Below are 40,429 nucleotides of genomic sequence, written 5' to 3' on the forward strand. Positions count from 1 at the left end.
GGTGATCGCGGCCGAGGTGGCCTGGGTCCAGCCGGGGGTGGTCGCGTTGTTGCCGAAGGGCTCGTTGCCGATGTTGAGGACGACGTAGTCCTCCTGGCCGACGATCGCGCTCTTGACGCTGATCCAGTAGTCCACGGCCTGGTCGAGGGTGTACGCGCCGCTCTGCTCGCCGTACCCAGTGGTGTCATGATTTTCCAGGACACAGATGAGTTTGTTCTGCTTGCAGAGCGAGACGACGTTCGCCACGTCGGAGACGCCGTTGGCGGTCCAGCGCCCGCCGCTGAGCACCACCCTGACGGTGTTCGCGCCGAGCGACTTGATGTTCGCGAACGAGCTGGTCTGGGTCGCGTACCAGGTGTGCGCGTGACTGGTGCCCCGCATGACGAACGCGTTGCCGTTCGCCTCAAGGATTCGCGTACCGCTCACGCGGAGGCCGACGGCGGCGTGGGCGGGCGGTATGGAGACGAGAAACGGAAAAAGGAGCGCCGCGAGCAGCGCCAGTCTGATTCGCATGACCTACCTCGATCGGGGGGTGCCCGGCCGGGCGGAGGGGTCGTCGCGCCCGGCCGGGGCGATGAGGCGTCCGGCGGGAGGGACGGACGCCTGGACAACGGGGGAGCGGGGTATCGGTTCGCGGTGGTCGCCGGAGGGGGTGGCCCGTTACGGCATGGGATGCCGTAACGGGCCGCCGGGGCGGGGTGTCAGCCGGTGGTGCAGGTCACCGGGGTGGGGACGCCGTTGGTGCCGTTCTGGCTCGCGGTGAAGCCGAAGGACGCCGAGGCGTTCGGGGCGAGGGCGCCGTTCCAGGCCACGTTCCTGACCGACACGTCCGCTCCCGTCTGGGTGTGCGTGCCGTTCCAGAGCTGGCTGATCGTCTGGCCGTTGGGGAACCTCCAGGTCACCGTCCAGCCGGTGATCGCCAAGGCGCCCTCGTTCTTGACGGTGACCTCGGCCTGGAAGGCGCCCTGCCAGCTGTTGCCGACCGCGTACGTGGCCGTGCAGCCGCCCGCCGGGGCCGTCGTCGTGGTGAACGCGGTGCTCTCGGACGCCTCGGAGGAGTTGCCCGCCGCGTCCCTGGCCACCACGTGCACGGTGTACGCCGTCGAGGGGGTCAGGCCGGTGAGGGCGTACGAGGTGGTGGCGGAGGTGGCGACCCTCGTCGTCCCCCGGTAGACGTCGTAGCCGGTGACGCCCGTGTTGTCGGTCGAGGCCGTCCAGGTCAGGGTGGCGCCGCTTCCGGTGATCGCGGAGACGGCGGGCTTGCCCGGCCGGGACGGCGCCACGGTGTCGTCCTCCGGAGGAGGCTCGTCGCCGGGCGGGTTGCCCCAGATCTTCGTCGTTCCCGCGTAGACCGTCATGTTCTGCACCCGCACCGGGGTCGCGCCCGGCGTGGTGGCGACACCGGTGTACGACCAGTCGTTGGACGGGTCCCACGTCCCGGTGCTGGCGAGGCGGAACTGCACCTCGCGCCGGTGCTGCGACTGCCCCGCCGGGGCGATCGAGGTGTTCGAGCAGTCAATGGTGACGTAGTAGGTCTTCCCGGACAGCAGGGTCGGTCCGGTCGGGGCCTTGCACTGGTTGTAGGCGGAGGTCACGGAGACCTGGCTCGCGGTCGTGGTGCCGTCGAGGGTGAAGTAGTAGCGGAACGAGCCGTTGGCGAGCGGGCGGGCCGGCCAGGCCGACTGGTTCCGCACGATGGCCTTGATCTCGGTGAACGCCGAGCCGGAGGCGTTCACCCCGGCCTCCACGAAGATCTCGGGGCCGTCGGGGGTCTCCGCCACGGGGAAGTTCGCGGCGGGGGCCCCGCCGTACTCGCGGTAGAGGCGGGCGAGGGCGCTGGTGAAGCCCGCGTTGTAGTCGGTGGCGACCTCGTTCATCACGTAGTCGTCGCGCTTGTCCGTGTACTTGTCGTCGGGGTCGGGCGGGCCGCCGACGAGGGCGCCGTACAGGGTGTGGCGTGTCTCGACCGGGTTGGTCATCTGGTCGGTCCACGAGCCGTGCGCGGTGCGGTGGTGCGGGTTCCTCGGCGGGTTCGCGCCGAACCCGATCACGTACGAGGAGCTGCGCGGGTTGTCGCCGAGCGCGTAGTTGATCTGCCTGACCGCGAAGTCGTGATATCTCGTCTTACGTGTCGCGTCGGTGATCGAGTCGGCGTGCACCAGCGCCGCGAACGAGGTGTTGGCCGCGTAGCGCAGCGACCCCCACCGGTCGAGCACGGCCTGTCCGCCGGGGGAGTATCGCACCCGCTGCCCGTTGACCCCGACCGTCCAGAAGTCGAGCCAGCGGTTGGCGTCGTCGAGATACTTCTGCTTGCCGGTCAGCTTGTTCAGCAGCACGTAGGCGCCGTAGGACTTGTCGTCCCAGGCGATCGTCCACTTGTACGACTTGACGGTGGACTGCGGCTCGGTGCCGAGGTTGTCGTAGTACGACTCGGCCTTGGCCAGGTAGGAGGCGTCCTGGGTGGCCCGGTGCAGCCAGATGGCGCCCCAGACCAGCTCGTCGTTGTAGCCGCTCCACGACTGGTAGTAGCCCGAGGCGTCGGTGATGCAGTCGCTGTACTTCTTCCGCACGGTGTCGGCGAAGGTGTAGAGCTGCTTGGCGTGCCCCACCAGCGTGTCGGCATAAGTCGGATTTGTCGGGCGGAAGACGATCGACGAGGCCGCCATCGCCGCCGCCGTCTCCCCGGCCAGGTCCGACCCCCCGCACGAGGCGTCGATCTTGTACGCGGGCCGCTCCATCTGCATCGCCTCGGCCGGGCCCCACCAGGCGTGGTCCTTGCCGCCGTTGCCGACCTGCCCGTACAGCACGTTCGCCGACGGGTGGGCCTTGATGAAGTAGTCGTTGACGAACTTGAGGTTGTTCAGCAGGTGGGTGAGCTGCCCGGAGGAGGCGTACGCGTCGCGGTACTCCACCGCGCCCCAGGCCAGCATCGTCGCGCTGGCCGCCATCGGCAGGCCGAACTTGACGTGGTCACCCGCGTCGTACCAGCCGCCGGTCAGGTCGAGCCCGGCGTCCTGGCCGTCGCCGAGCCCGGAGGGGCCGCGCCAGCCGACGCGGTTCCAGCTCGGCAGCGTCCCCGACTGCTGGGCCTCGTAGAACCAGATGGACTTCTGCAGGGCCTCGCCGTACGCGAAGGCGGGCGCCGCGGCCTGGGCGCCGGTGGCGGGCACCGTCACCGGGACGGCCGCCAGCGCCAGCAGCGCGAGCGCCGCCAGGGTTCTCTTCATTGGGGGGTGCGCCTCTCGGAGGTGGTGCTCAGGGCGTGGCAGCAGGTCAGGGGTGCCGCCACGCCCCGAGGTCTCAGGGGGTCGGGCCCGGGTCGGGCTCAGGTCGGGCCCGGCTCGGGCTCAGGTCGGGCTCGGGTCCGGCCTGAGGGAGGGCCGGACCCGAGGAGGGGGTCAGGGGAAGAGACGGCCGTACTCGGCGAGGGCGACGGCCACGTCCACCTGCGCCCAGAACCGGTGGTAGTTGAAGGACGGCGCGGGGCCGGTGCCCTTCAGGTAGGCGTCCACCTTCGGCCAGTCCGGGTCGTTCTTGTAGAAGGACCGGATGGACATGAAGGTCGAGCTCGAGTTGATCGTGTCGCCGTTGGGCATCTTGCCGGTCCAGCCCGGGGGCACGTAGACCGGGTCGTTGAGGCGCCGGTAGTCGGCCTTGGTCTCGGCGACCGACACGCCCTTGGCGTCCTGGTTGTTGCGCCACATGCCGTCGAGCAGGCCCTTGGCGACGGCCTTGGCCGTGGCGTTACCGGACTTGGCGGCGTAGTAGGTCAGCACCTTGGCGTACGAGCCCGCCACGCCCACGTCGGTCGTGTAGTCCCTGATGCTCACGTGCAGGTTGGAGTTGGTCCCGGGGTTGCTCGGGTTCCAGGTGTCGGGCTGGCCGGTCCACACCAGCGTCGAGGGGATCTGGTAGGTCCCGTCGGCGTTGATCGTGGTGTTGTCGGTGGCCCACTTGACCCACTTGTCCAGCACGAGCTTGGCGTCGGCGTTGCCGGTCGCGTAGTACAGCTCCGCGACCCGCTCCATCGACCACGCCTGGAAGCCGAACCACTGGTTGGACGGCGGGTCGTGGTAGACCGGCTGCCAGTCGTAGGCCATCCCGTAGAAGGTGGGCAGCGTCGACGGCGGGGCCGCGTAGTGGCCCTGCCAGCTGTTGGTGGCGCCACCGGCGATCGCGCCCTCGGTCGACTGGAGCCAGCGGTAGAACTCCAGCTGCCGCTTGGTGCTGGTGGTCCAGTCCTGTACGGCGGTCGCGCCCTTGGGCTTGAGCGCGTCCACGCTGGACAGCACCCATGCGGCCATCGGGTTCTGGTAGCCGGAGTGGTTGTGGCTGGAGCCGATCCGCCAGGCCCATCCGGCGGAGGTGTCGTTGGCGCCGCCCCAGGCGTAGTACCAGCTCAGCAGGTAGGCCGAGCTGTCCTTGCCGGTTCCGGCCGCGCAGGAGGTGCTGGTGCAGCCCTGCTTCTTGAAGTACTTGTCGTACATCGCGTAGCGCAGGTAGTCGCCCATCTTCGCGGCCTTGGCGACCGTGGCCGAGACCTGCGAGGCCTTGCCCTGCTCCGTGGCCCAGGTGTGCGCCCAGTAGGCGACCTGGACGGCGCGGGCGTCGGCGTCGGGGGCGTTGGTGTACTTCCACTGCTTGGCGTAGGAGCTGTCACCGGTGAACAGGTCCAGGAACCCGTTCGGGCCGCCGTGCTTGAAGGTGTCGCAGGACGGCTGCGGGATGGTCTCGAAGACCGACTCCTCCGGGCCGCGCTGGTAGGTGTTGATGTAGGCGGGCTTGGTGGTCCCGTCCCCGCAGCGGCCGAAGCCGTAGGTGTTGTCCACGTCCAGCAGCCAGTGCATGCCGTAGACGTCGCTGGTGCCGTACGCCGTCTTCAGCTCGTTGGCGATCGGGTCGACGCCGACGCTCACGCCGCCGTCCAGCTTGGACGGGTACTGCTTGATGTCGTCCCACTCACCGGCGTACGTGGCGGGCTTGGACGGGTTGTAGAAGGAGTTGGTCGGCTGGTCGGCGGTGGCCGGGATGATGTACTTCTCCATCGAGGCCCAGGCGTCGTTGAACTTGCTCCAGTCGCCGGTCACCTTGCCGTACGCCGCCTCCAGCCACAGGTAGTAGCTGTAGGCCTCGGAGGTGGTCTCGTGCCCGTGGTCCGGCGCCTCGACCATGAAGGTCTCGACGGAGTGGTAGGGCACGCCCTGCGGCGAGAAGTAGCCGTTCGCCGGGTCCTTGAGCTTGTTGTACATCGCGGTGAAGCGCTGGATGTACTCGTTGTCGCCGCCGCCCGAGTCGTTGTCGACCTCGGTGGCGGTCGCCTTGGCCGAGGTGTGGCCGGTGGCGGTGGAGGTGAACTCGGCGCTGCCGGAGGTCTGGTCGGTGTCCTCGGCCGCCGCGACCCGTACCGTCTGGGCCGTGTTCCAGTTGGCGGTGGTGAAGGTCAGCGACGCGCCGGAGGAGACGGTCAGGTCGGTGTCACCGCTCGTCCTCGCGGTCGCCACGGTGACGCTCGCGGACGGGGCCTTGGAGAGTTTGACCGAGAGGTCGGCCGTGCTGCCCTCGGAGACGGCGATCGTGGCCGGGGTGACGACCACGGCGGGGGCCGAGTCGGCGGTGACCGTGATCCCCACGGGGGAGGAGGTGGTGGTCGCGCCCTTGTCGTCGGTCGCCCTCGCGGTGAGGGAGTAGCTCCCGGCGGCGACGCTCGTCCAGTTGTAGGCGTACGGCGCGCTGGTGTCGGTGCCCAGCAGCGTGCTGCCGTTGAAGAAGTCGACCTTGGAGACGGTGCCGTCGCTGTCGGTCGCGTTCGCGGTGATCGGCACCGTCGCGGGCGCGGCGAAGGTGGCCCCGGCCGCCGGACCGGTGACGCTCACCGTGGGCGGCTGGTTGACGGGGGTTCCCCCGCAGGTGGTGCCGTTGATCGTGAAGGCGGTCGGCTTGGGGTTGGACCCGGACCAGCTGCCGTTGAAACCGATGCTGGTCGAGGCGCCGGTGGCCAGGTTGCCGTTCCAGGCGAGGTTCTGGGCGGTGACGGCCTGGCCGCTCTGCGCCCAGGTGGCGCTCCAGCCCTGGGTGACTCTCTGGGTGGTCGTCGGGAAGCTGAACCCGAGGGTCCAGCCGGTCAGCGGGTCGCCCAGGTTCTTGATGGACACATTGGCGGTGAAGCCGCCCTGCCAGTCGTTGGTGGTGTACGTCACGTCACAGGCGACGGCCGCGAGGGCGGGGGAGGCTGCCAGCGCGGTGGTCGTCCCAGCCGCCAGGCTGAGCAGCGCCAGCGCGGCGACCCGTCTCCGGAAGCGTGGGAGCGCTCCCGCTTTGAAGGGGAACAGGTGCATGAAATGGGCCTCCGTGGGTGGGGATCGATGCGAATTCGCTGGTGGTGGCACCGCATCAGATCAAGCAGGGGAGAGAGGGGGTGGGAGCGCTCCCATAAGGGATTCTGGAGACGGTGAACGGGATGTCAATGGCATGTGCCTTCGGTTACGTCGATGTTTCGAGGCCCATGCCGCCAGGCTGCTGCGATCCGGGCGACCTTTTTCGCGAACCATGAAAGTTTCAGAGCTTTCGATCTTCCCTGCCGAGTGCTTGCTTGTGAGTACGCTCTCGGCCCTCGCTCCCGGCCCCCGCTCTCCGCCCTCGCTCTCGGTCCTCGCGCCCGCCCCGAGGTGCCGCGTGATCCACACCGGTTCCTTTCCCGTCGGCGCGTCCGTCCCATCGGCCACCGGCCGGTGGGACGGACGCGCCGCGACGGGCGGGTGGGCCGCCGCCCCGGCCGGTGACGGCGGGGCGGCGCGGTGTGGTTCCGGCTTCTCTCGGCTTCTCCCGGAACCCCCGGAGGAATGTTCTCCCGCCCCCCTGTCGCGGTGTGGTTCCGGCTTTTCCCGGCCCCTCGCAGGCACGTTCTCCGGGCCGTCCGTCAACGCCAGTGGTGATGGTGCCTGGACCGTGGGTGGCGGTGACGGTTGCGTTCGCGGTCCCTTGCCTTGAACGCCCTGTCGCCGCGCGGGCGCCTCACCGTGCCCTGGCCTCCTTGGCCGCTGTCATTCGCGGTGGCGGCGGGGGTGGCCGGACTCGCCGGCGGTGCCGGGCAGACTCCCCGGGGGCCGACGGCCACGGTCAGTATCGGTGAGGCGCTGGGGTCCAGCCGGTTCGTGCCCGTGAAGGCGGCCACGAACTTATGAGTTCGCTGCGGGACCTGGGACATGGTCAGGCTGGCCCGGCCGCCGTCGTCGGACTGGCTTCTGTCCTGCCTCACCCCGTTGGCGAAGAACTCGACCGGCCCGCTCGGAGGGACCGCCCCCGAAGACGTGACGGTCGCGATGAGGGTGAGCTGGCCCGGAGCCTCCGGGTTACAGAACGCGGCCAGCTTGGTGGAGGTGCTCCTCGCCGGCAGGGCCGTGCAGGCGGATCGTGTGACGGTGGTGGTGTCCAGGTTGACGGTGCCCTCGCGGGCCAGAAGGCGGCCGTCCACGGTCGCGCCGGCGCCCGCGGTGATCGAGTTCAGCGCGAGGACGTTCCCGATGAAGCGGGAGCCGGCTCCCAGCGTGGCCGAGCCGTCGACCTGCCAGAAGACGTTGCACGCCTGGGCGCCGTTGATGAGTCTCACCGTGCTGGCGGGCGAGGTGACCAGGCCGGGAGCCCTGAAGACGAAGACGGCGTTCGGGTTCCCCTGCCCGTCGAGGGTCAGATCCCCGGTGAGCTGGAAGGCGCCCGAGGTGGGGTTGTAGGTGCCCGGTGCCACGGTGATCCCGCCGAGCTGCGGCCGGAGGGAGGCGGTGCCGGGCCGCCTCGCGGCGTCGTCGTAGGCGGTGGCCAGGTCGATCTGGGCCTGTGCGGCGACGGGATCGCCCTTGTAGGCGGCGCCGACCAGGACGCCGGACGGAAAGCCGGTGGACGTCGACCCCGGGCTCACCCCGAGCTCGCCGGTGACGACGGTGGGGCCGGTGGCGGCGACCGCCGTTCCCGCCAGGACCGCGAAGTTCGTGGCCGTGCCGAGCGGCACCAGCGCCGGCCCCGGCGTCGGCGTGTTCGCCGCGCTCGCCGTGTGCGGCGCCGCGGCGACGCAGCCCAGCGCGACCGCGACGGTCAGGGCCCCCGCCAGCCAGGAACGGACGGTATTTCGCGGAACGATACGCGAGTGACCAACTCTTGTCACAGTGCTGTCCTTTTCTTTTGGTATTTCTCCGTCCAGGCGCATTGCCGATGATGCGCCATTTCTTCTGACCCTACTAATCGGCGGTGTCGTATCTGTTATACGACATGCGGGATATTTTATTGCGTGGTTATTGGTGCATATAAGAGAGATGTGGCTATGTTGCTGTTTGCGGGGGTGTCCGGGATATCCCGATCAGGGATGACCCGGCGGCGGAGCCCGCGTTCCCCGTTTCCAGCACGCGAGGGCGTGCCGCTCGGCGACACGCCCTCGATGGTCCGGTCTGGTGACGCGTCGGGATCAGGTGCAGGTGATGCCGGACGCGCCGGGAGTGGAGGGTCCGTTGGCGGTGAATCCGACGACGACGGACTGGCCCGCCGCGAGATCGGCCGCGTGGCTCGGGGCCTTCGCGGTGAAGGTGGTCCCGCTCTGCGTGACGGTGGCGTTCCAGCCGCTGCCGAGCGTCACCCCGGACGGCAGGGTCCAGCGCACCGACCAGTTGTTCCAGGTCGAGGTGCCGGTGTTCTTCACGGTCAGCGCGGCCTGGAAGCCCCCCGACCAGGAGTTCGTGAGCGCGTACGACGTCTCGCAGGCCGTGGGGCCCGGGGTCGGCGTCGGTGTCGGTGTCGGGGTGGGCGTACCGCTGCCGCCCCCGCCGACCGGTGCGATCAGGTACGGCTGGAGGATGTCCTGCTTGTCCTGGTTGATCGAGGTCCAGTCGTCCTTGGCGATGCCTCCGGTGTCACCCGAGTTGGGATTCCACGACCAGTAGGTGAACGACATCCCGTTCACCCCGGTGCCCAGATACCTCATCAGCTCCTGGAGCCAGACCTTGTCCACGGCCGCCTGCATGGTGGTCCCGAACTCGCCGAGCATGATGGGCGCGATGTTCTGCCTGTGGAGGTAGCCCCAGTACCTGTCCCAGATCGCGGGCATGTTCGCCGGATAGTCCGGCGCGTCGAACCACGCCTGCCGGTAGACCGAGGTGGCGTAGTCGTGCGGCGAGTAGACCAGCCGGTTGGCGACGCTCAGCCGCACCGGGAACTCCCCAGCCTTCGACAGGTTGCCGCCCCACCAGCCGCAGTCCTCGTCGTTGCTCGGGTCGTTGTCCCAGACGTTCGACAGGCCCCCGCTCGGGCAGCTCACGCCCTCGACGAAGATCAGCCAGTTGGGGTTGACCGACAGCACCGCGTTGCCCGCCCGCTCGGCGGCCAGCCGCCAGTCGCGCGCGGTGTCGCCGCAGCCCCAGCACGCCCCGGTGGCGGCCGGGTTGGTGCCCTCGGCGTGCGGCTCGTTGTGCAGGTCGGCGCCGATGACGGTGGTGTTGCCCGCGTACCGCTGGGCGAGGGCCTTCCAGTCGTTGATCCAGGTGCTCTCCGGCGTCGCGGCGACGTACCACAGCGGCGACTGCCCGGCCGCGGTCGGCCGGTGCCGGTCGAGGATGATCCGCATGCCCTTGCTTCCGGCGTACGCGATGACCTTGTCGAGGATCTGCAGCGGGGTGTTGCCGACCAGGTCGGGGTTGACGAAGTCGTTCACGCCGCTGGCGACCGCGCCGGGCTTGAGGGCGTCGTTGGAGAACGGCACGCGGAGGGTGTTGTAACCGAGCGAGGCCATCTTGTCGATCTGGCCCCTCCACGGGTTGCTCGACCACAACCCGTGGAAGGTCTTGTTGTCGGTTTCCATGCCGAACCAGTTGATGCCGGTCAACCGGACGGTCGCGCCCGTGCTGTCGACGATCTTGTTGCCGGAGGTGCGCAGGTAGCCGGTACCGGTTCCGCCCGCGGCACCGGCCGGGGAGGAGCCGAGCGCGACCGCCAGCGCCGAGGTGACCGCGAGCGCCGCGAGCGCCGCCGGCCACCTGCGAACACGCAGGACTTTCATTCAGGGGCCCTTCGAGGACGGGATCTGTTCACGGGGTGAGAACCCCGCGATCGAAAGGTGCGGCCGGTCGCGCTCGCCATGGTTCGGCGCCCACCGCGCTCCCGTCAACCGTCGCCGGGATCGGTCCCGCCCCGGCGCCGCGCCCGCACCCCGTCCCAGCTCGCCCTGTGCGACCCCCGGCCCGCCGGTCGCCCCGTGAAAGTTTCACCCACCGGACCGGTTTCCCGGTTCGTCCGGCGTCAGGACCGGTTCGCGCGGCGTCAGGACCGGTTCGCGCGGCGTCAGGACCGGTTCGCGCGGCGTCAGGACCGGTTCGCGCGGTGTCCGGGCCGGTTCGTACGGCGGCCGGGTCGGCGGGAGCCGGATGACGGACGTGCCCGACGGGCTCGCCAACGCCAGAAAGCGCACATTCTCATCGCACACCGGAAAACAGCGGAAACGGCGGCAATAACGACAACGACGGAAACAGCGGTAATCGCACTGAGGTGGCTGGTTCGCCCGGTGACGTACGGCGATAATCCGCCCGGTCCAGGCGCCGGCCTTCACCCGGGCTGAATGGACGGCCCTCGTCGGCGGCGCGGGGAACGGCGAATTCGACCGGCACTCAACACGGTCAAATCCTAAGCCCCCTCCGATTCAATACCTGAGGGGGCTTAGTCGTACATCTCGGTTTTCTAACCGGCCAGTGCGACCGACACGAGCAGGAGCTGGGCCTCCAGGGCGTGGCGGAAGTCGTCGGGCAGGGAGCCCTCCCGGTGACGGTCGGCGATCTTTCCTCGGATCGGGGTGAGGTCGCGGGAACCCCAGACACTGTTGGCCATCACCTGCCGCAGGTCCAGGGCCACGTCCGGGCGGATCCTGCCCTCGTCCTCCCCCCGCGCGAGCACGGCGTTGAAGCGCCGCACGCTCTGGTTGAGGTTCGGGTCGTACGAACGGATGGCCTCCACCCCGGGTGCCGGTTCCGCCGCGTGCCCACCCCGCTTCCGGGAGGGAGAGGGAGACGGGGAGGGACTGGGACGTGGGGTCGTGCCCGGTTCGGGGTAGGCGGTGGTGGGGTCGAGGGCCGCGGGCGGTGCCGTCCCGCGCCCCTGAGGACCGGCCATCTGATCGTCGTAGAAGTCGGAGATCCGGCTCCACACCAGGAGTCCCACGAGCAGCGCCGTCACCGCCGCGACCACCGTCCAGCGCACCAGCCCGTTCCCGCCGGCCGCGCGGACCGGTGCCAGGGGCGTGGCCGGTGGCCTGAGGGCCGAGGCCAGGCCGTCCGCCACCTCCTGCGCCTTGGGCCTGGCCTCGGGCCGGTGCGACAGGCAGACCTGGCAGAGCGCGCTGATCCGCGCGGGCATCCCCGGCACCTTCGCCACCGGCGGAGGTCCCTCCCGGCGGACGTTCTCGATCTCCTCCCAGGTCCGTTCCGGGTACGGGGGATCGCCGGTGAGCATCTCGAACAGCAGCACGCCCAGCGCGTAGACGTCGCTGGCCGGGTCCGCGACCGTGCCGGTCAGCCGCTCGGGCGCCACGTAGGGAGGCGTCCCGTAGTCGGAGGTCCGGTCGTCACCGTCCTCCCCGATGAACGCCGCGATGCCGAAGTCGAGCAGCTTGGCGCCGGTCGAGGTCAGCAGCACGTTCTCGGCGGTGACGTCCCGGTGCACGATGCCCCGCTCGTGGGCGGCGGCCAGCACGGTGGCCAGCCTGGCGGCGATCATCGCCGCCTCCGCCCACGGCAGCGGGCCCTCGGTGATCCGGTCCGCCAGCGGGCGCCCCTCCAGCAGGCGCATCACGACGTACGCGGCCAGGCGACCGTGCGAGGTCACGCTCTCCCCGTAGTCGTAGACCTCGATCGCGTCGGGGTGGATGAGGCGCGCGGTGGCACGCGCCTCCCTGCGGATCAGCTCGCGCTCCCCCCGGTCACAGCCCAGCTCGCCGTCCAGCAGCTTGACGGCGACCATCCGCTGGAGCGACTGGTCGAAGGCGCGCCAGATGACGCTCATGCCGCCCCACGCGATCCGCTCCAGCAACAGGTACCTGCGGGTGAGCACGTCTCCCTCGCGAAGCCCGACGTGGTCAGGCCGACTCACGGACCACCAGCTCAGTGGGCAGTACGGGATTGTCGCGGGGAGCGCCGGCCGAGCTCATCGAGAGCAGCAGCAGCCGGGTGGCGAGCGCGGCGAACTCCTCCACCGGCTGGCGGACGGTGGTGAGCGTGGGAGAGGTGCGCCGGGAGGCGGGAGCGTCGTCGAACCCGATGACGGCCACGTCCTCCGGCACCCGGCGGCCGGTACGGCGCAGGGTCTGCAGCGCGGCGGCCGCCATCACGTCGGAGGCGGCGAAGACCGCGTCGACGTGCGGCATCCTGCGCAACAGCCACTGCATGCCGTGCACGCCCGACGCGTGGCTGAAGTCGCCGTACGCGACCGGCACGCTGGTCATCCCGGCCAGGGCGAGGGTCTGCAGGAACCCGTCGAGCCGGTCGCGGGCGGCGGGAAGGGAGGGTGGGCCCGCGATGACGCCGATGGACCTCCGGCCACCGAGCAGCAGGTGTTCCGCCGCCTGCCTGCCGCCGTCGCGGTTGTCCATGTCGACGTGGGGGAGGTCGATGCCGTCCGGGGGACGGCCCGCGCTCCGCACCGGGATGCCCGAGGCGGCCAGGGTCACCACGAGCGGATGCCTGTCGCGTGCCGCGATCAGCAAAATGCCGTCGATGCCTCCGGCGACGAGCGGTGGCGTGGCGATGGTCGAGGTGGCCGCCGTGGCGGTCATCACGGCGAGGGGTACGCCGTGCCCGGTGAGGACCTCCTCCGCAGCCGTGATCATCCGCGCGTAGAACGGCTCGGTGAACAGCCGGTGCGCGGGTTCGCAGACCACGATGGCCACGACCTGGTCGGATCGGCGGCCGGAGCCGCCACGGGGAGCGCGATGCCTAACGTAACCGAGACGCGATATTGCGTCATGCACCTGCCTACGAGTCGATGTGCTGACTCTGACTGAACCGGTGAGTACCCGGGACGCGGTGGCGGGGGAGACCCCTGCCTCTGCTGCGACCTGGGCAAGTGTGGGTAGATCGGTCATAACTTCCTCCACACCAAGATTCCGCACAGGTGGGAGCGCTCCCATTGAACCTAGCATTGTTTCGGAAGTGTCAAAAGATGTTTCCGAAAAATCACCATGTGTATGTCAAATTTCCCTGACAACCCAGTCAGGGGCAAGTATCGACATGATTACGGAGTCATACCATTCCCCGTTTACGCGCAGCGCGTCACGGCAGACGCCCTCCTGGACGAAGCCGACCTTGCGGTAGACGTGCGCGGCCCGCTCGTTGAAGGCGTAGACCTCCAAGCCCACCCGGTGCAACGGCGTGGTGCGGAAGACGTGGTCGAGGGTCAGTCGGATCGCCTCGGTGCCGTAGCCCCTGCCGTACGCCCGGGGCCCGATCAGCGCGATGCGCAGGTTGCAGGAGAGGTTGTCGGCGTCGAGCTCGTTGAGCACGATCTCGCCCACGTAGGTGTCGTCCCCGGCGGTGCAGATCGCCAGGTCCAGCCGGTCGCTCTGGCCGCCCCGGGAGCCGTACCAGACCTTGAGCCCCTCGTAGTCGGGCTTGCCGTGCGAGCCGGTCAGTCGGACGGTCTCGGGGTCGTTGACCAGCTCCCAGAGGCCGTCCACGTGTTCGGGACCGACAGGCCGGAGCGTCACGTGCTCTCCGGAGAGCGTGGGCTTGCGCGAGAACATCATTCGGTGTGTCTACCGGCCGGGACCTCGCCGGGCAAGCCGATTCTCGGGGACCGCGCGGAAGTCCGGCCCCGGACGGGTCACCAGGGGCCGTACGGGCCCTGGTTGCCGCCGCCCTTGCCGATCTCCCGCACGGCGGGACGCACGTCGGCGAGGTAGATGCCCGAGGCGATGACGGACGCGATCGTGAAGATGCTCAGCACGCTGAGATACTGCACCGCGGCGGCGAAGCCGAACAGCGCCGCCAGCCCCAGGATGACCAGCCACAGATTCTTGGTCTGCTTGCCGGTGACCGCGAACGCCCGCGCCGGGGTCTTCACCGCGTGGACGAGCGCCCAGCCCGACAGCGCGAACACTCCGACGGCCAGGATCCAGAAGACCAGGTCCAGGGCACCGTGGATTTCGATCATCGTCTCTCCAGAACGTTCGCCTCGCCGGTCTCCCTCAGCCTAATGCCGAAAACCCCGTTCGCGTCGTCCTCGGCCCGTACCGGTCGGGGCCGGCGGCTCCCCCTCACGTCCGATCGCGCCCGTTCGCGCCCGTCCGCTCGCCCACGCTCGCCGGGCACGGCCCCGGACGCCGGAAGGCCCGCCCCGGCGGTGCGGGGGCGGGCCTTGGAACCGGAGCGCCGTCCGGCGGCCACCTCGTGGAGGCGGCCGCGAGTTCGCGGGTGGGCCCGGCCACCCGCGAAACGAAACGGAACGGTGCGTGCGGTGCGCTGAGGTGTGAAGCCATGTGTAGCCGTGCGGAACGGAGGGGGCCGGTCCGCGGGTGGCCGGGCCGGTGCACGCGAGGGTGCCGGGCCGGCTTCCGTGAGGGGAGCCCGCTCAGCTCTTGGAAGTGCTGGACGTGCTGGACTTCGTGGTGCGGGTGCCCTTCCTGGGCGTCTTGGCGGCGGCGATCGCGGGCTCGGCGGCCTCGGAGACCTCCTCCAGCTCCAGGGCGATCTCGCCGCTGGTCTTGGAGACGACCTTGCGTCCGCGGTTGGCGAACTCCTCGTACAGCTCGTTGGCCTTGCCCGCGATCTGGTCGGCGTAGTCGCGCGCCTTCACGGGGAAGTCCTTGGCGTAGCCCTCGGCCTTGCCGGCGAGCTGCCTGGCCCTCCCCGGGAGGTCCTTCGCGGCCTCGCGGATCTCCTCGCGGCGGCCCTGCAGCTTCTGGATCTGCTCGGGGAGCTCAAGGATCTTCTCGACGGCGAAGTCTCCGGCCCCGGCGACGGCGTAGAAAGGCTTGGACTCGGCCAGCTTCTTGACTTCGGTGGTGATGGGCATGGGTTAACCTTCCTTGGTTTCCTTGGTGATGTGGCCGTTGCTCGGGGGGGCCGCGTAGGGCTTCAACGCGGTGAGGTATTCCCCGGGGAGCGGCGTCTCGTCGTCAGGCGAGGAGTCCGCGTCACCGCGCCGGGGCTCCGGTGCGAGGCGCGCTTTCTGGGAGGTCTGCGCGTCGTCGTCCGGGGCCTCGGCCTGCTGGTTCTCCTTGCGAAACGACTCGTAGATATCGATCAGCACCTGGCGCTGGCGCTCGGTGATGAGGTGGTCGGCCCTGATCGCGGTCAGCACGTCGCTGTCCGGCTCGCGCTCCTCGATGAGGCCCGCCTGGACGTAGAGCGCCTGCGACGAGATGTGCAGGCCCTTGGCGATCTGGTTCAGGATCTCGGCGCTGGGCTTGCGCAGCCCGCGCTCGATCTGGCTCAGGTAGGGGTTGGAGACCCCCGCCGCCGCGGCGAGCTGACGCAGGGAGATCTTCGCGTGCGTGCGCTGCTCGCGGATGTACTCACCGATCGAGCCGACCTTGGGTAGTGCCATGGTTCGAGTCTGCCTCACCGTGCTTGCAATTGCAAACGGGTTGGCTAACACTTGCAAGCACTTTGGGGTGATTTTGGCCAAAGCTGGACGAACCCGGCTAGATCCCCACGGTAGGACCGGGGTTCGGTATGCGGACCAGCCCTACCTTCAAGGCGGGTCAATGCGGGACCACCCCGCAATACGGGCCTTTCAGTACGGAACCAGCCAGAGCAGCGGCGCCGACGACGTCAGGAGGACGGAGAAGACGACGATGGCGTAGCGGACCCCGCGCGGCAGGACCGGCGCCGGGGTCACCAGGCGCTCGACCCTGGCCATCACGGCGGCGGTGGAGTTCACGGCGCCCAGGGCGCCGTGCGGGGCCGGGACGGCGCCCGCGGTGCCGAAGCGCAGCAGGGCGGTCGCCAGGCGGCGCGGGGAGCAGCAGCGGCGGGCGACGTCGTCGGCGGCCATCTCCACGAGCAGGCCGACCTCGCCCTGCGCGTCCCTGACCACGCGCGACCAGGGCAGCGCCCTGCGCAGCGCGGCGAAGGGCAGCAGCACCAGGTCGTGCCGCTCGCGCACGTGGGCGGCCTCGTGGGCGAGCACCGCGCTCAGCTCGTCGGCGGAGAGCAGTTTCAGCGCCCCCTCGCTGACCACCACCTGGGAGCGCAGGCCGGGCACGCAGTAGGCGGTGGCGCCCGGGTGGTCGAGCACCCGCACGCCGGGGACCACCGGGTCCTCCCTGGCGATCAGGGCGAGCAGGGTGCGGTGACGGTGGCGGGCGCGGAACGTCTGCGCGCCCGCGGCGAGAAGCACCAGGATCAGCACGGCCAGCGCGGTCAGACCGGCGACGAGCGCGATGATCCTCGGCATCTCGTACGGGGTGGGGAGCTCGCGCCCGCCGCCGAACGCGGAGATCGCGAACTCGTGCAGGCCGTGCAGCACGCCCTCGCCGTAGGGCTCGAGCGCGTAGCCGAGCAGGGCGCCCGTGCCGGCCAGGCCCCAGGTGACGCCCAGCGCCTGCCACAGGACGATGGCCACGTGCGGGGCGCGGTAGGTCCACCGCGCCCGGGTGAACCGCCAGGCGCCGACCGCGCAGACCAGGGCGAGCGTCGCCAGGGCTGCCGCGGTCATCTACTCGTCCTCCAGCTCCTCCTCAAGGTCCGTCAGGGCCCTGCGCAGGATGTCGGCCTCGGTGCCGGTGACGGCCTGGGCGAACCGGGTGAGGGCCGCCGACCGGTCACCGGTCAAATCCAGTGCTTCCAGCATAAGCTCCGCGACGTAGGCGTCGCGGCTCTCCGCCGGTGCGTACCGCCACGCGCGCCCGTCGCGGGTGCGGAGCAGGAAGCCCTTGCGGGTGAGCCGGTCGAGCACGGTCATCACGGTGGTGGGCGCCAGGTCGCGGTCGGCGATCAGGCGTCCGACCTCCCGCGCCGTCACAGAGGATGGCTGTGCCCAGATGATGTCCATGATGCTGCGTTCAAGCTCGCCGAGTCCCTTCACGCATCCAAGCCTAACTCCCGCACCACGAGGGGTAGTACTACGGGTTGTCGAGTGACGTGTGTCACAGGTGTCTGACCATGTAGATCTCGTCCCGGTCGTCGCCTGGGGCGAGGCGGATCGCCCGCGGGATGCGGCCGACCTCCACGTACCCCAGACGGCTGTAGAAGCCCTCGGTCCCGGTGCCGCCGCGGACCGTCAGGTGCAGCGCCTCCACGCCCAGGTCGCGGGCGGCGTCGTCGGCGGCGCGCATGAGCAGCCTCCCGTAGCCCCTGCCCTGGTGCTTGGGATCGACCATCACCCGCCACACCCAGCGCCAGTGGGCCCGCAGCCACGACCGCCCGTCGCCCAGGACCAGCCAGCACGCCACCCGGTCCTCCGTGTCGAACCCGACGAGCAGGTGGTCGAGCCCGCCGCGGGCGGTGTCGCAGGCGGCGAAGGTGGCGGCCGCCGTCTTCGCGATGTCGTCGGCGGTGACCGGGGGAACGAAGCCGACCGACCCTCCGGCGTTGACCACTTCGGTCCAGCACTCGATGAGCCGGCCGGTGAGCGCGGGGGTGAGTTCGGGATCGACCACGAACCGCAGTTCTGCCATGTGCGGATTTTACCAAATATAGGGGGTTAACTTAGGGTTGCCTTACTCACACTTGAGGATCATCGCGGGGCGACCGCGGACCAGGGAAGAGTGATCTCGCCGAGCCGCCAGCGCGACCGGCCGCCCAGCGGCGGGCGCCCGGCCAGCGGCCAGGTCCCGGCGAGCGTCTCGGCGGCGGCGATCCAGCGCTGCCGGGAGCCGTACGAGCTCAGCGGGGCGTGGATCGCCCAGGCGCGGTCGAAGTCGCGCAGGAAGGCGTGGATGGGCTCGCCGGGGACGTTGCGGTGGATGAGCGTCTTGGGCAGCCGGTCGGCCAGGTCCGAGGGGCGCTCGAAGGAGTCGAAGCGGGCCGAGAGGGTGAGCGTCCGGGGCCCCGAGCGGTCGAGCCCGGCCCAGACCGCGCGGTGGCCCACCTCCGAGCAGGTTCCCTCGACGATCATCCCGCCCGGCGCGAGCCGTTCGGAGAGCATCGCCCAGTATCCCCACGCCTGCGTCTCCCCGTACTGCCGCAGCACGTTGAACGCCCTGATCAGCAGGGGAGGTCGCGTCACCGGCAGCTCGAAGCCGCCCAGCGTGAAGGACAGTCCCGGCCGTTCGTACGGTTTGGCCGCCGCCACCCTGGCCGGGTCGATCTCGACGCCGACGACCTCGACCGAGGGACAGATCGCGCGCAGCCGAAGGAACATCTCCAGGGTCGTGGTGTGCGAGGCCCCGTACCCGAGGTCGACGACCAGCGGGCGGGCGGCGGAGCGCAGCGAGCGGCCGTGCGCGGCGACGACCCAGCGGTCGGCCCGCCGCAGGCGGTTGTGCCCCGTGGTCCCCCTGGTGATCTCTCCTATCGGCTTCGGCACGATCAGACGCGGTGGACCTTGTGCTGGGCGGCCTGGGCCCGGGGACGGATGACGAGGCGGTCGACGTTCACGTGGGCCGGGCGGGTCACGCACCAGGCGATGGCGTCGGCCACGTCGTCGGCGGAGAGCGGGTCGGGCACGCCCTCGTAGACCCGTCCGGCGGCGGCGGAGTCGCCGCGGAAGCGGTTCAGCGAGAACTCCTCGGTGTGGACCATTCCGGGGGCGACCTCGACGATCCTGACCGGCTCGCCGACCAGCTCCAGCCTCAGCACCTCGGTCATCGAGGTCTGCGCGTGCTTGGCCGCGTTGTAGCCGCCGCCGCCCTCGTACGAGACGAGCCCGGCCACCGAGGTCAGCATCAGCAGCACGCCGTCGCCCGACTCGATCAGTTTGGGCAGCAGCGCCTGGGTGACGCGGAGCGTGCCGAGCACGTTGACGTCGTACATCCGCTGCCAGTCGGCGACCTTCCCGCTCACCACGGGCTCCAGGCCGATCGCGCCCCCGGCGTTGTTGACCAGCACGTCGCAGCGGTCGAGCGAGGCGGCCAGCTCGTCCACCGACTCCTGCGACGTCACGTCCAGGGTGACCGGGCGGATGCCGGGCACCTCGGCGGCCAGTTCGTCGAGCCGCTCCCTGCGCCGCGCCGCGGCCACCACGTCGAAGCCCTCGGCGGCGAGCCTGCGGGCCGTCGCCTCGCCGATCCCACTGCTGGCCCCTGTCACCACAGCTGTTTTCTTCATGGCTCCCCATCCTGCCAGGAGCCGCCGGGACCGCCCCGCCCGGACCCGGCGCGGTTATGTGACGGGAATGTTGCGGATTGCCCGATGGTTGAGGCCTCTCGGAGGTGGTGTCGGTGAGGCGACGACGGGTCAACCGGGTCGCGACGATCAGCATGCACACGTCCCCCCTGGACCAGCCGGGGACCGGGGACGCGGGCGGGATGAACGTCTATATCGTCGAGGTGGCGAAACGCCTGGCCGAACTCGGGGTGGAGGTGGAGATCTTCACCCGGCAGACGTCCCGGGATCTGCCACCGGTCGCCGAGATCGTCCCCGGCGTCTCGGTCCGCCACGTCACCGCCGGGCCGTACGAGGAGCTTGACAAGGGCGACCTGCCCAGCCAGCTCTGCGCCTTCCTGTCGGGCGTGCTGCGCACCGAGGCCATGTACGAGCCGGGCCGCTACGACGTCATCCACTCCCACTACTGGCTCTCCGGCCAGGTGGGCTGGCTGGCCAAGGAGCGCTGGGGCCTGCCGCTGGTGCACACCATGCACACCATGGCCAAGGTCAAGAACCTCCTGCTCGCCGAGGACGACAGGCCGGAGCCGGCCGCCCGCGTGCTGGGCGAGCAGCAGGTCGTGGACGTCGCCGACCGCCTGGTGGCCAACACCCCGACCGAGGCCAGGGAGCTCGTCGAGCTGTACGGAGCCGCCCCGGCCCGCGTCGAGGTCGTCAACCCCGGCGTGAGCCTCAGGGTCTTCCAGCCCGCCTCCCAGGGCGCGGCCCGCCACAGGCTCGGGCTGCCGCAGGACGCCCACGTGCTGCTGTTCGTCGGCCGGGTGCAGCCGCTGAAGGCCCCGGACGTGCTGTTGCGTGCCGCGGCCAGGATGCTCATCGACGACCCCTCGCTCAGGTCGAGGCTGGTCGTCGCCTGCGTCGGTGGCCCCAGCGGCAACGGCCTCGCCAGGCCCTCCTATCTCACCGACGTGGCCGCCTCGCTGGGGATCTCCGACGTGGTCAGGATCGTTCCCCCCGCGCCCCAGCACGAGCTGGTCGACTGGTACCGCGCGTCCGACGTGACCGTCGTCCCCTCCCACAGCGAGTCGTTCGGCCTGGTGGCCCTGGAGTCCCAGGCCTGCGGCACCCCGGTCGCCGCCGCGTCCGTGGGCGGGCTGCGCACCGCCGTGCGCGACGGCGTGTCCGGGGTGCTCGTCGAGGGGCACGACGCCCACGACTGGGCGCGGGTGCTCCGCCGGTTCGTCTACGAGCCCGCCTGGCGGGAGACGCTGTCGGCGGGAGCGGTGGCCCACGCGGCGGCCTTCGGCTGGTCGGCCACCGCGGCCCGGCTGGCGGACGTCTATGCCGGGGCGATGGCGAACCTGCACCGGCTCCCGATCGCGGTCAACTCGTGAGGCCCGCTCGCGAGGCGGGTGCGGCCGGCCGGCGAGGCCCGCTCGTGAAGCGGAGGCGCTCCGTTCGTGAAGCGGAGGCGCTCCGTTCGTGAAGCGGAGGCGCTCCGTTCGTGAGGCGGGAGTGGTCCGTTCGTGAGGCGGGAGCGGTCCGGCTCCGGTGAAGCGGGAGCGGTCCGTTCGTGAGGGCCGCTCGTAAGCTGGGCCCATGCGCGAAGTGATCGAGGCGGCGCTGAAGAGCGCGGACGCCTCCTACGAGCAGCCCCGGCCGGGGGCCTTCCTGGTGAAGCTCCCCGGCCAGCACAAGCTCGCCACCATGACCTGGCTGATCATCGGTGATCAGGCCCTGCACGTGGAGGCGTTCTTCTGCCGCCGGCCCGACGAGAACCACGCCGAGTTCTACCGCTGGCTCCTCACCAAGAACGGCTCCATGTACGGGGTGCACTTCGCCCTCGACCCGATCGGCGACGTCTACCTCGTGGGCCGCGTCCCGCTGGAGGCGGTCACCAACGAGGAGGTCGACCGCCTTCTCGGGTGCGTGCTCACCTACTCCGACGAGGGTTTCGACCGCGCCCTGGAGCTGGGCTTCGCCTCCTCGATCCGGCGCGAGTGGGAGTGGCGCGCCAAGCGCGGCGAGTCGCTCGCCAACCTCCAGGCCTTCGCCCGCTTCGCCGACCCCGAGCGCTGAGGGCGCCCGTCCCGGGCTGCGGGGAGGCCGGTTCCGAGGGCTGGGAGGCCGGTTCCGGGTGCCGGGCCGGGGGAGCGGGCCGTCCGGCGGGCCCGCGGCGGGCGGAGCGCCGGAGACGTCAAGCAAGCGCCCACTAAGCTTGGGCGCATGTCGACTTTGGTGCTGCTTCGGCACGGTGAGAGTGAGTGGAACGCAAAGGGTCTGTTCACCGGATGGGTGGACGCGGGGCTCTCGGCCAAGGGCGAGGAGGAGGCGCGGCGCGGCGGGCAACTGCTGCTCGACGCGGAGGTGCGCCCCGACGTGGTGCACACCTCCCTCCTGAACAGGGCGATCCAGACGGCCAACCTCGCGCTGGGCGCCGCGGACCTGCTCTGGCTGCCGGTCTCCCGGTCCTGGCGGCTCAACGAGCGCCACTACGGCGCCCTGCAGGGCAAGGACAAGGCGCAGACGCGGGCCGAGTTCGGTGACGAGCAGTTCATGCTCTGGCGCCGCTCCTACGACGTCCCGCCGCCCCCGATCGCCGACGACGACGAGTTCTCCCAGGCCGGCGAGGCCCGCTACGCGCTCCTGCCGAGCGAGCTGCTGCCGAGGACCGAGTGCCTCAAGGACGTCGTCGATCGCATGCTTCCTTACTGGTACGACCAGATCGTGCCCGACCTCGCGGCGGGAAGGAGCGTGCTGGTCGTCGCGCACGGCAACTCGCTCCGGGCGCTGGTCAAGCACCTGGACGGGATCGGCGACGACGAGATCGCCGGGCTCAACATCCCCACCGGCATCCCGCTCCGATACGAGCTGGACGCCGACTTCCACCCGATCACCAAGGGTGGTCAGTACCTCGACCCCACCGCCGCCGAGGCCGCCATCGAGGCCGTGGCCAACCAGGGCAAGTAGCCCCGGCACCCCGGGGCGTATGAGAAGTCGCGGAACATACGAAAAAGGGGAGGGCCCGCCGGATCCGGCGGGCCCTCCCCTTTTGAAGACATCCGTGAAGTCGTCGGTGAGGATTCGTGAAGACCGGCCCGCCCGCGAGGATCGGCGAAAGGCCGGCGAGGGTCAGAACGCGGTGCTGTCCTGGGGGCGGGAGCCCGTCACCAGGTAGACCACGTCGTGCGCGACGCGGACCGCGTGGTCGGCGTAGCGCTCGTAGTAGCGGCCGATCAGCGTCACGTCGATGGCCGGCTCGACGCCGTACTTCCAGTCGGGGGCCATCAGGATCTTGAACAGCCTCCGGTGCAGCTTGTCCATGGCGTCGTCGTCGGACTCCAGCTCCAGGGCCGACTCCACGTCGCGCGAGGCGATGCAGCTGCCGGTCTTGGTGACGAGGCGCTCGGCGATCTGGCCCATCTCCAGGATGGTGGAGCGGACCTCCGCCGGGATGGCGGAGTCGGGGTGGCGCAGCCGGGCGATCTTGGCGACATGCTCGGCGAGGTCGCCCATGCGCTCCAGGTCGGTGCCCATCCGCAGTGCCGCGATGATCATTCTGAGATCCACGGCCACGGGCTGCTGCCTGGCCATCAGGTCGAAGATCGTGGCCTCGACCTCCGCGAAGATCCGGTTGACCTCCTCGTCCTGGGAGATGACGCTCTCGGCGAGGTGAAGGTCGGCGTCCAGGAGGGCTGTGGTGGCCCGCGATATCGCCGACCTCACGAGCCGGGTCATCTCGACCAGCCGCTCTGTGAGGGCGTCGAGTTCTTCGTGATAGGCGTCGCGCATGAGACTCACCGTAGGGCGGTAACGGTGAACGAACCTCGACCGTAAAGTGAACTTTATGGGAAAGGCCGTGGTCATGCCCCACTGGCCGCCCCGAACGTGAAAACTCGGACCTACCATCGGGGACGTGAAGCCTACGGGAGGACCACGTGAGTGAGCTGATGGCGAGCCTGGCCGCACTGGCCGGTTTCGTCGTGGGAGCGCTGGCAGTGATGGTCGTCCGCCAGAACCAGGGACAGCGGAGTGCGATGACACCGGTGGACGGCGTCGAGCCCGGCGCGCTGCCGCAGGGGGTCGCCTCGGTGCTGGCCGTGCTGCCGTCCTCGGCGGTCGTGCTCGACAAGGAGGATCGCGTGCTGCGGGCCAGCTCGGCGGCGCGCGCGTTCGGCCTGGTCAAGGGAGACCACCTGATGGCGGCCGAGTTGCTCGCGCTGGCCAGGAAGGTGCGCAGGGACGGCGAGATCCGCGAGAGCGAGATCGAGGTGGCCGGACACAAGTTCGGCCAGGAGTCGACCAACTTCGCGGTGCGGGTCGCCCCGCTCGGCTCCCACGGCCAGGTGCTCGTCCTCGCCGAGGACCAGACCGAGCACCGCCGCGTCGAGGCGGTGCGCCGCGACTTCGTGGCCAACGTGAGCCACGAGCTCAAGACGCCGGTGGGCGCGCTGTCGCTGCTGGCCGAGACCATCCAGGACGCCGCCGACGACCCCGAGGCGGTCACCCGCTTCGCCGGGCGCATGCAACACGAGGCGGCCCGGCTCACCTATCTTGTCCAGGACCTCATAACCCTCTCCCGTATCCAGGGTGCCGAGCCCATCCCCACCCCGGGCCCGGTCCTGATCGACGAGGCGGTGCACGAGGCCATCGACCGCTGCAACACCACCGCGGCGGCCAAGGACATCACCCTCGTCGCCGGAGGCGTCGAGGGCCTGCGGATATGGGGCGACGACGAGCTCCTCGTCACCGCCCTGCGCAACCTCATCGACAACGCGGTCGCCTACAGCCCCGAGCACACCCGGGTCGTGGTCAGCGCCCGCGCGGCGGGCCCCCACACAGAATCCGTCGAGATCAGCGTGAGCGACCAGGGGATCGGCATCCCCGAGAGCGCCCAGGAGCGGATCTTCGAACGGTTCTTCCGCGTCGACGCGGCACGCTCGCGGGCGACCGGTGGCACGGGCCTCGGCCTGGCCATCGTCAAGCACGTGGCCGCCTCCCACAACGGGGCGGTCACGGTGTGGAGCAAGGAAGGTTCCGGTTCCACATTCACCCTGCGCCTGCCCGCCTTCGGCGGCATGGCGGTCACGGAACCAGTTACGACCACGATCCCCCTGGAGGCCGCGCAGTGACTCGCGTGCTCGTTGTCGAGGACGAGGAATCGTTCTCCGACGCCCTGTCATACATGCTGCGCAAGGAAGGCTTCGAGGTGGCCGTGGCCGCCACCGGGCCGGAGGCGCTGGAAACCTTTGACCGCAACGGCGCCGACCTGGTGCTGCTCGACCTGATGCTCCCCGGCCTGCCGGGTACCGAGGTCTGCCGCTCGCTCCGCCAGCGCTCCAACGTGCCCGTCATCATGCTCACCGCCAAGGACAGCGAGATCGACAAGGTCGTCGGGCTGGAACTCGGTGCCGACGACTACGTCACCAAGCCCTTCTCCTCCAGGGAGCTGGTGGCCCGCATCCGCGCGGTGCTGCGCCGCCAGGGCGACGTGGAGGAGCTGGAGTCGGCCGTGCTGGCCGCCGGTCCCGTCCGGATGGACGTCGACCGCCACATCGTCGCCGTACGCGGTGAGCCGGTGCAGCTGCCCCTCAAGGAGTTCGAGCTGCTGGAGGTGTTGCTGCGCAACGCCGGGCGGGTGCTCACCCGGGGCCAGCTGATCGACCGGGTCTGGGGCGCCGACTACGTGGGCGACACCAAGACCCTGGACGTGCACGTCAAGCGGCTGCGGGCCAAGGTCGAGTCCGACCCCTCCAACCCGCGCTGCATCCTCACCGTCCGTGGCCTGGGCTACAAGTTCGACCCCGCGGAGGTCTGAGCCTCCCGCCCGCCTCCGGGCGATCGCCCGCCTTCGGGGATCGCCCGCTCCACGACGATGCCCACCCCCGGGTGACCTCCCGCCCCCGGACGATCCGAGGGGCCGTACGGCGTGCCCGCGCCGTACGGCCCCTCGGCGTGTCCGGAGGCCGTCACCGGCCCCGGCGGTCAGTGGCCGGAGTGCTCGTCCCCGGTGGTGGCGGAGGGGGTGGGCGACGGCGTGGGAGCCGCGGAGGCGCCGGGAGCCTGCGGGTACGCGGTGAACTCGCGGCTGCGGGTGATCACGGGAATCGTGAGCTGAACGATCCCGGCGTTGGCGAACTGCAGCTGCACCTTGACGCCCTCGCCGCCCCTGAGGGCCTTCTTCAGCCCCTCGACCAGGATGGTGGGGGTCGGCTTGCCGACGCTCACCCGCTGGCCCTGAGGGAGCGTCACGGGCGCGCTCACCTTCGCCGTACCGAGGGCGGGGTCGACGCCGAGGCCGACGAGCTGGTCGGAGCCCGCGTTGGTGTTGACCAGCGACAGGTAGAGCGGCGTGGCCGCCCCCGCCGGCAGCGTCGCGCCGGAGTCGGGGCCCAGGAAGAAGGCCTGGGAGATGTCGATGCCCTGCTTCGTCTTGACCGAGAGCGCCTCGGTCGGCGAGTAGGGCTTGTTGGTGATCGCGTCGGCTCCGGCACCGCAGCCGGCCAGGACGGGAGCGGCTGCGAGGAACGCCGCGGCGACGATCGCCCGGTGGCGGATGTTGCGGGTCACGGTGCGAGTTCTCCTTGTCACGCGCGAGATAGGGCAAGGGCAACCCTATCGGCGACGTTTACCGGGTTTCCCGCCGACCCGCCTCATCATCCGAAGGCGAGGAACGCAGGTCATAAGTGCTTTTTGCCCCTCTGATTCACACACTTGGGCACTTGTCAAGTCATAAGATGCGGCTTTGACCTGCAGTTATGGTGATTTCACTGTTCCGGGAGGCTGTGGATACGTGGTACTCTTGAGTACAGCGGAAGGGGTACTTGTCACATGACTTTCCAGGTCGGCGACACTGTCGTCTACCCCCACCACGGGGCTGCTCGGATCGAGGCGATCACGACCCGAACCATCAAGGGTGAGGAAAGGACCTACCTGGTTCTTAAGGTCGACAAGGGCGACCTTACCGTCCAGGTGCCGGCAGACAACGCAGAACTCGTGGGTGTTCGCGATGTCGTCGGACAAGAGGGCCTTGAGCGCGTCTTCGACGTGCTTCGAATGCCTCACACCGAAGAGCCCACGAACTGGTCCCGACGCTACAAGGCGAACCTTGAGAAGCTGGCGTCCGGCGACGTCAACAAGGTTGCCGAGGTCGTTCGCGACCTGTGGCGGCGAGACAGGGAGCGCGGACTCTCCGCAGGGGAGAAGCGAATGCTGGCCAAGGCCAGGCAGATCCTCGTCAGCGAGCTCGCGCTCGCGGAGAAGACCAACGAGGATAAGGCCGAGGCCCTGCTGGACGAGGTTCTCAACTCCTGAACAAGACATTTCCACGGGTGGGCGTCGGAGTCGACGTCCACCCGTTCGCTTCTGGCCGCGAGCTTCACCTCGCCGGCCTGCACTGGCCCGGCGAGACCGGCCTGTCGGGTCACTCCGACGGCGACGCCGCGGCCCACGCCGCCTGTGACGCGCTGCTGTCCGCGGCGGGTCTCGGTGACCTCGGTGGCCTGTTCGGCACGTCCGATCCCCGGTGGGCAGGCGCCTCGGGTGCCGCCCTGCTGGAGGAGACCGCCCGCAAGGTGCGCGCCGCGGGCTTCGAGATCGGCAACGTGGCCGTCCAGGTGATCGGCAACCGCCCCAAGCTCGCACCCCGGCGCGTCGAGGCCGAGAAGGCCCTCAGCGCCGCCGTGGGGGCTCCCGTGAGCGTCAGCGCCACCACGACCGACGGGTTGGGCCTCACCGGGCGCGGCGAAGGAGTGGCCGCCGTCGCGACCGCGATAGTGGTGAACCTGTAGAGGGTGTCGGACGTCTTCTATACGGAACGTGGAAAAACGTTCCGGCGGGCGGCGCGGAATGCTCGTCGATCCATATCGAGGCGGTGGCCCGTTTCCTGGCGCGGTACGGGCCACCCCTTTTTGGCGTGATCAGTGAATGCGCTGGGTAACCCCTTGGTGACCGTGTCTAGTAACAGGGGGGCCGGACATGATCGTCTCGATTATCTCGGCAATCATCATCGGTGCCATCATCGGCGCCCTGGCACGCCTCATCCTTCCCGGGCGCCAGAACATCAGCATCGGTCTGACGCTCATCGTCGGCATCGTCGCCGCGCTCATCGGCTCGCTCATCGCCGGAGCGCTCGGTCTGACCAATACGCGAGGGGTCAACTGGTGGGAGCACATCCTCCAGCTGGCGCTCGCGGTGCTGGGGGTGCTCCTCGTCGTCCAGATGCAGGCGAGAAAGACGCACTGACGGATTTTTTGCCGCCCGTAGGAATATCCGTGACCTAGGGGGTAGCCACCTCCTTGTGAGAGTGAAGGTCTCACACTCACTGGGAGGTTGAAATGACTATCGCGTCCATTCTTGGGGCTATCGTCATCGGCGCGGTCATCGGCGCCATCGGTCGTCTCCTGCTTCCCGGTAGGCAGGCGATCGGATGGATTCTCACCGTCGTCGTCGGCATCGTCGCCGCCCTTATCGGTACCGCCATCGCCCAGGTTCTCGGCGTCGCGACCACGGACGGTATCGACTGGATCGAACTCGTCATGCAGGTGGGCCTGGCCATCGTCGGTGTCGGCCTGGTCGCCGGTCTCAAGCGTTCCAGGGTCTAGCGAACAGCCGGGTGAGGCATCCCGGCGAATTCGCCGAGGCTCGAATGGACCCCCTCCGGTCCGGAGAACCCGTGGTGACGCGCACGATGTCACCGTGCTCCAGGAGAAGACCCGCTCGGTTCCATCTGGCATGCCGAGCGGGTCTCGGTCTTTTCAGGCCGGTTCGAGCAGTCCGCCGAACCGGCCTCCGGCCGATCCTGGCACGGGCCCGGAGGTGAGCAAATCGCCGGTCCGCAGCGGGGCGCCGCTCACACATGTGTGAGCGAATAGCTGCGGGCCGGTCCAGCAGCGGGTGAAACCGAACGGCGGCTTCGGCGGGAGACCGCCGTTCGGTTCCACCCGCGAGGTGAGGTCCAGGCCCCGCCGCCGTCGCCCGGCCGCCCTGTCCGGCGGCCGGGCCGGCGCGGGGCCTGGACGGACCCACCACCCGGGCCGACTCCGGCGTCACGGGCGGAACCTCCACGAAGAGGTGGTGGACCGCCCGGGGAACGGCCCGAGAGGTGCGCTCCCCGGACGATGACATCCCGGCCCACCTGCTTGTTCACCACCCTTGTTCATCCCCTTGCTCACCACCCCGAAGACGTGGTCCTCGAACGCCTGGGTCACCAGCGCGTATGGCGGGGCCCAAAGGACGCCGACCACGTAGCCGCGCTCAGCGGTCCCCGCGCGTCCCCGCGATCCCAGGGATCGCGGGGTCTCATCGGAGAGATCCGGCTGAGCCGACGGCCCGAAGACCGGGTCAGCTCCTCCCAGGCCCCGGAGCTGGCCCGACGGGCGTACGGCCGGAGTACCGGGCCGGAGTTTGGCCTGGTGGGCGTACGGCCTTTGGCCTGGCGGGCGTACGGCCGGAGTGCCGGGCCCCCATCACGCCCGACGCTCCCGCTCTCCTTCGTCCCTCAGTCGCCAGGCGGTACGGGCGTGCTGCGCATCCGTCCGGAGGGCGGTGCCGCGGTGCCGTCCTCGTCGTACGATCGCGCCTCGGCCTCCTCCCCGGGTTCGGCGGCCTCCGCCCCGTGCGCGGGGTCGGGCGACCCTCCGGCCTTCCTGCCCGCGGTGCGTGCTCCACGCGTCGCCACAGGCGCCTCCACGGTCGTTTCCACGGCCGCCTCCGGGGCTTCCCCCGGAGTGCTCCTCGCGGCCTTCTCCGTGGCTTTCCTCGCGGTCCTCTTCGTGGCGGTCCCGCTGGCCGGGGCATTCGCCTGCTGGTCCTTCACGGCCAGGAACGGCTGGGTGTCGGCGTCGCGGTCGCTCACCTCGTCCGTGTCGCGCCCGCTCGCCGTCGTGCTCCCGGCCTTCGCCGCGCCCTTGGCCGCCGTCGTGCTCCTGGCCGTGCCGCGCCGGGCCGTGGCGCGCGGGCCCGCCGCGGTCGTACCGGACTCGGCCGTGCCGGCCGCCTTGCGCGTCTTGGTCGTCTGCTCCTGCGGAAGATCGGTGTCGCTGTCCCACGTCTCCACCCGCTCGCTGACCCTGCCCTCGCTCTCCGGCTCGGGCTCCTCGTGCGGCGCCCGTACGGCGGGACGGGGCGGGTGGACGAGCAGGTCGCCCTGGCGGGGCCGGACCAGGTCGCCCCAGCGCATCGGCTTGCCCGGCCGGGGAGCCGCGGGTTCCCGCGGGGGCGGCGGCGGGATGTCGGTGACCTCGGGCGTCTCCGGTGCCGCGGTGGGGCCGATGACCGGCTCGCCCGCCGGGAGGTCGTGGTGCGGGGCCGCCTCCAGGGGAGGCGCGGCATGCGGATCGAGCATGATCTCGGCCGCGGGGTGGTGCACCAGCTGCCCCGGGTGACCCGAGTGGTCTCCGTGACCCGGGCGGGCGGGCTGCCCGGGGTGGGCCGGCGGCGCCTGTCCCGGCCACCGCGCGTCGGGGTCGGGCGCGTCGGGCCGCTCCGTGGCCGGCCGGCTCGCCTCGGGGAACGGCACGATGTCGTGCCCCGACGACGGGCCGGACAGGCCCGCGTCGGCCGCGGCCCTCCGGGCGGCGGCGTGTTTGATCAGCAGGAGCCAGAGCCACAGGGCCAGGATCAGCATCACCCAGGGGGCGACGGCGACCACGACGGCCGCGCGCGCCTCGTCCACCGCCATCCGCGTGGCGGTGGCCACCTCGGCGGCGGCCGCGCCGGCGAACAGCAGCGTCAGGATCACGCCCGCCTGCAGCCGCACCGGCCACCAGCCGCCCCTCAGCAGCAGTACGCCGATCATCGCGATGACGAGCAGGGCGTCGAAGGCGGCGGGGTAGAGATACGCGAGGCCGGCGGGCGCTCTGCCCGCCATGGCGAGGGCGCGCAGATCCTCGAAGGAGAGCACGCAGGCCGCGGCGGTGAGCGCGGCCACGCCGACTCCGGTGACGGCGATCCCGGCGCGGCGAAGGGCGACGGCCACCCGGCTCGGCTCGGTGGCGGCGGTGGTCAGGGGCGGGGGCGGGGACGGGCGGGAGAACGAGCCTGCCGCCCCGGGGGATTTGACGTCCATGGCCCTTTGAGCCTACAGAATCGGCATCTAGCATGATCGGGGAAGTTTTCCGAGAGCGACCGAGAGTGGCCGAGGCGTAGATATGGCAAAGCTGTCCGATCCCGTACGCGAGATGTTCGACGCCGCGAACTTCGCCACCGTGACGAGTCTCAACGCCGACGGGAGCCCGCAGGCGAGCGTCGTCTGGGCGAGGACCGATGGGGACGACATCGTCTTCTCAACGATCAAGGGGCGGCGCAAGAGCGGCAACTTCGCGCGCGACCCGCGCACGACCATCGTGGTGTTCGACCCCGCCGACCCGTACCGCTACGTCGAAGTGCGGGGAACGGTCACCCTGACCGATGATCCCGAGGGGGCGCTCATCCAGGAGATGTCGCACAAATACCGGGGAGAGGGGTGGGTCGAGCAGAATCCCCAGGTGGAGAGGATGATCGTCAGGATCACCCCCGGCCACGTGGTCTACCACGGTGCCGTTCCGCAGGACTAGTTGGACGACATTCGCCGCTAATGGTCATAAATCACTCTGCTGAGTGTCTTCAACGTCCCGCAACTCGGTTTGTGAGGCGAGGTGAGGCATTAGCCTTGCCTTCGTGAGCCTGCAGCTATACGACACCAGCGTACGCACCGTCCGCGAATTCGTCCCGGTTGAACCCGGCCGGGCCTCGATCTACCTGTGTGGTGCCACCGTGCAGGCTCCCCCGCACATCGGGCACATTCGCTCGGGCGTCAACTTCGACGTGCTCCGCCGCTGGATGATCAGGTCCGGCTACGAGGTGACCTTCTGCCGCAACGTCACCGACATCGACGACAAGATCATTAGAGTCGCCGCAGCGGAGAACGTGCCGTGGTTCGCCGTCGCCGAGCGCAACCAGAGGGCCTTCACCTGGGCCTACGAGGTGCTGGGCTGCCTGCCGCCGACCGTCGAGCCCCGTGCCACCGGCCACGTGCCCGAGATGATCGAGCTGATGGACCGGCTGATCGCCGCCGGTCACGCCTACGCCTCCGGCGGCGACGTCTACTTCGACGTCATGTCCTACGTCGACCGTTACGGCTCGCTGTCCAACCAGAAGCTCCAGAACATGCGGGCCGCGGGCGACACCGAGACCGACTCCTGCAAGCGCGACCCGCGTGACTTCGCGCTCTGGAAGGGCGAGAAGCCCGGTGAGCCGACCTGGCCGACCCCGTGGGGCCGGGGCCGCCCCGGCTGGCACCTGGAGTGCTCCGCCATGGCGACCAAGTATCTCGGGTCCACCTTCGACATCCACGGCGGCGGCGTCGACCTGATCTTCCCGCACCACGAGAACGAGCTGACCCAGTCCCAGGCGGCCGGCGACGGCTTCGCCCGTTACTGGATGCACAACGGCATGCTCAAGATCGGTGCGGAGAAGATGAGCAAGTCGCTCGGAAACTCCCTGCTGGTCCCCGAGATCACCAAAAAGGTCCGTCCGGTCGAGCTCCGCTACTACCTGGCGGCCCCCCACTACCGCTCCTCGATCGAATACTCGGAGGAGGCGCTGTTCGAGGCCGCCTCGGCCTACCAGCGCATCGAGGGCTTCGTCACCCGCGCGGCCGAGGTCATCCACGACGTCGACGCCCACGCGCCGCTTCCCCAGGCCTTCTCCGACGCCCTCGACGACGACCTGGGCACCCCCCAGGCGCTCGCCGTAGTGCACGAGGTGGTCCGCGAGGGCAACGTCGCGCTGGCCCAGGGCAACAAGGAGCAGGTCGCCAGGCTGCTCGCCGAGACGCAGAACATGCTCGACGTCCTCGGTCTCGACCCGCGCTCGGAGCAGTGGCGCTCCTCGGGCGGCGAGACCGGCATGCGGGCGACCGTCGACGCACTGGTCGCCGTCGCGCTGGAACAGCGGCAGGCGGCGCGGGCGCGCAAGGACTTCTCGGCGGCCGACAGCATCCGTGACCAGCTTTCCCACGCGGGGATCCACGTCGAGGACACCCCCCAGGGACCACGCTGGGAACTCTCGCGGTGAAACCAGGCCGTACGCTATAGACCATGGCTGGTGGGGGTAAAGGGTCCGGGCGACCCGCGAAGAAGAAGAGTCCGACCAAGGGCACGGGCGGCAACGTCCGTCGTGGTCTGGAGGGTAGGGGGGCCACCCCGCCGGCGCATCTGCGGCACTGGCACAAGGACAAGTCGCGCACCGAGCGGATCGAGCGCGAGGAGAAGACCGGCAGGTCTCCCTCCTCGCGCACCCCGGTCCGCACCCGGCGGAGCGACGACGCCCCCGAGCACATCGGTGGGCGCAACCCCGTCGTCGAGGCGCTGCGGGCCGGGGTTCCGGCCAGCACGCTCTACGTGGCCCTGCGCATCGACAACGACGACCGCGTCAGGGAGTCGGTCCGCATCGCCGCCGACCGGGGCATCGCGATGCTGGAGGTCGGCAGGGAGAAGCTCGACCGCCTCACCGAGGGCGGGATTCACCAGGGCATCGCCCTGCAGATCCCGGCGTACGACTACGCCCACCCCGAGGACCTGGTCCGCATCGCCCAGGAGGCGGCCGAGGTCCCGCTGATCGTCGCGCTCGACAGCGTTACCGACCCCCGTAACCTGGGTGCCATCGCCCGTTCGGCCACCGCCTTCGGCGCTCACGGCCTGGTCATCCCCTCCCGCCGCTCGGCCGGGGTCACGGGCGGGGCCTGGAAGACCTCGGCGGGCACGCTGGCCACCCTGCCGGTCGCCCGTGCCGCCAACCTCACCGCGACCCTGCGGGAGTACCGCGAGGCGGGCCTGTTCGTGATCGGCCTGGACGGCGAGGGCACGGTCGACATCGGTGAGGCCAACCTCCTCGACGGCCCGCTGGTCGTCATCGTGGGCTCCGAGGGCAAGGGCCTGTCCCGCCTGGTCCGCGAGTCGTGTGACCTGGTCGTCCGCATCCCGATGCACGCCGCCGCCGAGTCCCTCAACGCCGGGGTCGCCGCAGGCATCGCCCTCTACGAGGTCGCCCGCCACCGCCGTTCCTAACGGTTCGCAATCGGCGAGGCATGCCTCGGTGACGTAAGGGGAGTAAGCCGACTACACTCGTCTGGCGACCATGCCGACGTAGCTCAATCGGCAGAGCAACAGTCTTGTAAACTGTAGGTCAGGGGTTCGATTCCCCTCGTCGGCTCGCATGCGAAAGGCCAGGTCACCGGATATCCGGTGACCTGGCCTTTCGCCGTTCAGGGGAACTTTATGATCTTCCGTGCCCGTTGCGTGCCCGATGGCTTCTCGTGCCCGCCTGCCCGTGCCCGTTTGAACGCCTGCCCGAGCGCCTTGGCGATGACCTTGTCCCGGTCCCGACTGGCGTGCTGGTAGATCAGCGCCGCCTGTGTGGAGGAGTGCCCCATCCGGGACATCAGCTCCTTGAGGCTCGCCCCGGCCGAGGCCGCCAGGGTGTTACCTATGTGGCGGAGATCATGGAAGTGAAGGCCGGGGAGTCCGACAGTCTTACGGGTCCTGTCCCACGTCCGGCGGAACCCGGAGTGCTTCAACGGCCCGCCGTTGGGACCGGTGAACACGCGCCCCGTACTCTCCCGACTCGGCGAACATCTCCAGATGCACCCGCAGCTCAGGAATGATCTCCGGGGGGATGGACACCACCCGCCGGCCGGCCCGCGACTTGGGGGAGTCGTCCAGCACCTTCCCACTGCCGATCTCGACCAGCGCGCCGGTAACCTGGATGACTCCTTGATCAAGGCGGCAGCGCGGCGCGCCGCCGCACGGCCCGCCGCCTGCTCCGCCGTCCGGGCGTGCGGCGTGGGCGCCGGTCCCGAACGGCGGCGGGCCTGTGGGCCGCGCACCGCACCCAGCACCCGCCATACCCAGCCAACCCGCTGTAGGAGGGCCGCACCGCCGCCCTTTCGAATGCCGACGTATGATCACGCCATGGCAGTGCACCGCATGCTCAAAGATCTGGTGCTGATGCTCGCTGTCATCAGCACCAGCTTGATCGTGTTCACCTTTTGCACAGCGTTGGTCTTCAAGGGCTTTTCTCCGCCGGATGCATTTGAAGCGACCTTTGACATGGCTCCGGAACTGCTGGTCCTTCTGATCGCCATATCCGCAGGTGGCATCGTGGGGCGCCTATTGAGACTGGCGAAGAACAAGAACCAGTCTCCGGCGGGGGTACTTCGGCTCCGGGATGATCGCCAGCAGCAGGAGCCGAGTTCGTAGGTGACTGAGGTGGGCCGGACCTTCCCGTCTGCCATGTCCCAGGCAAGCCCAACATCTCGACTCCTCTGGATCAAGGCCGTATGTGACTGTTGGCATCCCATGGCCGAGGAACGTCTACCGGCTGACGTACACGCGAAGACGGCCTTGACCCTTCGTCCCCGAGCTGTTGTCCAGCCCTACCTCCCGCACGCTCGTGAAGTCGAATCACCTACCATCGTGATCAATGACAACACGGCCGCCGATGGGCTGCTCCCCGTCTTCGACCAGGCGTTCACCTCAATGTGGGAGCGGAGCAGCCCCGTATGACCGTCGACGCCCGCACACTCCTGCCGATCGCAGAGCAGGCCGTCACCATCGCCGGCGAGATCGTGAAGACCCGCCTCCCTGGAACCGTCACCGCCAAGGGCGATCGCGACATGGCCACCGAAGTGGACTACGCCGTAGAGCACGCGATCCGTGACTTCTTGAGTCGTGAGACACCCGAGATCGGGTTCGTCGGCGAAGAGGAAGGGGCCACGGCCGCTTCCGAAAGCGGCCTCGAGTGGGTACTCGACCCGGTCGACGGAACGGTTAACTTTCTGCACGGCCTCCCGTTGTGCGGTGTTTCCCTCGGCCTGGTCGACAAGGACATGCCGACCCTCGGCGTGATTGACCTGCCATTCCTCGGCTCCCGTTACAGCGCGAGCGAGGGGCATGGAGCCCAAGCCAACGGACAAGAGATCCACGGGAGCGAAACCGACGACCTTCACGCCGCCGTGGTCGCCATGGGTGATTACGCCGTAGGTAGCGACGCGCAAACGAAAAACCGTCTCCGCCTGGCACTCACTCACAAACTCGTCGCCCGCGTGCAACGCATCCGGATGTTCGGAGCGGCCTCGATCGATCTCGCCTGGGTGGCGGAAGGCAAGATTGACGCCCTCATCATGCTCAGCAATAAACCGTGGGACACCGCCGCGGGGGTACTCATCGCCCGTGAGGCCGGAGCCAGCGTTGTGGACCTGGACGGCAGCCCGCACACCATGAACTCCGCAGCCACCATCGCGGCGAGCCCCAAAATCCTCGCTGATCTCGTCGAACTCATCGCCGAGGCGCGCAAGGCCGCCGAGCGTAGCGAATAGCTTGCCGAATTGTTCTTATGGGTATCAAGGCAGCGGCGCGGCGCGCCGCCGCACGGCCCTCCCACCGCCCGCCGTTCGGGCGTGCGGCGTGGACGCCGGTCCCGGCCGGCGGCGCCCCGGGCCGTCCACCGACCCACGCACCCGCCGTACCCAACCCACTCGCCGCCCCCGGCGCCGCGCCGCCCCTCGTAATCTCCCGCCTCTCTGGTTTCACATGTCAAAGTCATCCGACACACTGACTGACATGACAACCGCCCCCCAAGCTCTAACAACACGAACTCTCGCTGCGAGACGTCACCGTTTTGCGGCCTACCTTATCGATGGCCTGATCTGTTTCGTAGCAGTCTCGCCGGTCTATCCGCTGTTTGAAGATGTCGAGGTCTCTGACGAATCGGTCCTCATCAGTTATCTCAACCCCTACGCGGGGAATCCCAATTGGCCGATCGAAGTCGCGATCACCGTCCTCCTCGCCGCCTACTTCTGGGTACAGCACGCGCTGTGGGGCCAGACGCTTGGCAAGCGACTCTGTCGCTTGAAGGTAGTGTCTAGCGCAACCGGAGAACCGCCGAGTCTCCGTCATGCGGGAATTCGCGCTCTTATCTACCCTGTTATGATGTCAGTGCCGTATATCGGGATACTGCTCAACCTGGTCGACATGCTGTGGATATTCGGCGATTCGAAGCGCCGGTGCCTACATGACGTGATTGCAAAAACCGTAGTGGTCGACCTTAGCGGCTCTAACAGGAAAGGGCTCGGAGGATCCGGCTTCCTGTTCGGCCTAGGCGTAGTCATCGCCCTCTTCGCCGCCCTCGTGCTCATTTCCGTTCTGGTGGCCTTGTAGTCGACTGTGTTGACAGAAGACGTCGCCTTCGGCGGGGGCACTCCGGCTCCGGGATGATCGTCAAGGATAGGACTCGGGGTCGTAGGTGGCTGGGGGGCGGATCTTCCCGTCGCCGTCGTCCCAGGGCAAGCCGAGCGGGCCGGGGCCAGGGCGCCAAGGGCGTTCGTCCAGTGGGGCGCTCCACCTTGGCGCCCTGGCCCCGGCCGCTCCCCGATGGGTGGGATGACGGCGACGGGAAGATCCAGCGGGCGAGGTGTGTGCGTCCGCACGAGTTTCTCAGGCCGTGCCCGTTGCGTGCCCGTCAGGAGGGTCACCAAGGGGGAGTCGCGGGGACTCGCGGGCAAGGTGAGACTGCTCCTGACCTGGAACGCAGCAGGTCAGAGGGTCGCGTACCGAGATCTTGTGAACTGTAGGTCAGGGGTTCGCTTCCCCTCGTCGGCTCGTGACAAAGGGCTAGGTCAACCCGCATACGGTGACCTGGCCCTTTGATCGTTAAGCGGGCTTTTTATTTTTTCGTGCCACTGGCCGTCTTGCGTGCCACCTTGAGTGCCTTGCCCAGAGCCTCTGCGATGGCCTTGTTCACGGTCCTGACCGGCGTGCTGGTAGATCGGCGCCAGTGCCCCATGCGGGACATCAGCTCCTTGAGACTCGCCCCGCTGGAAGCGGCCAGGATGTCGCCGACATAGCGGAGATCGGGAAGCCCGGCAGCAGAGATCGAAAGGGCTACAGGTCAGCCGTGCTGAGGCAGAAGAGAAGATCGCCCAGCTCGATGCCCGCCAGGAGCGCAGGTCATCGAGGGTGTTCCTTGGAGCTCCCTCGTTCGACCAAATCGGAGCTCGAACGGGCGGTGAGTTCTGATCACGAGCCGATGCCTGGAGCCTGACGGCTCCCCGTGCGGCAGGTTGGATGCGGTCATGTGTTCGGTCGGGCAGCCCCTGCTCAGGCTTTGCGGGCGAGCAGTTGAATCTCCTGGAACTGCCGCCGGTCGGTGGGCTGAGGCTCGCGAACCATCCGGGCCACCTCGGGTAACCCGGACTTGCGTAGCATCGCGGAGAGGTGATCAGGCCACCAGCGATAGGCCGGCGCGACTGCGTGATCGAAGACCTGCGTCGGGTGAGACGGATCATCGCTTGCCGAAAAGCCGACCAGAAGGTGGCCGCCAGGTGCCAGCACACGATGGAACTCCGCCAGGATGACGGGGAGTTCCCGCGGCGGAGTGTGGATGATGGACCAGCGTGAGAGTACGCCGCCCAGCGCGCCGTCGGCGATGTCCAACGCGGCCATCGAGCCCACGTCGAACCGCAGGCCCGGATAGGCCTGTCGAGCCAACTTGATCATCGCAGGAGAGGCATCAACACCGAACGCCGCCACCCCCAGCTCGTCCAGATAAGCGGTGATATGGCCAGGCCCACACCCTAGGTCTGCGATCTGACCGTCCCCACTCGCACTTACGACCTCGGCGAAGGCACCCAAGATCGCACGGTCCAGAGGACTGTCACGCAGCGTGTCGCGGAACAGCTGCGCATAGGTGAGGGCGGCAGCGTCGTAAGCCTCGCGGGTGGCACTGAGGACATCGTGTTCGACCATGCTCGCGACAGTAGTTCCTACCCCGAGGCGAGCCGGGAGGATCACGATCTTTCCTCCCGCCCGTTCGCCAGTTCAGAGAAATAGGGCGTACTTGCCTTACCGGTACTCAGGGGGCTTCAGGCATGTCAGCACGGCAGCTGACAGTCTGGGTCTCGTGACCTGAGGGCACCCCGGCTCAAAGCATCCACGAAGAAGATCGACAGCTGGTGCGGAGAATTCGCCGGGGCGCAGTCAGGTGGCGTCATCCAACTGTTCGGCCAGCTGCTTCAGGCCACCCTTGATGAGCTGCCCATACTCGTCGTCGCCAAGCGCGCCGATCTTGGCTCGCGCCTGCTGGAGGTGCTCACGGGCGCGGCCGAGATCGCCCAGCTTGCGATAGCACTCGCTCACATTGAGGTGCAGCGACGGGTACAGGCCGGCCACTGAAATCGTCACCCCGGCTTGGCCCGCCCGCTCATCGGTGACCAGATCGGCGGCGGCAAGCGCTCGCAGATCCCACATCAGCTCCTGGTGCACATCGTCCTGCACGTCGGCCATCGAATGGGCAAGGACACAAACATGCAGCGGGTCGCCTTGTTCGCCGCCGATGTCGTCCCAGATCTGCGCGAACAAGTCGCGAGCGGCTTCACGCTGACCTTGGTGGTGATGCAGCTCCACCCCCTGGCCGATCCGGGTCATCGTCGGGTCGGTGGTCATTGGCGGCTCCTTCACCGTTGCGGGCGACCGCAGTCGGCCTACTTGCTTGACATGGCTTAACGATCTTCAAACTTCTGGCCGGCTGGTTCGCTTGACAACCCCAGATAACCCACGCTTCGACTGGCGGGCCCAACCGCTACGCGGTCCCTCCGGGGTGTTTCACATCGGTGCCGGCCGCTCCACTCTCCGAGGGTGCTAGCTCTGCGGCCCACCACGCTCGGAACGTTCACGGTCATGCTTTAGAGCCAGGCGTACGGCGAAGTAGATGACCAGGAACTGAATGAAAGCGCTGATCAGCACAAAGAGCACACTCACGCTTGAGGCACCGAAGTTCATGATTTCTCCCTCATCGCCGTGTGATCACCCTGCCTACTCTGGCCCACGCTGTCCACCGTCGATCCCACGACGGGTGCTGTCTTCAAGACAGTGACGCGCAAACGAAAAACGGTCTCCGCCTGGCACTCACCTGCGAGCTCGTCGCCCGCGTGCAACGCGTCCGGATGTTCGGAGCGGCTTCGATCGATCTCGCCTGGGTGGCGGAAGGCAAGGTCGACGCCCTCGTCATGATGAGCAACAAACCGTGGGACACCGCCGCGGGAGTACTCATCGTCCGCGAGGCCGGAGCCGGCGTTGTGGACCTGGACGGCAGTCCGCACACCATGAACTCCGCGGCCACCATCGCGGCGAGCCCCAAAATCCTCGCTGATCTGGTCGAGCTCATCGCCGAGGCGCGCAAGGACGTCGAGCGCAGCGAATCGTCTAGTCCTGATTGATACTTGACGCGTCGATCCCACCACATGCTTGACGCGTGCTCCAGGAAACATGACCGGTCTTACGGGGCCGGGCCGTAGCCGTACCGCGCGCCCGTCGTCCCCGGCCAACGTGCCGACCACCGGCCCGCCGTCGCTACACGTCGTCAGTTTCTTCCGCCTCACGCCGTCGAGCCGCTCGCTCCTCCGCCGCTCGCTTCTGCGCTGCTCTCTCCGTCGCCACACGCTCGCGCAGCTCCGCATCCGCCACATCGCGCGGACGCGGAACCTGACTCCGACGATCATGCGTGAGCGCCAGCCTTATCGCCACATAGATCACCAGGAACAGCACCGCCATCGAGAACAACCACGAAAGTACTCCCCACAGCCACACAAACAGGTCTCTCAACTCACCCACCCGGCCCTGTCCTCAGCATCCGGTCATTATTTCGATCAAGCCTGCCCGATCCATCCCCGCGCCGTCTATCGCCTCCGGCGGGGGCCTCCGGCTCCGGGATGATCGTCAGGGGCAAGGGCCAGGTTTGCAGGTGGCCGGGGGCCGGATCTTCCCCATCACCGTCGCCTCAGTCCGCTCTCCGGAGAGTGGGACGACGGCAACGGGAAGATCCGGCGAGAGAGATGTGTGCGTCCGCACGGGGCTCTCGATCCGTGCCATTCGCATGCCAGTAAGGCTGGAGAACAAGGGGGAATCACGGACAAGACGGGATCATCTCTGACCAGCACCGCAGCAGCTCACGGGGTCGCGTACCGAGATCTTTAAGCTGTAGGTCAGGGGTTCGACTCTCCTCATCGACCCCGGCCGCGGGCTTCGTTCACCGGCAGCGGCCGCCGGCCTGGAGGTTCTGCGCGCCCGGGTGCACCGCGTCGCGGTAATCGGCCGGCTTCGGGTCCCGGAAAGGCGCGCCGTCGAGCTCATCCACGCCGCCGGCACCGGCGCCGTGCTCACCTT

Annotated in this window: 40 protein-coding genes and 1 tRNA gene (1 of these 41 only partly in view); 17 read left to right on the top strand and 24 right to left on the bottom strand. The window is 69.1% G+C overall.

The window, feature by feature from the left end:
• From ACSDR0_RS29925 to ACSDR0_RS30000, 16 genes are all read right to left on the bottom strand, one after another.
• Positions 1 to 513, bottom strand: the 5' end (the start) of a protein-coding gene (locus ACSDR0_RS29925) for a cellulase family glycosylhydrolase (protein ID WP_435292243.1). The gene continues 1,047 nt to the left of window position 1, outside the view; the window shows 513 of its 1,560 coding nt (coding positions 1–513); it begins with the start codon at positions 511 to 513; its stop codon lies off the left edge, out of view.
• A 188-nt stretch (positions 514 to 701) separates the two neighbouring features.
• Positions 702 to 3,227, bottom strand: coding sequence for a glycoside hydrolase family 9 protein (locus tag ACSDR0_RS29930; protein WP_435292244.1), 2,526 nt, complete (start codon positions 3,225 to 3,227; stop codon positions 702 to 704).
• A gap of 171 nt (positions 3,228 to 3,398) precedes the next feature.
• Positions 3,399 to 6,335, bottom strand: a complete 2,937-nt coding sequence (locus ACSDR0_RS29935; RefSeq protein WP_435292245.1) for a glycoside hydrolase family 48 protein — start codon at positions 6,333 to 6,335, stop codon at positions 3,399 to 3,401.
• Between the two features lie 581 nt (positions 6,336 to 6,916).
• Positions 6,917 to 8,155 (bottom strand): ice-binding family protein, encoded by a 1,239-nt coding sequence (locus ACSDR0_RS29940; protein ID WP_435292246.1) that lies wholly within the window; start codon positions 8,153 to 8,155, stop codon positions 6,917 to 6,919.
• A gap of 297 nt (positions 8,156 to 8,452) precedes the next feature.
• The gene (locus tag ACSDR0_RS29945; protein WP_435292247.1) at positions 8,453 to 10,036 is read right to left on the bottom strand and encodes a cellulase family glycosylhydrolase; all 1,584 of its coding nucleotides are present in this window, start codon (positions 10,034 to 10,036) and stop codon (positions 8,453 to 8,455) included.
• A gap of 674 nt (positions 10,037 to 10,710) precedes the next feature.
• Complete coding sequence (locus ACSDR0_RS29950; protein ID WP_435292248.1) at positions 10,711 to 12,114, bottom strand: serine/threonine-protein kinase; 1,404 nt, start codon at positions 12,112 to 12,114, stop codon at positions 10,711 to 10,713.
• Positions 12,101 to 13,162, bottom strand: a complete 1,062-nt coding sequence (locus tag ACSDR0_RS29955; protein ID WP_435292249.1) for a LacI family DNA-binding transcriptional regulator — start codon at positions 13,160 to 13,162, stop codon at positions 12,101 to 12,103. The genes ACSDR0_RS29950 and ACSDR0_RS29955 overlap by 14 nt, the downstream gene beginning before the upstream one ends.
• Positions 13,163 to 13,210: 48 nt before the next feature.
• Positions 13,211 to 13,765: a GNAT family N-acetyltransferase gene (locus ACSDR0_RS29960; protein ID WP_435292250.1), complete on the bottom strand. Its 555-nt coding sequence runs from the start codon at positions 13,763 to 13,765 to the stop codon at positions 13,211 to 13,213.
• Positions 13,766 to 13,842: 77 nt separating this feature from the next.
• The gene (locus tag ACSDR0_RS29965; RefSeq protein WP_329089733.1) at positions 13,843 to 14,172 is read right to left on the bottom strand and encodes a DUF2516 family protein; all 330 of its coding nucleotides are present in this window, start codon (positions 14,170 to 14,172) and stop codon (positions 13,843 to 13,845) included.
• A 417-nt stretch (positions 14,173 to 14,589) separates the two neighbouring features.
• Entirely contained in the window at positions 14,590 to 15,033 is a 444-nt protein-coding gene (locus ACSDR0_RS29970; protein ID WP_435292251.1) for a hypothetical protein, read from the bottom strand.
• Between the two features lie 3 nt (positions 15,034 to 15,036).
• Positions 15,037 to 15,567, bottom strand: a complete 531-nt coding sequence (locus ACSDR0_RS29975; protein WP_435292252.1) for a helix-turn-helix domain-containing protein — start codon at positions 15,565 to 15,567, stop codon at positions 15,037 to 15,039.
• Positions 15,568 to 15,756: 189 nt separating this feature from the next.
• Positions 15,757 to 16,680 carry a M56 family metallopeptidase gene (locus ACSDR0_RS29980; protein ID WP_435292253.1) on the bottom strand — a complete coding sequence of 308 codons (924 nt, stop codon included), beginning with the start codon at positions 16,678 to 16,680 and terminating at the stop codon, positions 15,757 to 15,759.
• On the bottom strand, positions 16,681 to 17,049 hold the full coding sequence (locus ACSDR0_RS29985; RefSeq protein WP_435292254.1) for a BlaI/MecI/CopY family transcriptional regulator: 369 nt from the start codon (positions 17,047 to 17,049) through the stop codon (positions 16,681 to 16,683).
• Between the two features lie 61 nt (positions 17,050 to 17,110).
• Positions 17,111 to 17,641, bottom strand: a complete 531-nt coding sequence (locus ACSDR0_RS29990; RefSeq protein WP_435292255.1) for a GNAT family N-acetyltransferase — start codon at positions 17,639 to 17,641, stop codon at positions 17,111 to 17,113.
• A 59-nt stretch (positions 17,642 to 17,700) separates the two neighbouring features.
• Complete coding sequence (locus ACSDR0_RS29995) at positions 17,701 to 18,492, bottom strand: class I SAM-dependent methyltransferase (protein WP_435292256.1); 792 nt, start codon at positions 18,490 to 18,492, stop codon at positions 17,701 to 17,703.
• A gap of 2 nt (positions 18,493 to 18,494) precedes the next feature.
• Complete coding sequence (locus tag ACSDR0_RS30000; protein ID WP_435292257.1) at positions 18,495 to 19,232, bottom strand: SDR family oxidoreductase; 738 nt, start codon at positions 19,230 to 19,232, stop codon at positions 18,495 to 18,497.
• Positions 19,233 to 19,339: 107 nt separating this feature from the next.
• On the opposite strand from ACSDR0_RS30000, the gene mshA reads away from it, so the two are divergent.
• The 3 genes from mshA (at position 19,340) to ACSDR0_RS30015 (ending at position 22,199) form a co-directional block, all read left to right on the top strand.
• On the top strand, positions 19,340 to 20,623 hold the full coding sequence (mshA, locus tag ACSDR0_RS30005) for a D-inositol-3-phosphate glycosyltransferase (protein WP_435292258.1): 1,284 nt from the start codon (positions 19,340 to 19,342) through the stop codon (positions 20,621 to 20,623).
• Between the two features lie 205 nt (positions 20,624 to 20,828).
• Positions 20,829 to 21,308, top strand: a complete 480-nt coding sequence (locus tag ACSDR0_RS30010; protein WP_435292259.1) for a YbjN domain-containing protein — start codon at positions 20,829 to 20,831, stop codon at positions 21,306 to 21,308.
• 147 nt (positions 21,309 to 21,455) lie between these two features.
• Positions 21,456 to 22,199, top strand: a complete 744-nt coding sequence (locus tag ACSDR0_RS30015; RefSeq protein WP_435292260.1) for a phosphoglyceromutase — start codon at positions 21,456 to 21,458, stop codon at positions 22,197 to 22,199.
• Positions 22,200 to 22,361: 162 nt separating this feature from the next.
• On the opposite strand, the gene phoU is transcribed toward ACSDR0_RS30015, so the two are convergent.
• Positions 22,362 to 23,021, bottom strand: coding sequence for a phosphate signaling complex protein PhoU (gene phoU, locus ACSDR0_RS30020; protein WP_435292261.1), 660 nt, complete (start codon positions 23,019 to 23,021; stop codon positions 22,362 to 22,364).
• A gap of 158 nt (positions 23,022 to 23,179) precedes the next feature.
• Between phoU and ACSDR0_RS30025 the strand changes: the two genes are divergently transcribed.
• Both ACSDR0_RS30025 and ACSDR0_RS30030 read left to right on the top strand, forming a co-directional pair.
• Positions 23,180 to 24,361, top strand: coding sequence for a sensor histidine kinase (locus tag ACSDR0_RS30025; protein WP_435292282.1), 1,182 nt, complete (start codon positions 23,180 to 23,182; stop codon positions 24,359 to 24,361).
• Positions 24,358 to 25,047, top strand: coding sequence for a response regulator (locus tag ACSDR0_RS30030; protein ID WP_435292262.1), 690 nt, complete (start codon positions 24,358 to 24,360; stop codon positions 25,045 to 25,047). Before ACSDR0_RS30025 ends, ACSDR0_RS30030 begins: the two co-directional genes overlap by 4 nt.
• Positions 25,048 to 25,214: 167 nt before the next feature.
• On the opposite strand, the gene ACSDR0_RS30035 is transcribed toward ACSDR0_RS30030, so the two are convergent.
• The gene (locus tag ACSDR0_RS30035) at positions 25,215 to 25,799 is read right to left on the bottom strand and encodes a copper chaperone PCu(A)C (protein ID WP_435292263.1); all 585 of its coding nucleotides are present in this window, start codon (positions 25,797 to 25,799) and stop codon (positions 25,215 to 25,217) included.
• A gap of 261 nt (positions 25,800 to 26,060) precedes the next feature.
• Here ACSDR0_RS30035 and ACSDR0_RS30040 point away from each other — a divergent pair, with 261 nt between their 5' ends.
• The 4 genes from ACSDR0_RS30040 to ACSDR0_RS30055 all read left to right on the top strand — a co-directional run bounded on the left by ACSDR0_RS30040 (position 26,061) and on the right by ACSDR0_RS30055 (position 27,832).
• Positions 26,061 to 26,543 carry a CarD family transcriptional regulator gene (locus ACSDR0_RS30040; RefSeq protein ID WP_030924410.1) on the top strand — a complete coding sequence of 161 codons (483 nt, stop codon included), beginning with the start codon at positions 26,061 to 26,063 and terminating at the stop codon, positions 26,541 to 26,543.
• Between the two features lie 17 nt (positions 26,544 to 26,560).
• Entirely contained in the window at positions 26,561 to 27,019 is a 459-nt protein-coding gene (ispF, locus tag ACSDR0_RS30045; protein ID WP_435292264.1) for a 2-C-methyl-D-erythritol 2,4-cyclodiphosphate synthase, read from the top strand.
• A 187-nt stretch (positions 27,020 to 27,206) separates the two neighbouring features.
• Positions 27,207 to 27,473, top strand: a complete 267-nt coding sequence (locus ACSDR0_RS30050) for a GlsB/YeaQ/YmgE family stress response membrane protein (RefSeq protein WP_435292265.1) — start codon at positions 27,207 to 27,209, stop codon at positions 27,471 to 27,473.
• 92 nt (positions 27,474 to 27,565) lie between these two features.
• Complete coding sequence (locus tag ACSDR0_RS30055; RefSeq protein ID WP_435292266.1) at positions 27,566 to 27,832, top strand: GlsB/YeaQ/YmgE family stress response membrane protein; 267 nt, start codon at positions 27,566 to 27,568, stop codon at positions 27,830 to 27,832.
• Between the two features lie 896 nt (positions 27,833 to 28,728).
• Here the strand turns inward: ACSDR0_RS30055 and ACSDR0_RS30060 are convergent.
• Positions 28,729 to 30,297, bottom strand: a complete 1,569-nt coding sequence (locus tag ACSDR0_RS30060; protein WP_435292267.1) for a hypothetical protein — start codon at positions 30,295 to 30,297, stop codon at positions 28,729 to 28,731.
• A gap of 82 nt (positions 30,298 to 30,379) precedes the next feature.
• Here ACSDR0_RS30060 and ACSDR0_RS30065 point away from each other — a divergent pair, with 82 nt between their 5' ends.
• The 4 genes from ACSDR0_RS30065 to ACSDR0_RS30080 all read left to right on the top strand — a co-directional run bounded on the left by ACSDR0_RS30065 (position 30,380) and on the right by ACSDR0_RS30080 (position 33,422).
• Positions 30,380 to 30,784 carry a PPOX class F420-dependent oxidoreductase gene (locus ACSDR0_RS30065; protein ID WP_435292268.1) on the top strand — a complete coding sequence of 135 codons (405 nt, stop codon included), beginning with the start codon at positions 30,380 to 30,382 and terminating at the stop codon, positions 30,782 to 30,784.
• A gap of 103 nt (positions 30,785 to 30,887) precedes the next feature.
• Positions 30,888 to 32,285: a cysteine--tRNA ligase gene (gene cysS / locus ACSDR0_RS30070; RefSeq protein ID WP_435292269.1), complete on the top strand. Its 1,398-nt coding sequence runs from the start codon at positions 30,888 to 30,890 to the stop codon at positions 32,283 to 32,285.
• Positions 32,286 to 32,308: 23 nt separating this feature from the next.
• Positions 32,309 to 33,277: a 23S rRNA (guanosine(2251)-2'-O)-methyltransferase RlmB gene (gene rlmB / locus ACSDR0_RS30075; protein WP_435292270.1), complete on the top strand. Its 969-nt coding sequence runs from the start codon at positions 32,309 to 32,311 to the stop codon at positions 33,275 to 33,277.
• Positions 33,278 to 33,349: 72 nt separating this feature from the next.
• Positions 33,350 to 33,422, top strand: a tRNA-Thr gene (locus tag ACSDR0_RS30080).
• A gap of 52 nt (positions 33,423 to 33,474) precedes the next feature.
• On the opposite strand, the gene ACSDR0_RS30085 is transcribed toward ACSDR0_RS30080, so the two are convergent.
• A complete protein-coding gene (locus ACSDR0_RS30085) occupies positions 33,475 to 34,107 on the bottom strand; it encodes a tyrosine-type recombinase/integrase (protein WP_435292271.1) in 633 nt (210 codons plus the stop codon).
• A 73-nt stretch (positions 34,108 to 34,180) separates the two neighbouring features.
• Here ACSDR0_RS30085 and ACSDR0_RS30090 point away from each other — a divergent pair, with 73 nt between their 5' ends.
• The 3 genes from ACSDR0_RS30090 to ACSDR0_RS30100 all read left to right on the top strand — a co-directional run bounded on the left by ACSDR0_RS30090 (position 34,181) and on the right by ACSDR0_RS30100 (position 36,427).
• Positions 34,181 to 34,468 (top strand): hypothetical protein, encoded by a 288-nt coding sequence (locus ACSDR0_RS30090; protein ID WP_435292272.1) that lies wholly within the window; start codon positions 34,181 to 34,183, stop codon positions 34,466 to 34,468.
• Between the two features lie 302 nt (positions 34,469 to 34,770).
• Complete coding sequence (locus ACSDR0_RS30095; RefSeq protein WP_435292273.1) at positions 34,771 to 35,586, top strand: inositol monophosphatase family protein; 816 nt, start codon at positions 34,771 to 34,773, stop codon at positions 35,584 to 35,586.
• 244 nt (positions 35,587 to 35,830) lie between these two features.
• Entirely contained in the window at positions 35,831 to 36,427 is a 597-nt protein-coding gene (locus ACSDR0_RS30100) for an RDD family protein (protein WP_435292274.1), read from the top strand.
• A gap of 939 nt (positions 36,428 to 37,366) precedes the next feature.
• Here the strand turns inward: ACSDR0_RS30100 and ACSDR0_RS30105 are convergent.
• The 3 genes from ACSDR0_RS30105 to ACSDR0_RS30115 form a co-directional block, all read right to left on the bottom strand.
• Positions 37,367 to 38,014, bottom strand: coding sequence for a class I SAM-dependent methyltransferase (locus ACSDR0_RS30105; protein ID WP_435292275.1), 648 nt, complete (start codon positions 38,012 to 38,014; stop codon positions 37,367 to 37,369).
• A 231-nt stretch (positions 38,015 to 38,245) separates the two neighbouring features.
• Entirely contained in the window at positions 38,246 to 38,710 is a 465-nt protein-coding gene (locus ACSDR0_RS30110; RefSeq protein ID WP_435292276.1) for a hypothetical protein, read from the bottom strand.
• A gap of 195 nt (positions 38,711 to 38,905) precedes the next feature.
• Positions 38,906 to 39,046: a hypothetical protein gene (locus tag ACSDR0_RS30115; protein WP_435292277.1), complete on the bottom strand. Its 141-nt coding sequence runs from the start codon at positions 39,044 to 39,046 to the stop codon at positions 38,906 to 38,908.
• 20 nt (positions 39,047 to 39,066) lie between these two features.
• Between ACSDR0_RS30115 and ACSDR0_RS30120 the strand changes: the two genes are divergently transcribed.
• Positions 39,067 to 39,483, top strand: a complete 417-nt coding sequence (locus tag ACSDR0_RS30120; RefSeq protein ID WP_435292278.1) for an inositol monophosphatase family protein — start codon at positions 39,067 to 39,069, stop codon at positions 39,481 to 39,483.
• Between the two features lie 133 nt (positions 39,484 to 39,616).
• On the opposite strand, the gene ACSDR0_RS30125 is transcribed toward ACSDR0_RS30120, so the two are convergent.
• Entirely contained in the window at positions 39,617 to 39,877 is a 261-nt protein-coding gene (locus ACSDR0_RS30125) for a hypothetical protein (protein ID WP_435292279.1), read from the bottom strand.
• Positions 39,878 to 40,429 lie beyond the last annotated feature (552 nt).

This window comes from Streptosporangium sp. G11 (assembly GCF_051192615.1).
In the GTDB taxonomy this organism is placed as follows: domain Bacteria; phylum Actinomycetota; class Actinomycetes; order Streptosporangiales; family Streptosporangiaceae; genus Streptosporangium.

What these genes read in the sequence shown, in the direction of transcription:
- ACSDR0_RS30095 (WP_435292273.1), top strand. Translation starts at nt 34,771, where the DNA reads ATGACCGTCGACGCCCGCACACTCCTGCCGATCGCAGAGCAGGCCGTC.
- ACSDR0_RS29970 (WP_435292251.1), bottom strand. Translation starts at nt 15,033, where the DNA reads ATGCCCATCACCACCGAAGTCAAGAAGCTGGCCGAGTCCAAGCCTTTC.
- rlmB (WP_435292270.1), top strand. Translation starts at nt 32,309, where the DNA reads ATGGCTGGTGGGGGTAAAGGGTCCGGGCGACCCGCGAAGAAGAAGAGT.
- ACSDR0_RS29935 (WP_435292245.1), bottom strand. Translation starts at nt 6,335, where the DNA reads ATGCACCTGTTCCCCTTCAAAGCGGGAGCGCTCCCACGCTTCCGGAGA.
- ACSDR0_RS30110 (WP_435292276.1), bottom strand. Translation starts at nt 38,710, where the DNA reads ATGACCACCGACCCGACGATGACCCGGATCGGCCAGGGGGTGGAGCTG.
- ACSDR0_RS29955 (WP_435292249.1), bottom strand. Translation starts at nt 13,162, where the DNA reads ATGCTAGGTTCAATGGGAGCGCTCCCACCTGTGCGGAATCTTGGTGTG.
- ACSDR0_RS30040 (WP_030924410.1), top strand. Translation starts at nt 26,061, where the DNA reads ATGACTTTCCAGGTCGGCGACACTGTCGTCTACCCCCACCACGGGGCT.
- ACSDR0_RS30105 (WP_435292275.1), bottom strand. Translation starts at nt 38,014, where the DNA reads ATGGTCGAACACGATGTCCTCAGTGCCACCCGCGAGGCTTACGACGCT.
- ACSDR0_RS29930 (WP_435292244.1), bottom strand. Translation starts at nt 3,227, where the DNA reads ATGAAGAGAACCCTGGCGGCGCTCGCGCTGCTGGCGCTGGCGGCCGTC.
- ACSDR0_RS29975 (WP_435292252.1), bottom strand. Translation starts at nt 15,567, where the DNA reads ATGGCACTACCCAAGGTCGGCTCGATCGGTGAGTACATCCGCGAGCAG.
- ACSDR0_RS30115 (WP_435292277.1), bottom strand. Translation starts at nt 39,046, where the DNA reads ATGAACTTCGGTGCCTCAAGCGTGAGTGTGCTCTTTGTGCTGATCAGC.
- ACSDR0_RS30100 (WP_435292274.1), top strand. Translation starts at nt 35,831, where the DNA reads ATGACAACCGCCCCCCAAGCTCTAACAACACGAACTCTCGCTGCGAGA.
- ACSDR0_RS30060 (WP_435292267.1), bottom strand. Translation starts at nt 30,297, where the DNA reads ATGGACGTCAAATCCCCCGGGGCGGCAGGCTCGTTCTCCCGCCCGTCC.
- ACSDR0_RS30015 (WP_435292260.1), top strand. Translation starts at nt 21,456, where the DNA reads ATGTCGACTTTGGTGCTGCTTCGGCACGGTGAGAGTGAGTGGAACGCA.
- ACSDR0_RS30055 (WP_435292266.1), top strand. Translation starts at nt 27,566, where the DNA reads ATGACTATCGCGTCCATTCTTGGGGCTATCGTCATCGGCGCGGTCATC.
- ACSDR0_RS29980 (WP_435292253.1), bottom strand. Translation starts at nt 16,680, where the DNA reads ATGACCGCGGCAGCCCTGGCGACGCTCGCCCTGGTCTGCGCGGTCGGC.
- ACSDR0_RS29945 (WP_435292247.1), bottom strand. Translation starts at nt 10,036, where the DNA reads ATGAAAGTCCTGCGTGTTCGCAGGTGGCCGGCGGCGCTCGCGGCGCTC.
- ACSDR0_RS30000 (WP_435292257.1), bottom strand. Translation starts at nt 19,232, where the DNA reads ATGAAGAAAACAGCTGTGGTGACAGGGGCCAGCAGTGGGATCGGCGAG.
- ACSDR0_RS30010 (WP_435292259.1), top strand. Translation starts at nt 20,829, where the DNA reads ATGCGCGAAGTGATCGAGGCGGCGCTGAAGAGCGCGGACGCCTCCTAC.
- ACSDR0_RS30025 (WP_435292282.1), top strand. Translation starts at nt 23,180, where the DNA reads ATGGCGAGCCTGGCCGCACTGGCCGGTTTCGTCGTGGGAGCGCTGGCA.
- ACSDR0_RS29960 (WP_435292250.1), bottom strand. Translation starts at nt 13,765, where the DNA reads ATGATGTTCTCGCGCAAGCCCACGCTCTCCGGAGAGCACGTGACGCTC.
- ACSDR0_RS30090 (WP_435292272.1), top strand. Translation starts at nt 34,181, where the DNA reads ATGGCAGTGCACCGCATGCTCAAAGATCTGGTGCTGATGCTCGCTGTC.
- ACSDR0_RS29965 (WP_329089733.1), bottom strand. Translation starts at nt 14,172, where the DNA reads ATGATCGAAATCCACGGTGCCCTGGACCTGGTCTTCTGGATCCTGGCC.
- phoU (WP_435292261.1), bottom strand. Translation starts at nt 23,021, where the DNA reads ATGCGCGACGCCTATCACGAAGAACTCGACGCCCTCACAGAGCGGCTG.
- ACSDR0_RS29990 (WP_435292255.1), bottom strand. Translation starts at nt 17,641, where the DNA reads ATGGCAGAACTGCGGTTCGTGGTCGATCCCGAACTCACCCCCGCGCTC.
- ACSDR0_RS30050 (WP_435292265.1), top strand. Translation starts at nt 27,207, where the DNA reads ATGATCGTCTCGATTATCTCGGCAATCATCATCGGTGCCATCATCGGC.
- ACSDR0_RS30065 (WP_435292268.1), top strand. Translation starts at nt 30,380, where the DNA reads ATGGCAAAGCTGTCCGATCCCGTACGCGAGATGTTCGACGCCGCGAAC.